This window comes from Seonamhaeicola sp. ABD4_175 (assembly GCF_056160885.1).
Genome location: NZ_JBSWYC010000001.1, coordinates 297,843 through 355,513, shown reverse-complemented (window position 1 = coordinate 355,513; position 57,671 = coordinate 297,843). Strand labels below are relative to the sequence as shown.

Sequence of the window (57,671 nt, the reverse complement as noted above, 5' to 3'; positions counted from 1 at the left end):
TGAGTTTTCTACACCAAATATGTACAGAGCAGCCTCTGGTGCTCCCGGTAGTGCATACTATCAGCAGCAAGCAGATTATAAAATGGATATTGTTTTAGATGATAAAAAAGCTAAAATATCGGGTTATGAAACCATTACATATACTAACAATTCTCCAGATGTTTTAAAATATTTATGGGTGCAGTTAGATCAAAACCAAAGAGCCAAAGACTCTAAATCGCCATTAATAGAAACCAGTGGTTTACAGCCTGTAATGAGGCCAAATGAGTTTGCTTCAAAATTTATGAAAGAATCTTTAGAACGAGGTTTTAATATTTTAGAAGTTACTGATGTTAATGGTAAAGATTTAACCTACATGATTAACAGAACTATGATGCGTATTGAGTTGCCTAAACCAATGGCAACTGGCGATAAGTTTTCATTTTCAATAAAATGGTGGTATAATATTAATGATCATGTTAACGAAGGCGGGCGCTCTGGGTATGAGTATTTTGAAAAAGACGGAAACAGAGCTTATGTAATTGCACAATTTTACCCAAGAATGGCTGTTTATAATGATGTTGAAGGTTGGCAAAATTCGCAATTTTGGGGGCGCGATGAGTTTGCATTACCATTTGGAGATTTTGATGTAGATATTACAGTACCTGCAGATCATATTTTAGATGGTACAGGTGAGCTTATAAACCGTAAAGACGTTTACACTAAAGACATGCTTAAACGTTACGAGTCTGCAAAAAAATCATATAAAACACCTGTTGTAATTGTAACACAAGAAGAAGCTGAAGCTGCTGAAAAAGGATTTTCAAAAGACACCAAAACTTGGAAACTACGTGCAAAAAATGTACGCGATTTTGGTTTTGCAACATCACGTAAGTTTATTTTAGACATGATGACCGTAAAAATAGGTAGTAAAAACGTAATGGCTGTATCATTATACCCTAAAGAAGGAAATCCGTTATGGGAAGAATGGTCAACCAAAGCCGTAGCAAGCACTTTAGAATCTTATTCTAGAATGACGTTTGATTATCCTTACCATAAAGCCATTTCTGTTCACGCTAAAAGACAAGGTATGGAATACCCAATGATATGCTGGAACTACGGAAGGCCAAGAGAAGATGGTGTTTACAGTGACCGTGTTAAATACGGCATGATGGGAGTTATAATACATGAAGTTGGGCACAATTTCTTCCCAATGATTGTAAACAGTGATGAGCGCCAATGGACGTGGATGGATGAAGGCTTAAATACCTTTGTACAATACGTAGCAGAGCAAGATTTTGGCGAAAAATATCCAGAAGCCCTATCAGCCGAACATACGCATTTCCCATCAGACAGAGGTCCTGCTAAGCTAATAGTACCTTATATGAGCGGTAATCAAGATTTTATAGCACCAATAATGACCAAAGGTTTAAACACCTATCAATTTGGTAATAATGCCTACGGAAAACCAGCTACAGCATTAAATATTTTAAGAGAAACCATTATGGGGCGTGAGCTTTTTGATTATGCCTTTAAAGAATACTCTAAACGTTGGATGTTTAAACACCCAACACCCGAAGATTTCTTCAGAACCATGGAAGATGCCTCTGCAATGGATTTAGATTGGTACTGGCGCGGTTGGTTTTACACCACAGACTGGGTAGATATAGGTATAAAAGATGTAAAAAAACTATATGTATCATCTAAACCAAATAAATTTGTTAGAGATTTAGCAGCCCAAAGAGGTATGAGAGTTGAAGATTTACCACCTTTAGTATATTTAGTTGAAGAAGATAGTGATGATTATACACCAGAGTTAAAAGCAAAATCACTTTTAGAAAATTCAAAGCCTCTAAAAGAGTATATCATGGATAACTTCACACCACAAGAGCAAAAACAAATTAAAGAACCCAAGTTTTTTTACAACATTACATTTAATAAACCAGGAGGTTTAGTAATGCCAATAATTGTAGAATATACTTATGCTGATGGTACAAAGAAAACAGAAACATATCCGGCACAAATATGGCGTTTAAACGATAACGAAATATCAAAAGCCATAGCATCAAATAAAGAAATTGTAAGTATTACAATAGACCCTAACCTTGAAACTGCCGATGTTGATACAAGCAACAATTCATGGCCGCAAAAAGCAACCGTTAGCGAGTTTGATGCATTTAAAAATAAAACAAAGAACTAAAAATTTTAACCGACTTTTTTAAAGTCGGTTTTTTTTATTCTCTATATTTGCATCGTGATGTATCAAACAATATTCTTATTTATAAGTGGCCCAGAAATAGTACTCATTCTATTTGTGGTAGTAATGGTTTTTGGCGCAGATAAGCTGCCAGAAATAGCACGAGGTTTAGGCAAAGGCATGCGCACACTTAAAGATGCCACCAATGACATTAAGCACGAAATAACAAAAAGTGCAGAAAATCACGGCTTAGATACCAGCGTAACCAACGATGTAAAAAAAGAATTAAACAAAGTAAAAGACGAATTAGAAGATTTTACCGGTTCTATAAAACGTAACATGTAGTTTTCTGTTTTTTTATGGCGTTACCCTATCGGGTCGGGCTTTCCGTTATATCTTTTTTATCGTACCTCAAAAAAAGGATGCCACTACAATCCCTAACGCACTTTACGGCTAATAGTTAGGCCATCTCTAATAGGTAAAATAACAGTTTCTAATCTAGAATCTTCTTTTAATAATTTGTTATACTCTAATAACGCTTTTGTTGATGTATCTTTAGCATCTAAGGTTTCAATTACCTTTCCGCTCCAAAGCACATTATCAGATAAAATAACACCGCCACTATTCAATTTGTCAACAATAATATTGTAATAATTAGGGTAGTTATCCTTATCAGCATCAATAAAAACTAAATCAAACATAACATCCAACTCAGGAATAATGTTTAAAGCATTACCTAAATGTTGTATAATTTGGTTTCCATAACCCGATTTATCAAAGTATTTACGCTGAAAATCAACAAGTTCTTCATTAACATCAATAGTATGTAAAACACCATTTTTTTGCATACCTTCAGCTAAACATAACGCAGAATAACCAGTATAGGTGCCAATTTCCAAAATATTTATAGGGTTTATAAGTTTAGAAATCATACTTAACACCCGCCCTTGGTAATGCCCACTAAGCATACGTGGTTGCAATATTTTTTGATATGTTTCTCTATGTAATTGCTGTAGTAATTCTGGCTCATTTTCAGAGTGTGCAACTACATAATCATCTAAGGCTTCAGGTAAAAAGTGCATTAGTTTAATATTCTATTTATAAGTTTTTCTTTTTCAGTTTTATCATTTCCAAATAACCATTGTAAAACATTGTCTTGCCAAATGGCATCATATTCATTTTGGTTTAAAATATTACGTTCCATAGCTAAATCTAATATTTTACCAGGATATGATGATTGTTTGTGGCTTTCCATTTCACCAAGCGGATATGGGTCATCTAGCCCCATTACAACCTGTTTACTGCCGTGGTTACGTATAAGTAATTCTAAACCACCTGTATCGTGCACAAGTGTATCAAAAAATATGTTTTTATGGCCAACGGCTTTTCTTGGGTGTTGTTTGCCTTCAAACAAATCTGGTCTGCCATCAAAACCTTGAATGCGCCTGCCTAAATTTATTTGTGATAATTGGCTGCCGTGAGCAAAACAAGTACGCATATTTGGGTATTTTTCTTGGTAGCCGTTAAGGGTTAAAAAGTGATAAGCATCGGCACATTGCGCTAACATCCAAATAAGGTGAAAACGCCATGCGGTATTTTCTAAATTTATAAACTTTTCACCGTCATATGGGTGAATTTCAACGGCTAAATTGTATTTGTTGGCAAGTTCAAAAATGGGTTCGTTTTCTTCATCATAAATACAACGCCATGTGCCAATGGTATCCATGTAATGGGTTGGTAAACACAGTAAACGTAAACCTAATTGTTCAACACAGCGCTCAATTTCCCAACAGGCACTACGCAAAAAACCTGGGTGAACTACAAAGCCACAGGTGAATTTACTGGGGTGATCTTGCTGAATTCTAGCATTAAAATCATTTTGAAAGCGTAAAGCTTTTTTCATTTCTTCAACGCGTAAACCATTGCCGTATAGTTGAGATAAGTTAAGTACAACGGCGTGGTCTATTTTATTGCGTGCCATCCAATCTAACTTTTCATGCAGAAAAAAACTAGAGTCTGTTACCGGCCTTTTCCAGCCTTTTTGCAACATGAACTTCTTATCTTTATCTACCCAAAAAATACCTTTTTCGCGCATGTAATCTGGTATTTCTTCGGGGTAAGGAAGTAAGTGCGAATGTCCGTTAATTCTAAGTTTACGCTGTGTCATTGTGGCTTGTGTTTACAAAAATTAAGCTAATAGAATCTGTTTTATTCAGAAGCTATTTTTTTAGGAGGCTCCATGACTGTACCGCAATTATTACATGTACGTTTGTTTTCGCTGCTATAAAATTTATCAAAAATTATAGGCATATCAACTTCAATATCATCTAATTTAAACTTTTTACGGTATAATAAGTTTCCGCAGTTTTCACAATACCACTCTAAAGCATCTTTCATTTTTTTTGAACGCGGATATTCAATAACCAAACCAACAGTATTGGCCTTACGTTGGGGTGAGTGTGGTACTTTTGCAGGTAGTAAATAAATATCACCTTCGTTTATATGAACATCTTCGGGTTTACCATCATTATTAATAATTTTGAGCACCATATTGCCTTCAACTTGATAGAAAAACTCGGGTGTTTCATTGTAATGATAATCTTTACGGTTGTTTGGGCCGCCCACAACCATAACTATGTATTCGCCATCTTTCCAAACACATTTATTACCAACCGGTGGTTTTAAAAGGTGTCTGTTTTCATCAATCCAAGCTTTAAAATTTATGGGTTTTACTAATTTACTTTTGCTCATATTGTAAGTTTTAAAAGCGTTATTTTAAAATATTAACACGCTTATTATGTCTTTTTAAAGTTACAAACTTTTTGTTCTTCCACCATCAACAGGAATGTTAATTCCGTTAATGTAAGCAGCATTTTCACTAGCTAAAAATACTACGGCGCTAGCAACTTCTTCGGGCTTTGCAAAGCGTTTTGCAGGTGTGTAGTTTTTCATTATTTCTGCCATTGTTTCGGGTGATTTATTTTCAATGTTAGCTTTGGTTTTTATAATGTCGTAAAGTCTTTCAGTTTCAGTAAAACCAGGTAAAACGTTATTAACCGTAATGCCAAAAGCGGCCACTTCAATAGACAGTGTTTTACTCCAATTACCAACAGCACCTCTTATGGTGTTACTAACGCCCAACATGGGAATGGGCTCTTTTACAGAGGTTGAAATAATATTTACAATTCTGCCAAAACCTTCAGTTTTCATAAAAGGAATAATAGCTTGCGCTAACACTTGGTTGCATTTAACGTGCATGTTGAAGGCTTTTTCAAATTCAGTTAAACTAGCGCTTAAAATATCACCACTTTTTGGGCCGCCTGTGTTATTTACTAATATATGAAACCCTTGGTTGTTGTTTATATAACTAGTTATTTTGTGTTGTAAAGTTTCCGGATTTTCAAAATCTGCTACAATGTAATCATGCCTTCGTTGTTGCGGTAATTCTTTTAAAACAGCTTTAAGTTTTTCTTCATTTCGTGCAATTAATGTTATGCGTACGCCTTCATTAGCAAGTGCTATAGCACTTGCCTTACCTATACCTTGTGTGCTGCCGCAAACAAGAGCGTGTTTGTTATTTATATTTAAGTTCATTGTGGTTTTATGTTAAGCCTGCAATTTTATCTTCGTTTAAAATATTTTGAGTTTCGTGTTCTACTTTTTCTAAAACAGATTTTAAATTGTCTTGAGGTGAAATAGATTTGTTTGAGAGTAAATTTAAAATAGCTTTGTCTTGCGCGCGCCCTTTTTGCATTGCTTCATTGTAACCAATGGTTTCATTAAATGTTACCAAGCTATATTTTGAAGCATAAGCTTGTGGGAATGTTTTTTCTAAAGCCATTTCTATTTTGCGTTTATCTTTAAAAATAGGATTAGCTACGTGGTCTCGCATTTCATAAAAATTATCAATAGCCAAATCTGCAATGGCATCGGTATCTTTTTTTCGTGCTTTTTCGTAGGCTTTAAACGTAGCTTCCCAATTGCCCAAATTCTTATCTAAAATACTATCAAAAACAACAACATCTTCAAAACTAGCATTCATGCCTTGCCCGTAAAAAGGCACAATAGCATGTGCGGCATCACCCATTAATAGGGTGTTGCCTTTGTAATGCCAAGGTGAGCATTTTATGGTGCCAAGGGCTGCGGTTGGGTTGTTGTTAAAATCATTTAACAAATTAGGCATATGTTTGAGTGCATCTGGGAATTCTTTTTTAAAAAATTCTAATACTTTTTCATCAGTATTTAAGTTGTTGAAATTATATGTACCTTCAGCATAACTTAAAAACAGTGTTACTGTAAAACTGCCATCTAAATTAGGTAAAGCAATAAGCATAAAACTACCACGAGGCCAAATATGTAATGAGTTTTTATGTAGTTTGTAATTGCCATTGGCTTCTGGTAAAATGCTCAATTCTTTATAACCATGAGTTAAATATTCTTGTGAGAAACTAAAAAGAAACTTTTTACCTAAATAGTAGCTTTTACGTAATGAAGAACCAGCGCCATCTGTACCAATTATAACATCGGCATCTTCAATAAATTCAGCTTTAGTTTTGTAATCTTTAAATAGGGCAGTGGTTTTTTCAAAATTTACCGAAAGACATTTTTTATTGAAATGTATAGTAACGTTTTTGTGTTTTTCGGCTTCATTTAATAATAAAGCATTTAAATCTCCGCGTGAAATAGAATTGATGTATTCATGGGCTCTACCACTGTAGTTAGACTGGAAAGTGTTGCCCTTATTATCATGTATCATTCTACCATGCATGGGTATGCAAAGTTGTTTTACTTTTTCTTCTAAGCCTACTAATTTCATGGCTTTGTTACCACGGTTAGAAAAGGCTAAGTTTATGGAACGACCTGCACTGATATCTACTTTGCGTAAATCGGGTCTTTTTTCAAAAACGGTTACATTATAACCTCTTTGAGCAAGACGAAGTGCTAGTAAAGAACCGCAAAGGCCTGCGCCAATTATAAGTATATTTTGTTGCTTTTCTTTCATGTTTTTTACGCTGAATTAACTTAAAATGGCTTTTAGTTTTTCTACTAATTTGTAAACATCTTGAAATGAATTATACAACGGTACTGGTGCACAGCGTATAACATCAGGTTCTCTCCAATCACTAATTACACCTGCTTGTGTTAGTTTTTTATGTAATGATTTATCAGCATTTTTTACTTGAATTGAAAGTTGACAACCCCGTTCATTTGGGTTTTTAGGAGTTATAATGCGTATAACATCTTCACCTAAATTTTTAAGTAAAAACTCAAAATAAGCGGTTAGTTTTTGTGATTTTTCTAATAGCTTATAAAAACCAACATTTTGAAACATATCTAAAGATGCTTTTATAGCTGCCATTGATAAAATTGGCGGATTACTAAGTTGCCAACCCTCGGCACCTGGTAGTTGGTCAAACTCATCGCGCATGGTAAAACGGGTTTGTTTATTATGGCTCCACCAACCTGTAAATCGGTTTAAGTTTTTATTGTGTGCATGCCTTTCATGAACAAAACAACCAGCTAAACTTCCGGGGCCAGAATTTAAGTATTTGTAGGTGCACCAAACGGCAAAATCTGCTCCAGAATCGTGCAAGTTTAAAGCAACATTTCCGGCGCCGTGAGCGCAATCAAAACCTACTTTGCAACCATACTTATGGCCAAGTTTTGTAATGCGTTTTAAATCAAAGTATTGGCCGGTGTAATAGTTAACGCCACCAATCATTATTAGGGCAATTTCATCACCTTGTTCTGCTAAAATAGCCTCTAAATCTTCGTAACGTAGTAATTCTTCATTTTGTCTGGGTTTCCAAAGTATAAGGCCTTCTTTATGATTAAAACCATGATGGCGTAATTGCGATTCTACAGCATATTTATCAGATGGGAAAGCATCACTTTCAATTAAAATTTTATAACGTTTTTTTGTAGGTTGGTAAAATGATACCATCATTAAATGTAGGTTGGTGGTTAAAGTATTCATTACTACCACTTCAATAGGTTTAGCACCAACTATATTAGCCATACTTTTTGTTAAAAATTCATGGTAAGGCAGCCATGGGTTTTTTGCTTCAAAATGCCCTTCAACACCTAATGTGGCCCAATCTTTTAGCTCCTGGTTTATGTATGCTTGCGTGGTTTTAGGTTGCAAACCCAATGAGTTACCTGTCATGTAAATAAGTGGGTTTCCGTAGGTGTCTTCAGGAATATGAAACTTATTTCTGTAAGGCGCTAAGGCATCGTTTTTATCTAATTCTAAAGCAAAATTTAATCCTAGTTTGAATGCAGACAATTTGAAGAATTTTATGGGTTTCTAACAAAAATAAGAATTAAATGAGGTTTTTAGAAACAATTATTTTAATCATTTTAATTACTATTTTTATTTAAAAAGAAATTATAAAAAATGAAAAGCGCTTCAACCATTGATTGAAGCGCTTTTAATATATATAGACGCAAATGCGGAAAATTATTTATACTCTAATTACGTATTTAGTCTATGTTTAGATGTTTTCCTTACAAGTAAATGTTATTTTTTTTTAGTTGTAAGTAATTTTAATTTCTGAAAGTTTTACAATAGGTGTTCCATCAATTTTTGTGTGGTGTGTAGCTATTTTTATGCCGTTAAAATCTTGAAGATTTTCAAATGTATTGGTTAGTGACGGTTCAGGTGCATTTCCTTTTCTAAAAACCCATTCTTTAATAATAAAATTTTTGTCATAAAAAATATCATAGGCATCACCGGGTGTGTAGCCACCTTCATTTGAATATGTAATTGTTATTTTATTCATGGCTAGCTTACTAATTGGAGCAGTAGTTTCAACAGGTTTTGATATGGTAGCAGATGTATCCCAAACTAATTGAAACGGTATTAACAACCAGAATTTGTCATTTATAAAAGCACGGTCTGCTTTTTTAGCAATACTGTCCATAGATTTTCGGTTGTAATTAATGGTATCAGTATTTGTGGTTAGTTTAATATCATCAGTTTTAGGGTTCCAATTCCAAAGACGATTTTTGCCAAATTTAAATTGAATTTCTTTTACAGCATCCCATTTTTCAAAACCATGAGCGTGAGCAATTTTTTCAGCAGTAGATAATGTGTTTGTTTCAACAGTTTTGTTTTCCTTTTGTTTGCAGGCAACAAAAAGGGTGATTATGCTTAAAATGAATATACTTTTTTTCATATTTTTAAAGTTTTGTCAAAGATAAGGTTTAGTTATGAGTATAAATCAAGATTATTTTAATACAAACAAAAACACTTGGAATGAAAAGGTTAAAGTGCATTCTAAAAGTGATATGTATGATATGGAAGCTTTTATAAACGGAAAATCTTCATTAATGCCTTATGAATTGAACGCTTTAGGAAATGTAAAAGGGAAAACACTACTTCATTTACAATGTCATTTTGGGCAAGATACTTTAAGTTGGAGTAGGTTAGGAGCCAAATGTACAGGTATTGATTTAAGTGATGAAGGCATAAAACTTGCAAAAAAATTAAATGATGAATTACAACTTAACGCAAAATTTGTGTGTTGTAATGTTTTAGAAACTTCGGCATTTGTAAAAGATACTTTTGATGTTGTTTTTACAAGTTATGGTGTTATTGGGTGGTTACCAAATTTAAATCCTTGGGCGCAAATGATTGCCGAAAAATTAAATAAAGGCGGTGTGTTTTATATGGTTGAATTTCATCCCATAGTTTGGATGTTTGATTATTTAAAAGATAAGCCAATTATGAAATACGGTTATATGCAAAATGAGGTTATTTATGAAGAATACAAAGGCACTTATGCCAATGAAAATTCAAAAATGATTAGCAAAGAATATTGTTGGAATCATGGTTTAGGCCAAGTAATTACAGCATTAACCAATGCAGGTTTGCATATTAACTATTTAAATGAACATTATGAAAGCCCGTATAACGTATTACCAAATTTAAAAGAAACCAATTCTGGTATGTTTGAGGCTGAACACAAACTTTATCCGCTTATTTTTGAACTAAAAGCAACAAAAGTATAGCATTAGTATATGTATTTAATATTACAAAAAACATTTATGCTACAATAGTGTTTATTAGTATCCTTAAAACCTTGAAAAAAATAAGAAATTGCATTAAAATTTAAAGTTAAATATTGCTTTAGTTTAAGAGTGACAATGTTTTTTTATGAAATTGATTGATTTATTTAATAGCGTTTTAAAAATAGCGTTTTACAGTGTAGTAATAGTTTTATTGGCATATTCATGCAAACCAAAAACGTTTGATGAACCCCAAATATCTCTTGATAATTACAAAATTGAAAACGGATTTAAATTACAAGCTGTAGCCTCTGAACCATTTATAGAAGCTCCCGTAGCTATGGATTTTGATAATAAAGGCCGTATGTGGGTTGTAGAAATGAAAGGCTACATGCAAAACCTTAACGGCACAGGTGATGAGCTGCCAAACGGAACCATTTCTATTTTAGAAGATTTAGATAATGATGGTGTTACAGACCACGCTAAAGTTTTTTTAGATAGCTTAGTTTTACCAAGAGCTATTGCGCATGTTTATGGCGGACTTTTATATGCTGAACCGCCAAACTTATGGTTTGTTGATATTGAAAATGATACCCCTAAAAATAGAGTTTTAGTAGATTCTCTGTATTCTGATGGCGGAAATGTAGAGCACCAACCCAACGGTTTATTATTGCATGTTGATAATTGGATTTACAACGCAAAATCACATTTTAAATACCAACGCAAAAATAACAAATGGATAAAAAAACCAACAGCCTTTAGAGGGCAATGGGGTATTTCAAAAGATAATTTTGGCAGGCTGTATTATAACACAAATTCTGTACAACTTTTAGGTGATTATGTGTTGCCAAACACATTAACAGAAAATATATATTACAAACCTCAAGCAGGTTTAAACAATACGTTAACACCAACACAAAGAGTTTATCCGCTGCATCCTACTGCTGTAAACCGTGGCTATGTTAAAGGTGTTTTAAATGCAGATAGTTTATTGTTAAACGTAACATCTGCTTGTGGCCCATTAATTTATAGAGGCAATCAATTTTCAAGTGAATATGAGCAAAATGCCTTTGTATGCGCTCCCGAAGCTAATATTGTTAAGCGCAATATTTTAACTTTTGAAGCAGATAAAGTTATAGCAAAACAAGCTATAGAAGGTGAAGATTTTTTAGCATCTACCGATGAAGGTTTTAGGCCAGTAAATCTCAATAATGGGCCCGATGGCAATTTGTATATTGTAGATATGCACCGCGGTATTATACAAGATAAGGCTTTTATGACGCCTTATTTAAAACAATTGCTTGCAAAAAAGCAATTAGATACTATTATTGGAATGGGGCGTATTTTAAAGGTTTCAACTGAAAATACAAACAACAAACTAGCTGTTAATTTAAATGATTTAAATACCAAAGCATTGGTTGATTTATTAAGCAGTAATAATGGTTGGTTAAGAGACAGAGCGCAACATATTTTAATTTATAAGCACGATAAAACCGCAATACCGTTGTTAAAAACCTTATTAAAAAACAGTAAAAATGAAACAACAAACATTCATATATTGCATACTTTAAATGGTTTAAACGCCTTGAATTTTAATTATTTAAATAGTATTTTGAAAACTAGTGGTGTACAAACCACTTGTCATGCATTGGTTTTACTAAAAGAATTTTATTCTGAAGAATATATGTCAGAGTATATAGAAACACTTCAAAATTTAATATCAAGAAATAATCCTGAAATTGATTTATATGTGTTAAGTTCTTTAAAAAATTGGATGCAACTAAAACCCGAGATATTCTTTCCTTTAGTTGATAATTTAGCTTCAAAATATAAAAGCAATACAGTATACCACGAAGCTTTAATAAACGGGTTAAGTGGTGCTGAAGTAGAATATTTAGCCTATAAACGTAATAAAGAAACTGCGCCAGTTTTAAACGATATGTTAAATAAAGTGGTTGGAAATAGGGCAAAGAAAAAACAAAATGCTATTTATACCAGAAGAAAAACCTTTACAGATTCTAGAACAGAGGGTTATACCATTTACAAAAACATATGCGCAACTTGTCATGGTATTGATGGTGATGGCATTGAAAGTTTAGCACCGCCATTAATGAATTCAGATTATATAACCGAAGCTTCAGAAAAACGATTGGCTTTGGTGTTACTTCATGGTTTAACAGGACCTGTACATGTAAATGGTAAGCTATATGATTTAAATATTACCATGCCAGGTTTGGCAAATAATCCTGATTTTTCTGATGCAGATATTTTAAATCTCATTAAATATTTAAAAAGTGCCTTTGCGGGTGCATATGAAAAAATAACAATAGATGATTTAAAAAGTTTACGTAAGCTAATACCAAAAGATGGTGTTTACACAGAAAAAGAGTTGGCAGATTTAATCAAAAACTAGTTTGAAGATACTTCTTATTTTGCAACAAAATTTTAATGAGCTTCTTCTTTTAATAATTCTTTCGGAAATTTAGCCTTAAACTTATTCAATCTTGGAATTGAAACGTTTTTGATATAAGGATGGTTAGGGTGTAAGCGTTCATAGTTTTGATGATAATCTTCAGCAATCCAAAATTTTTGAAACGGATACACTTCGGCTGCAATTTTGGTATTTAACTTTTTGGCTAAAGCTTCTTTTTTCTTTAAAATAATTTGTTTTTGTTCCTCATTTTGATAAAAAATAATAGAACGGTATTGCGAACCTTTATCTGGGCCTTGACCGTTTACTTGCGTTACGTTTTGTGAAGCAAAATATACATCAACTAAGGTTTCAAAGCTTACTATATTTGGGTTGTAAATTATTTCAACAGCTTCGGCGTGTCCTGTACGTCCTGTATTACTTGCTTCATAGGTTGGGTTTTTTGTGTGTCCGCCAGAATACCCAGAAATAGATTCTTCAACGCCCTTTACACTTTCATAAACGGCCTCTACGCACCAAAAACAGCCACTTGCAAAATAGGCTTTAGCCAAACCATTTTTTAAAGGTACTTCAATGGGTTTTGCATTAGTGATGTTTTCTTGTTGCTTTTTTGTTTGTGCAGTATTTTGACAACTAAATAGTAGCGATAATATTAAAAGTGTTATTATATTTTTCATAGAAATTTTATTTATTAAGACGTATAAAAATACAAAACCTTAATATTAATTTTGGTAAAAATAAAAAGCCTCCACTGTAAGTGAAAGCCTTTTTAATTATATTTTTAAAATGGATTATAGTTTAGCAAATAACTTTTCCATTTTTTCTTTTTGCTCTTCGGCTAAAACAGCATCCACTAAAATTCTACCACTGTGTTCATCTGTAATAACTTTTTTTCTTGAAGCAATTTCAACCTGTACTTGTGGTGGAATTGTAAAGAAAGACCCACCAGAGGCACCTCTTTCAATTGGCACAACTGCTAAACCGTTTTTTACACTGCCTCTAATTCTATCATAAGCAGCAACTAAACGCTCATCAATTTGCTCTTTGTAATTAGCAGATTTTTCAATTAAAGCTTGCTCTTCTTTTTCAGTTTCAGCTAAAATATCATTTAATTCACCTTTTTTGTGTTTTAAATGAGATTCACGTTCTTTTAAACGCTCTTTAGTTTCAGAAATAACTTCTTTTTTCTGCTCAATTTGCGCTTTAAATTCTTTTATGTGTTTTTCAGCCAACTGAATTTCTAATTCTTGAAATTCAACTTCTTTGGTTAAAGAGTTGTATTCTCTATTATTTCTAACATTTTTTTGTTGCTCTGAGTACTTTTTAATTAAAGCTTTAGATTCTTCAATTAAATTCTTTTTTGAGGTAATATCATTATCTATTACTTCTAAACTAGCAACAAGTTTCTCTAATCTTATGTTTAGGCCAGCTACTTCATCTTCCAAATCGCGAACTTCTAACGGAAGTTCACCTCGTACATTTCTAATTTCGTCAATACGAGAATCAATTAATTGTAAATCGTATAAAGCTCTTAAACGCTCTTCTACAGTTACTTCTTTCTTTTTAGCCATACTTTAAAAATACTTAACAGGATTGGTATTGGTGTTTGATAAAACGACTGCAAAATTAGTAATTTTTTTTGTAAGATACGTTACTAAAAGGTTTTTTGTGAACTGTTCGCTTTCATAATGTCCAATATCGGCTAATAAAATGCTGTTTTCGGCAGTAAAAAAGTCGTGATACTTTAAATCTGCAGTTACAAAAACATCTGCACCCTGAGCTTTTGCAGCGTTAATTGCAAAACTACCCGAACCACCTAGCACCGCAACTTTTTTTACGGGTTTATTTAAAAAATGTGAATGCCTTATAAAGCCGGTGTTCATGGTTTTTTTTAGGTGCTTTAAAAATGCTTGTTCAGGCATTGATGTTTTAAACTCTCCAATCATACCCATACCTATGTGTTGGTTTTTGTTTTCAATTGTTACAATTTCATAGGCTACTTCTTCATAGCTATGTGCGCTTTTAAGAGCTTTTACAACTTGATTTTCTTGGTGTTTAGCAAAAATTACAGATATTTTAGTTTCGTTTTCAGTATGTGTTTTACCAATTGTACCAATGGTTGGGTTTGCGTTTTCATTGGCTTTGTAAGTGCCATAACCTTCTGTATTAAAACTACAATTGCTGTAATTACCAATACTACCAGCACCAGCACTAAATAAGGCATTTCTTAAAGTGTTGGCTTCATTTTTAGGCACATAAGTAGTTAGTTTTTTTATGGTTTGAGGTTGTGGAATAAGTATTTTTTTATTAATTAAACCAATTTTGTTACATATTGCATCATTAACGCCATGCAAGGCATTATCAAGAGCAGTGTGTATTGCGTAAATGGCTATATTACTTTGTATGGCTTTTAAAACAACACGTTCTACGTATGTTTTACCGGTTATTTTTTTTAGTCCTTTAAAAATAATTGGGTGAAAGCTAACTATTAAGTTGCAATTTTTTGCAATGGCTTCATCAACAACGGTTTCTAAAGTATCTAACGTTACTAAAACTCCTGTTAGTTTTTCATTTTTATTGCCAACTAACAGGCCTACGTTATCAAAATCTTCAGCGTAAGTTAGTGGAGCAAGTGCTTCTAAATGGTTAATTACATCTTGAATAATCATAATATTTGCATGATTTCATTTTTAAACAAATATAAAATATTTACTTTGCCTTTATAAAGCAATTCGCCAAAGTTAACAGCCTTGTTATGTTGCAAAGCACAATTATTTTAATATTGAATACCGTTACATGAAAATAGTGAGATACATTTTATTACCCATTGTGCCTGTTTACTATGTAATTACTTGGCTTAGAAATAAGCTTTATGATTTTGGTGTAAAAACATCAACAGCATATAGTACTCCTATTATTTGCGTTGGAAATTTAAGTGTTGGTGGCACTGGTAAAACCCCAATGATAGAGTATTTAATTTCTATTTTGAAAAACCATTATACAGTAGCCACATTGAGCAGAGGTTACAAACGAAAAACAAAAGGTTTTGTTTTGGCAGATTATACAAGTAATGCCGAAACTATTGGCGATGAACCTTTTCAGTTTTACCATAAATACAAAGACGATGTTTTGGTGGCGGTTGATGCTAACCGAAATAATGGTATTAAAAATTTATTACTTCATAAAAATAAGCCTGAAGTTATTTTGCTAGATGATGCTTTTCAGCATAGAAAAGTTAAAGCGGGTTTTAATATTTTGTTAACCACCTATGCTAATCCGTATTTTAATGACATTGTTTTGCCAACGGGTAATTTACGCGAGCCTAAAAGTGGTGCTAAAAGGGCAAATATTATTATTGTAACTAAAAGCCCAGAAAATTTAACAGAAGCAAATAAAAGGCAGTATTTAAATAAAATAAAGCCCAAACCTTACCAAAACGTATTTTTTAGTAGTATTAACTATGCCAATTCAGTATATACTGAGAAAACTAGTAAATATCTTGACAGTTTTGAGCAATTTACTTTGGTTACAGGTATAGCAAACGCTACACCATTAGTGAGTTTTTTAAATAAGAAGGGATTGAAATTTAAGCACTTAAACTTTAAAGATCATTATGATTTTACAAAAAGTGATGTTGAAAATTTAAATAAAGAAACCGTAATTATTACTACAGAAAAAGATTTTATGCGTTTAAAACAATATGAAATTTTAAAAGATAAATTGTTTTATTTACCAATTACAATAACTTTAAATGATGCTAATACGTTTAATAATTTAGTTGAAAATTATATTAAGAAGCAGTAGCCGAGGTGTTTTCTTGTTTAGCAGCTAAAGCATTAAATAGTTTTTTCTCAAACTCTTCTTGCTTAAATGGTTTAGGAATTATATCTGTAAAGCCTGCATCTTCAAATTCTTGCATTTTATCTTCAATAGTAACCGCTGTAAGGGCAAATATGGTAAGTTCTTTATCAAAGGTGCGTACTATTTTTGTAGCCTCAATACCGCTAATTCCTGGCATGTGTATATCCATTAAAATTATGTTGTAATTGTTGGCTTTAATCATATCTACAGCATCTTCGCCATTATCAACAATATCACAATTTAAAGACATTTTGGTAAGTATTTTTTTAGTGATCATTTGGTTTATTTTGTTGTCTTCAACCACTAAAATTTTAACTTTTGTAAGGTCTAATTTTTCTTTTTTCTTTTCAAAGAATGATTGTTTTTCTTCCTCTTCTTCTTTAACTTCAGTGTATTCTAAAGGAATATCAAAGAAAAATGTTGTGCCTTCACCTAACTCACTTTTTACATGAATTTCACCTTTTAAAATATCAATTAAACCTTTAACAATAGATAAGCCTAAACCTGTACCACCATATTTACGGTTTATTTGAATAGAACCTTGGTTAAAGCTTTCAAACATATTGTCTTGTTTTTCTTGGCTAATACCAATACCATTATCTTCAACTTCAAACCTAAGGGTGTACATTTTATCTTTTACTTCCATTTGATAAACTCTTATCCAAATATCACCATCTTTAGTGAATTTTATTGAGTTACCAATAAGGTTTATAAGTATTTGCGATATTTTAATTTGGTCTGCAATAAAGTTTTCAGGTAAGTTTTTATCAAACTCAAAGTGCACTTGTACGTTATTATCCTCGGCCGAATTGTTAAGTGCTAAAATAATATTGTTTATTTTTTTCTTTAGGTTGAAAGGCTCTGTTTCAAGCTCTACTTTATTGGCTTCAATTTTATTAATTTGAAGAATATCATTAATGAAAGTTAACAGATAATCTCCTGAAAATTTTAACGATTTTAAATGCTGAATTTGCTCTGGCTTTGGGTTTTCTTCTAAAAGCATATTACTTAAACCAGTTACAGCATAGAGTGGTGTACGTAACTCATGTGTAACTGTTGATAGGAAATTAGCTTTGGTTCTTGATGCTAATTCAGCTCTTTCTTTAGCAATAATAAGTTCTCCATTTTTTTTATGAAGCATATTATTTGTTTTTAACCTTATGTTATTGTTTTTGTATAAAGACAAAGTTAAAAGTGATAAAATTGTAATTAATGCAACACTTAAAATAGATATTAGAGTTCTAACACCATCATCTTCTTCTTCTTCAATTGCTTGGGCCTCAAGTTCTTTAATTCTATCATTTTTTTCATTTAAAAGAAACTGGGCTTCTTGTACTTTTGTTGAGCTTAAGCGTGTTAAATTTCTAATAGAATCTGAAAGTACAAGATGGTTATTTAAATAGTTTCTACTTAATTTATAATTACCAACAGTATTGTGTAAATTACTTAATGTTAAATATGCATCATTTAAAATTGAAGTGTAATTGTAGTGTTTTGCAATTTGCAAACCTTCGTTTGCTAACTGTAATGCTTTTTGGTTATCGCCTAATTTACTGTAAACAATGGCGTGATTTACAAGGCCTTCACTTAAGATTTTAGGTGTATTTGTTTTTTTTGCAATAGCTGTAGACTGCTCAATTAAAGCACGGGCTTTACTGTAATTTTTTAAAGTAATATAGGTTTTGCCTTCTAAGAGTAAAGTTTGGGCAACGCCAATTTCATCATCTTCTTGTTCAAATAAATTTTTAGCAGATTTGAAATAATCTGTAGCTTGGTTATAATCATTTTTACTAATGTAAACTTCGGCAAGTGCTTGGTAGGCTTCAGCTAAATTGGCATCATCTTTATTTTCTCTATGTACTCTTATAGCTTCTGTTAAAGATTTTATGGCATTATCTTGTTCTTCTATAATTAATTGTAGTTTGCCAATTATGGTATAAATAACCCCAATACTTTTTTTGTTCTTGTGTTTTTCAGCAAGATTAAGGGCTTCATCTAAATTTTTTTGTGCCTCACGATAATTGAACGTTTCTAAATGGTTATTAGCTTGTTCAATATGGTGATTAATGCTATTTTGTGCAAGTTCTGGGTCTTCATCAATACTTATTTGAGACCACCCGAAAACACTTGTTAACATTAATAATACGAGAGTATAATGCTTAAGTTGGGACATTTCATTTCATTATATAATGACAAATATAATTATTTTATCGATAAAGAACACATTTTTTCCGATAAATTGCAAATTAAATCTATAATTCTTTTAGAATAGCCACTTTCATTGTCATACCAACCTATTATTTTTACCATATTACCTATTACTGATGTCATTTGAGCATCAAAAATACAAGAATGGGTATTGCCAATAATATCTATGGAAACTATTGGGTCTTCGGTATATTCTAAAATTTCTTTATAATTTGTGTTAGCAGCTTCTTTAAAGGCATTATTTATGTCGTTTATAGTAACGGTTCTTTTTACATTAAACGTAATATCTGTTAATGAGCCATTAATAACAGGTACGCGTATGCCACAACCGCCAATAACGCTAGATAGCGTTGGGAAAATTTTTGTTAAAGCTTTGGCTGCACCCGTGGTTGTAGGCACTATTGATTGGCCAGCAGCACGTGAGCGCCTTAAATCACGGTGTGGTTGGTCATGCAAACTTTGGTCTGTTGTGTATGAATGTACTGTAGTTATGTAGGCTTGGTCAATGCCACATAAATTATTTACAATATCAATCATAGGTGCAGCATTGTTTGTGGTGCATGATGCGTTTGATACTATGGTTTCGCTACCATCAATTGATTGATCATTTACGCCTAAAACAATGGTTTTAATATCGTCTTCTAGTGGCGGAACACTTAAAATAACTTTTTTTGCACCGTTAGAGATATGATGTTGTAAATCTAATTTTGTTTTAAATTTACCAGTAGATTCAATTACAAAATCTACATTGTACGGTAGCCAATTTATGTTTATTGGATGTTTTTCAGATAAAAGCGGAATATGCGTGTTATTTACAATTATTTCATTTTCATCATAAGTAATTGTGCCATTAAAAATACCATGAATACTATCGTATTTTAATAAATGACTTAGCGTTTTAGCATCGGCCAAATCATTTATAGCCACAACTTTTATAGTGTTATGGTTTTGAAGAAGTCTAAAAACACGCCTGCCAATTCTACCAAAACCATTAATTGCAACAGTAATCATTCTATTTTAATTAATATGTTTTTGTGCTCTGTAAGAAGAACGCACAAGTGCACTACTTTCAACATGGCGAAACCCTAAGCTCAATCCAATTTCTTCGTATTCTTTAAATTGATCTGGGTTTATAAACTGTTTAACAGGTAAATGTTTTTTACTTGGTTGTAGGTATTGGCCAATTGTAACAACATCAACATCGTTTTCTTTTAAATCGTGTAGTGTTTCAATAACTTCTTCTCTAGTTTCACCCAAACCAAGCATAATACCAGATTTTGTACGTCTTTGTCCGGCTTTTTTTAGGTATTTAAGCACACCCATACTTCGGTCATATTGCGCTTGTATACGTACTTCGCGCGTTAAACGTCTTACTGTTTCAATATTATGCGAAACTACTTCAGGAGCTACATCAACAATTCTATCAATATGTTGTTCAATACCTTGAAAATCTGGAATTAAAGTTTCCATTGTTGTTTCAGGATTCATGCGTCTTACAGCTTTAACAGTTTCGGCCCACATAATGCTTCCCATATCTTTTAAATCATCTCTATCAACACTTGTTAAAACAGCGTGTTTAATTTTCATTAATTTAATAGAGCGTGCCACTTTTTCGGGTTCATCCCAATCAACGGTTTCCGGTCTGCCTGTTTTAACACCACAAAAACCGCAAGAACGTGTACAAATGTTGCCTAAAATCATGAAGGTAGCGGTACCTTCACCCCAACACTCGCCCATATTAGGGCAACTGCCTGATGTGCAAATGGTATTAAGTTTATATTTATCTACAAGGCCTCTTAACTCTGTGTACTTTTTACCCGTTGGAAGTTTAACACGTAACCATTTTGGTTTAGGTTGTCTTTCGGGTAATATATTAGATAATGTTTCTTTTTGCATAGTAAAAAAATGAAAACACAAAGATACGAAGTATTCTTTACAAAAAGCTATAATGTGGTGAGATACCAAATGCTAAAACCTATTAAAAATATAATACCACACCAGCTTAAAATACGTAAGGTTTTATTTGGGTGCCATTGTTTTGGTGTGTGCTTGCTAGTTATTAATTTATAATTAATTATGGCATAAAAAGGAGCGGTTATAAATGATAATACGGTGGCTATTTTTATAAGCAAACCCATTTCTGAAGCTAAGAATAAAAAAATGAAAATAGTTCCAATAAAAAGTAGTATAATCCAGAAATTATAGTTTTTTAAGGTTTTGTTTGTGAAAAGAAGTTGACTGGTTTTAGCCATGGTTCTGGGTGATGCATCTAAAGTAGTTAGGGTGGTGCTAAACATGGTTGTAAATGCAGCAATGGCAATTATAATATATGCCCAATTACCTAATGTATTTGCATACATATTTATTAATTGGTTAGCAAATTTACTAGCAGAATTACTAAAAGTTTCGCCACTATTAAACATAACTAACGCGCCTAAAAGTAAAAAACCAAAGCCTAAAATTAGTGTACATATGTAGCCAATATTAAAATCGAATAATGCCAATTTTACGTTTACCTTACCAACTTCTCGTTGTTTTTCTACGGCCCAAAGGGATTGCCATACAGACACATCTAAGGGGGCAGGCATCCAACCCATAAAAGCAATTAAAAACGTAATTTCAATAGTGTTTTTTGGTAAAACCTGATTGAAAGATATTGGTGTGTTTGTTGTGTTTAAAGCAATACTAACAGCAGCAATAGTACTTATTGTTAGGGTAATTATAATTATTTTCATTAGTCGGTCTAATAATTTGTATTTACCTACAATGAGTAAAAAGAAACAAACTATTAAAACTATAATGGTCCAAGTTTCAATACTACTAACAGTTTTATTTCCAATGCTAAAAGCGCTAAAATTTCCAAACAAATTTGAAGCTAAACCAGCTGTTACAATGGTTACGGCTGTTTGAATGGTAAACATAGTGGCAATATTTAATATGTAGTAAGTTATTAAAACACCTTTGCCTAATTGTTTATAACCATCAAGCAAACTTTTGCCAGTGGCAGCTACAAAGCGAGGGCCAAATTGAAAAAACGGATACTTAAAAATATTTACAAGCGCCAAAGCCCAAAGTAAGCCCAATCCAAAATTTGCACCAGCTCTGGTTGATTGTACCAAATGAGAAACACCTATGGCAGCACCGGCAAATAAAATTCCCGGACCTAAGTTTTTAAGTTTAAAAATCATGGTGTTTTTTTAATGACCTCGGCTAGTAACTTTTTTGCACGTAACAATTTTACTTTTACGTTGTTAATAGGTTCTTTAAGCTCTTCGGAAATTTCTTTGTAACTAAGCTCTTGAAAATAACGCAGGTTAATAACCTTTTGGTAATGCGGTTTTAGTTTTTTTATATCCTTTAGAAGTTTAGATAAATTTTGTTCTGTAATGAGTTTATCTTCGGCAGAAGGAGATTCATCTAAAATTTGATAAACAGATTTATCATCATTTGAAATAACTTGCGAAATTGATGTTTTTTTCTTTCTAATTAAATCAATATGAATGTTTTTTGAAATGGTAATTAGCCAAGTTTTAAACGTGTAATTTTCATCAAAAGTTTCAATTCTATCAAATGCTCTAGAAAATGTTCTAATAGCAATATCTTCGGCATCATTTTCATTTTGAATTCGTTTTAGCTGAAATCCATAAACATCATCCCAGAAAGTATCAAGTAGAAAATTAAACGCTTTTTGGTCGTTAGCTTTAGCGCGTTTAATAGCTTCGTTTATTTCCAATGGTTAGGTTTTGAAATAATATTGTTTATAAATATAGTTAATTGCATTGTAACTAAAAAAACTTCTAAAACCGGAAGTAAAATGATAAGATCTTTTTCTAGTAATTTTTTTGCTGAAGCGCCATAAACAAAATACATAATTATAAATCTAATTAAAAAGAGCGTTAAAACTATTTGCCAATTATAAGTAATTGCTAACAAAATTGTGGATAAAATCCAAAATAGTAGGGTAGAAGTGTATATTAAAGCAAGTAGTATTTTATGAATTGTTTTATAATGCTTAGCGGTTGATATATGTCTTCTCTTCTGTTTAAACCAAGTTTTAAAGCTAGTTTTAGGCACAGATTTGGTGAAACTTTCTTTGGTAAAACAAATGGCCGTGTTTTTTTTTGTAGCTACTTGGTTTACAAACAAGTCATCATCACCAGAGCGCACTTTTATATGGTTTATAAAACCATTGGCTTTAAAAAAAGCAGCTTTGGTATATGCTAAATTACGGCCAACACCCATGTATGGCAAGCCTATTTTTGCAAATGAAAAGTATTGAATAGCTGTAACTAAAGTTTCAAACCTAATGAGCTTGTTTAAAAATGATTTTTTTATCCTTTTGTAAGCACCATAACCCAAAACTATTTGTGTGCTTTCATTAAAATGAGCAGTCATTTCTTGTATCCAGTTGTTTGTAACTGGTTTGCAATCGGCATCAGTAAACAATAAATAATCATGTTTTGATGCTTTTATGCCTAAAGTAAGCGCATATTTTTTGTTGCCCCAAAAGGCTTCAACATTTTTTACGTTTACAATTTTTATGTTGTTATGTTGGCTTGCAAAATGCTCAATAACATCTAAAGTATCATCTTTTGAAGCATCATTTATGAGTACTATTTCAAAATCTGGATAATTTTGATTTATTACAGAAGGAAGAAATTGCTTTAAATTTTCAGCTTCGTTTTTGGCACAAATTATTACTGATACCGGAAAGGTTTTATGCGTATTGTTTTGAGTTTTTAAATATGAAAAGCGGCTAAAAATTAGCGTGTAAAAAATAACTTGAATAGAAACTATAGCAATAAATGCATAGTAAATAACATCAAGTATTATCATATAAATTATGAGTGTTGAGGTTCGCTACAGTCTGCGAATTGATCTGGTGTTTTTCCGCAAAAACCACAGGCTTCACCGTCTTTATTTAGCATAGGGTTTTGGCTTGCACAAGTTCCAGCAAATTTACCATCTTTTTTGGCCCATATTTTTATGGCTATACCTGCTACAGCTAAAGCCAAAATACCAGTTGTAATTAAAAAAAGTTTCATGCTTAAATTTTGTACAAAGATACATATAGAAAACAAACTATTCTAACTTTTTTTTGTTTTGATTTTGTGACTTTATTAAAAAAAAGTGTCAGATAATATGTATAAATATTACTAACCAATAAATAAAATTATCATGGAACAAATTTCAGAATCTTTACAAAGTTTTTTCTCATCTATATCTTCAGGTTTAGGTGATTGGGGTTTAAAATTAATAGGTGCTATAGCAGCATTAATAATAGGGCTTTACGTTATTAGAATAGCAATGAAGGCGCTATCAAAATTGTTTGATGTAAAAAAGATTGATGGAACATTACAACCTTTTTTACTAACCACCATTGGGTTTATTTTAAAATTATTACTAATAATATCTATAGCAGGCATTGTTGGTGTGCCAATTGCATCATTTGCAGCCATTTTAGCTGGTGTTGGTGTTGCTATTGGGGCTGCATTTAATGGTTCATTGGGCCATATAGCTTCTGGTATTATGTTATTAATTTTTAGACCTTTTAGAGTGGGCGATTTAATAAAAACCAATGGTGCGTTTGGTTTTGTTAAAGAAATATCAGTGTTTGTTACAGTTATTGAAACATTTCAAAATGAAACAGAAATTATACCAAACTCTTCAATTACAGCTAACAAAATTACTAATTTAACTAAGGTAGGTAATTTACGTGTAGATATGCCTTTTGCTATTAGATACGGGGCCGATATTAATAAAGCTAAACAAATAGTTTTAGATGTACTAAATAATGATGAAAATGTGCTAAAAGATGAAAAATTAAAAGCTAGAGTTGCCGTAAATAACTTAGGCGAAAATAGTGTAGAGCTTTTAGCATTGCCTTATGTTAACTGTGAAAACTATTGGGATGTTTATTGGGATACGCGCCAAAATATAGTTGAAGCTTTAGGTAAAGCTAATTATGAAGCACCATTGCCACAACGTGTTGTTACAATGGTTAACAAATAAATAATAATTATTAAGCATAAAAAAAGGTTGTTTTTTAATAAAACAACCTTTTTTATTTATTGAAATTTTTAAAACTCTATTGCAAACTAATTTCGGCAACTTCGTTTTCTAACGATGCTATTTTATTACCACCTTTATGTTCAATAGTTATTTTTAGTGCTAAAGCATCTTCGGCGTAAGGTATAGACATTAATTTTCTATCGGCTTCATTTAAAATACCTAGGCTTACCATTTTATCTTGTACTTCGGCCCAAATTTGGTAACATTGCTCTTCTGGTAATTCTGGTAAAGATACCACATCAATCATTGATGTTTTTTCTTTTGGGTTTATGTAAGCAACTGTTTTTAAATCTTTAGCACGCTCATTACCATTAATAATGTATTTTGCAGTTTCAGGATTGTTAAGTTTTAACAATTGGCGCATTACATCATCTAAAGCTTTGCGGTTTTTTTCAATATCGCCTCTTAAATCAAAAATTTCTTCATCTACAACAACGGTATCTTGTCGTAATTTTTGTGTCTGATCATAAAAGTAAATAGATGTACCAGCAAAAATAAAGGCAGCTATACTAGCGGCTACACTAAATTTATACCATTTTTTATATTTGCTAGTGCTGTTTAATTTAACAACAGGAGCATCATCTAATTCATCTAAAATATTATTTAAAATATGTTTAGGAGCCTCTACAGCATTGGTTTTAGCAATTATTTCTAAGTTTTGCTGTAAGGTGTTGTAAGCATTCTGTACTTCTGGATATTTTTCAATATAAGTTTCAACCATTTCAGTGTTAGCTGAAGTGGTTTCACCTATTAGATATTTTTCTAAAAGGCCAGAATTTAAGAATGTTGAAATCTTTTCATTCATGACTTTCTTTAGTTAAGGGTTATAAATTTTTTTTAGTTCTCGTAATCCTATTTTTAATCTGGATTTTATAGTACCCAGCGGAATATTTAATTCTTCACTGGCTTCTTGCTGCGTCATGCCCTCAAAAAACAGGGCGTTTATTACAACTTGATATTTTTCTTCAAGAGTGCCTAGGTGTTTTTTTAAATCTAAAACATCTTGATTTATGCTATCTGCTGTATATGTATATACGACAGATGTATCAATTTGGACTTCATTACCGCTTTTGTTTTTTTGCGATCTTACTTTATCAATTGCGGTATTGTAAGCAATTCTATATAACCAAGTAAAAAGTTTGGCTTTACTAGCGTCATATTTCTTGGCATAACGCCAAATTTTAACAAAACTTTCCTGAAGCACATCTTGTGCTGTTTCATCATCTGATATTATCTTTTTAATAACACCAAACAGCGCATCGGCATAGTTTTCATAAAGCAAAGAAATAGCCTTTTTATTGCCTGCTTTTAGTAGAGACACTATTTCTTTTTCAATAGGAGATGTCAAGATATATATTGTTTGTTAAAAATTAATATTCCAAAGGTAACATTTACTTTTAAATTATAATATGTTTACTTCAGCTTCAATTGAAATATTAAATAATCGTTTTACTGTTTCTTGTATTGTTTTTGATAACTTTAAAATATCACTACCCTTAGCATTGCCATAATTAACAAGTACTAAGGCTTGCTTATTGTGTACACCATAATTGCCAAAGCGTTTGCCTTTAAAGCCTGCTTGCTCAATTAGCCAACCCGCTGGTACTTTTACTTGTGTACTAGAAATTGGGTAACTTGGTATGTTTTCAAAATTGCTTTTTAGTGTGTTAAAATGTGTTGCCGAAATAACGGGGTTTTTAAAAAAACTACCGCTATTACCAATTATTTTAGGGTTTGGTAATTTACTTTCGCGAATAGAAATTACTGCTTTTGAAACATCTTGTATGGTTGGGTTTTTAATACCCATATTTTCAAGTTCTGAAGTTATTGCACCATAATTTATGTGTAAAGTGTGATGTTTTTTGGTGAGTTTAAAGGTAACATTAGTAATTACATAGTTGCCTTTTTCTTCTTGTTTAAAAACCGAATTGCGGTAACCAAAATTACAAGCCTGTTTACTAAAAGTTTTAGTGGTTTGGTTTTTAATTGAAATAGCTTCGCATGAAACAAAAATATCTTTTAACTCAACACCGTAAGCGCCAATATTTTGTATAGGTGCTGTGCCAACATTACCTGGTATTAATGATAGGTTTTCAATACCGCCATAATTATTGTTTAAGCACCAAAGCACAAACGTATGCCAGTTAGTACCAGCATTTGCTTTTATGGTTACAAAATTGTCATCTTCAGTAACAACTTCAATACCTTTAATATTTACATGAATTACTAAACCATCAAAATTTTTGGTTAGTAGCATATTACTACCGCCACCAAGTAATAATTTGTTTGGGTAGTTTTCTAGTTTTAAAACATCAATAAGCGCTTTAGCACTTGTAACAGATGTAAAGTATTTTGCATTTACATCAATACCAAATGTGTTGTAAGGTTTTAAAGATATGTTTTGTTGTATGTGCACTAGTTGTTGTAAACTTTTAAAGCTTCTTTTATAATATTTACAGCTTTTACTAAACTTCTTCTGTTAAGTACGTAAGCAATTCTTATTTGGTTTTTTCCAAGACCTGCTGATGAGTAAAAACCACTTGCAGGAGCTACCATAACCGTTTCGTTATCTACATCAAAATGTTCTAAAAGCCATTGGGCAAAATGATCTGAATCTTTTACAGGTAATTCTGCAATACAATAAAAAGCACCTTTTGGTGTAGATACTCTAATGCCTTCAATTTTATGCAATTCTTCAATAAGTGTGTTGCGCCTTTTAATATATTTACTTTTTACATCTTCAAAATAACTTTGTGGTGTGCCTAATGCGGCTTCACTTGCTATTTGTGCGTAAGTTGGTGGGCTTAACCTTGCTTGGGCAAATTTTAAAACGGTATGCCTAACGGTTTCATTTCGTGTAACTAAACAACCAACTCTTGCACCACACATACTGTAACGTTTAGATACTGAATCTATCATTATAGTATGTTCATCTAAACCTTCTAATTCTAAAATAGAGTAGTGTGAATTTCCATCATAAGTAAATTCACGATATACTTCATCTGAAATTAAAAATAAATCATGGCGCTTAACAATATCGGCTAATTGCTTAATTTCTTTTTCAGAATATAAACAACCTGTAGGGTTTCCTGGGTTGCAAATCATTATAGCCTTTGTTTTAGGCGTAATTAATTTTTCAAATTCTTCAATAGCAGGAAGCGCAAAATTATCATCAATATTAGAAACAATTGGCACAACTTTTACACTTGCCGAAGTTGCAAAGGCAATGTAGTTTGCATAAAAAGGTTCGCAAATAATGACTTCGTCATCAACATCCATAATACTGCCAAAAATAAAAGCAATGGCTTCACTGGCTCCAGTGGTAACAACAATGTCTTGGTTGGTAACCTTTATATTGTGTTGGCTGTAATAATTGGCTAGTTTATTTCTATAAGTTTCTGAGCCTTCAGAACGTGAATATGATAAAATTTCAACATCGTTTTCTTTTACAGCCTTTAAGGCAACTTCAGGTGTTTTAATATCTGGTTGCCCAATATTTAGGTGATATATATGTTTACCGTTTTTTATAGCTTTTTCAGCAAACGGTACAAGTTTTCTAATTGGTGATTCTGGCATTAACTGCCCTTTTTTAGATATTTTTGGCATCTAATTTTAAATTTAGTGTGCAAATTTGAGAAATTTTTATTAAAAAGAAGAGTGAAAGTACTAGACTATTTAAAAGATTTGTAAATTGATAGTATGATTGTTAGGTGCTTTTTAAATAAAAAATGCTTGCTTTTTTTCTGTTTAATTAATGTTTTTGCTGTTGGTTTGTTTGCACAAAGTAAATTTATTATTCAAAATAAAAAGCAATCTGATAAAATACGTTTCAAATTAATACACAATTTAATTGTTGTACCTGTTGAAGTTAACGGTGTAGAATTATCGTTTATTTTAGATACCGGTGTTAGTAAACCTATAATTTTTAATTTTTTAAACGGAGCCGATACTTTAAAAGTTAAAAATACCGAAACACTTTTTTTACGTGGTTTAGGTGATGGAGCTCCGGTTGAGGCCTTAAAATCTTCAAATAATATTTTCAAAATTGGTGAAGCCATTAATATAGACCAGAATTTGTTTGCCATTTTTGGATTAGAAATAAATTTTGCATCAAGATTGGGCATACCAATTCATGGTATTATTGGGTTAGATTTGTTTAAAGATTTTATTGTTGAAATTAATTACAGAGCTAAACACATTAGGTTATTTGAGCCTAATACTTATAACTATAAAACATGCAAAAAATGCGAACGTTTTAATTTAGAATTTTATAATGATAAGCCATACATAAATGCACATGTAAATATTCAAAATAAAAAAATACCCGTTAAACTTTTAATAGATTCTGGTGGAAGTGATAGTTTATGGTTGTTTGAAGATGATACTATTGGGATACAATCTGGTAACGCATTTTTTAGAGATTTTTTAGGGCATGGGTTAAGTGGTAGTGTTTATGGAAAACGTACTAAGGTTGATACTTTTTATTTAAAAAATTTTAAATTGAAAAATGCTAATGTAGCCTATCCTGATGCTACTTCAATAGCTTTTGCTAAACGCGTAAAAGAAAGAAATGGTAGTATTGCTGGAAATATTTTAAAGCGTTTTAATGTTATTGTAGATTATAAAAACTCATTGCTAACGCTTAAAAAAAATGCCAATTTTAAAGATGAGTTTAGATATAATAAAAGCGGTTTAGAGTTGGCACACAGCGGTGTTAGGTTTGTTAAAGAATATGATAATACCTCTTTTAAATACAAAGAAAATAGAGGGTTAAGTAAAGCTAGCGATGGCGTTAATGTTGTTTTAAATAAAACCTATCGTGTGGCGTTAAAACCAGCTTATGCTATTGTTGAGCTTCGGGAAAATTCACCAGCAAAAAAAGTAGGATTACAAAAAGGCGATGTTATTTTAGCAATAAATGGTAAAACTACGCATCAATTAAAACTACAACAAATAATGCATTTGTTTTATGGTAATACAGGTAAACTTATAAAGCTTAAAGTAGAAAGAGGTAATACTGTTTTAAGTTTTAATTTTAGGTTAGAAAAGCCTTATTAGTAAAAAAGGCCTAAACAATACGTTTAAGCCTTTAATTTATAGTGTATTGTACAATTAATTTTGAACAATGCTTTTATTTGTTTTCTGTAATACGCTAGCCTTATTAGTCTTAGAGTCTACAACTAAACCTTTAATTTTTAATGCAACTGTTGGTGTATCAGCATTAGAAATTACAGTAATAGTTTTTCTAATAGGGTTTACTCTGTTAGTATCATACTTTACTTTTATTTCTCCTGTTTTACCAGGCATAATAGGGTCTTTTGGTTTAGATGGAATGGTACATCCGCAAGATGATTTAACATCGGTAATAATTAAAGGTGCATCACCTGTATTTGTAAATTCAAATATACGCACACCATCAGATCCTTTTTCTATAGTGCCATAATCAATAGTATCAGTTTTAAACTTAATTTTAGCTACTTTGTCTTGGGCATTAACAGAAAAACTGATTAACCCGATAAATAAAATTGTAATTAATTGTTTCATTACGTTACGTTTTTAATTCTTTGGTAAACATAGTTACTTTCTCCATAACAAGCAAAATTATTAGACGAAATACAACTATATTAACATATTTAACTTCATTGAATGTACGTATTACTTTTCTGGTTTTGGTTATTACAATGTTAAAAATATAAGTTCTTTCAATTAGAACATAATAGTTTTCACAGAAAAAGAAATATAAGTACTTTTGCCAATTATTATTCAAAAACTATTCCAAACATGAGTATTCCATCAAAATACGATGCAAAACAGGTAGAAAATAAGTGGTACAGCTACTGGATGAAACATAATTATTTTCATTCTACACCAGACGAAAGAGAGCCGTACACTATTGTAATTCCGCCACCAAACGTCACAGGAGTACTGCACATGGGGCATATGTTGAATAATACTATTCAAGATGTGTTAATTCGTCGTGCCCGTTTACAAGGTAAAAATGCGTGTTGGGTACCAGGTACAGACCACGCATCTATTGCTACAGAAGCCAAAGTTGTTGCCAAATTAAAGGAACAAGGCATAGATAAAAACGATTTAACACGCGATGAATTTTTAAAACACGCTTGGGATTGGACGCACGAATATGGTGGCGTAATCCTTGAACAATTAAAAAAACTAGGGTGTTCTTGCGATTGGGATCGTACCAAGTTTACTATGGATGACGATATGAGCGAAGCCGTAATAAAAGTGTTTGTTGATTTATATAACAAAGGACTTATCTATCGCGGTTACCGTATGGTAAATTGGGATCCCGAAGCAAAAACAACCCTATCTGATGAAGAAGTTGAATACGTAGACAAGCAAGGAAAATTATACCATATAAAATATCAAATTGAAGGTAGCAACGAGACACTAACCATTGCTACAACGCGCCCTGAAACTATTTTGGGTGATTCGGCAATTTGTATTAATCCTGAAGACGAGCGTCATTTTAACCTAAAAGGAAAAAAAGCCATTGTGCCAATTTGTAATCGTGTAATTCCTATTATAGAAGACGATTATGTAGATGTTGAATTTGGAACTGGTTGTTTAAAAGTAACGCCAGCACATGACGAAAACGATAAGGTGTTAGGCGATAAGCATAACCTTGAAGTGATTGATATTTTTAATGAAGATGCTTCTTTAAACAGTTATGGTTTACATTACGAAGGAAAAGATCGATTTGAAGTTAGAAAAGAGATTATAAAAGAGCTTGAAAGTTTGGGTCTAATTGAAAAAATTGAAGACCATAATAACCGTGTTGGAATTTCAGAGCGTACCAAAGCCATTATCGAACCACGCTTAAGCGATCAATGGTTTTTAAAAATGGAAGCCTTAGTAAAACCAGCAATAGAAGCAGTTTTAGGTGAAAATGCCGATATAAAATTATTTCCTAAAAAGTTTGAAAACACCTATCGTCATTGGATGGAAAACATTCGCGATTGGAATATTTCGCGCCAATTACTTTGGGGACAACAAATTCCTGCGTTTTATTATGGCGATGGAAAAGAAGATTTTGTAGTTGCAGAAAATATCAATGATGCATTAAAGTTAGCGCAAGATAAAACAGGAAATTCTTCACTTAAAGCTGAAGATTTACGTCAAGAAACCGATGCCTTAGATACTTGGTTCTCATCATGGTTGTGGCCAATGTCGGTTTTTGATGGTATTCGTAATCCAGAAAACGAAGAAATTAAATACTATTACCCAACAAACGACTTGGTAACTGGTCCAGATATTTTATTCTTTTGGGTAGCACGTATGATTATTGCGGGTTACGAGTATAAAGATGAAAAACCTTTCCAGAATGTATATTTAACAGGATTAGTACGCGATAAGCAACGTCGTAAAATGAGTAAATCTTTAGGAAACTCACCAGATGCATTAAAACTTATTGAAGAATATAGCGCTGATGGTGTTCGTGTTGGCTTACTATTAAGTAGCGCAGCAGGAAACGATTTATTGTTTGACGAATCGTTATGCCAACAAGGAAAAGGTTTTGGTAACAAAATCTGGAATGCCTACCGTTTAGTTGATGGTTGGGAAGTATCAGAAACAATAGAACAACCAGAAGCAAGTAAAATAGCTATTGAATGGTACGAATCTAAATTCCAAAAAGCATTAATCGAGATAGAAGATCACTTTAGTAAATACCGTTTAAGCGATGCTTTAATGGCAATTTACAAGTTAATTTACGACGATTTTTGTGGCTGGTTATTAGAAATGGTAAAACCAGCATACCAACAACCAATTGATGCTAAAACGTACAACGCAATTATTTCAATTTTTGAAGATAATTTAAAAATTGTACATCCATTTATGCCATTTTTAACAGAAGATTTATGGCATTATATAAAAGATCGTACGCCAGAAGAAGCTCTAATTGTAGCGAGTTGGCCAACAGCAAAAGCAATAAACGAAACCTTGATTTCAGAATTTGATTTTGCTTCAGAAGTGATTTCAGGTATTCGTACTATTAGAAAAGAAAAGAACATTGCGTTTAAAGATGCGATAGGATTTTCGGTAATAAATAACGAAAAAACATCAACTACCTTTGATGCGATTATACAAAAAATGGGTAATCTTGAAGCGATTGAGTATGTAGATGAAGCGGTTGAAGGCGCATTAACTTTTAGAGTAAAATCTAACGAATATTTTGTACCAATGGTTGGCGCTATAGACGTTGAAGCCGAAATAAAAAAACTAACCGAAGAGTTAAATTATACTGAAGGTTTTTTAAAATCGGTACAGAAAAAACTATCTAACGAACGTTTTGTAAATAACGCACCAGAACAAGTTGTAGCTTCAGAAAAGAAAAAAGAAGCTGATGCTTTAGCTAAAATTGAAACACTTAAAGCAAGTTTAGCTAGTTTAAAGTAAAACGTAAATACTTGTTTTTTTCTTTCATTAAAAAGAACAAGTATTTTGTGTTTCTTGCAAACACGTTAAAATTTAGCGTCATTCAAATCAAAACCTAGTAATTTTTTACTAAGTTCATGTAATGTGTTTTTTGGAGCATGAAAATGATAAACACGTTGCCAATGTGTTGTTGTTTCATTAGGTTTTAAAACTTTTAAAGGCGCATTACTTTCTAGCTCAAAAAAATCAGTGCTATTATTGTAAATGGGTATGGCTTCACCGTTATAAGGAGTGTCTTGAATGCTTACATGTGAGTTTGAATATAAGCTATCAGTCTCTTTTTTATATTGAATAATAGTGAGCTTGTTTTTTAGTTTTGAATAACAACCATAAACAGTTGGTGCAAATTGCGGTGGTATACCAATTTTACTTCTGTATTGTCCATCTGTTTTAAATAAAACAGTATTGTTTTTTACAGTGAAACGTGTGCTATCAATTGTGGCTAAGTAGGTTAAAACATCGTGTTTTGTACCTTGGTTTTTTAGCGGAATAATAACTACAGAATCATCACCAGGATACATGCCTGCACTCCATAAACCAGCTAAACCTGTGTGCTTTTTCCATGTAACAGTATCAATGTTTTTTAGTTTGTGATAAGTTTCAAAAGCTACAAATTTGGTGTTTTTATGAACTTCAATATTTAAATTATTATTAATGTTTTCTTTTGAAAGAATACTTATTTCTCGGTTAATTTCAATTTTAAATTGTGTGCCTATATAATTGGTAAGTTGCATGGTTTTAAATAACTCAACCTTACTTTTGCTTTTGCTAATAACGCTGTATGGTTCAGCATCTATGGTTGCAGGTACTTTCCAATTATCATCATGTAGTGGTTGTATTTGCTGGAAATAAAAAGAAAACTGAGACCCAAGTGGCGCTATCCAAAGGCGTTCTTCACCACCAATACTTTTAGTTGCATCTGTTAGTGCTGTTTCGTTTATCCAGCCGTTGCTTAAGCCTTGGGTATTATTATAAGTACTGGTTAAAATTCTGCCTTGGTAAAAAGGTGATATTAAAATTCTAGAATTTCCATTGTTATTGGTTAGTTCAAAAGCTGTTTTATCATCAAAAAGATTTTGGTAATATTGGTAATTTTTTACAGGAATATTTTTGCTACAGCTAACAATAATAATACTTAATAATAGAAAAAAGTATAGCTGTTTCATAGTGGCTTTAGTATGTTATTCTCTGTATAAAAAATACTTATTTACCAGTTCTATGTAAGCTTCTTTGGCTTCGTTTTCTGAAATGCTTTTGGCTTGAAATAAAGCATTGGTTTTAAAGGCATTAATTAAGGCTTCTCTACTTCGTGGTTTACCATAATCGTTAGTGGCCTTTTTGTAATAAGCATATAATTTTAACAGCGTATCTGCCGGAAAAGGGTCTTTATGGGCATTAACTCTGGCTACTGCTTCTTCAAATGCTTTATCTAAATCTTCGTTCGTCATTTATGCTTCTGCTATAACTGTTTCGCCGCCTTTAACTTTTTGGTTTAATTGTACTTTTATGTTGGTGTTTAATGGTAAAAACAAATCTACTCTAGAGCCAAATTTTATAAAACCGGCATCGGCACCTTGCACAGCTTGGTCTTCAACTTTTGCATAATTTACAATGCGCTTAGCTAGTGCACCAGCAATTTGCCTGTATAAAACTTTTCCGTAGCTAGGGTTTTCAACAACAATGGTGGTACGTTCATTTTCTTCACTGGCTTTAGGATGCCATGCAACTAAATATTTGCCTGGGTGATATTTACTAAAAAGTACCTTACCGCCAATAGGGTAGCGCGTTACGTGTACGTTTATGGGCGACATAAATACACTTACTTGTAGGCGTTTTTCTTTAAAATATTCTTTTTCAAATACTTCTTCTATAACTACCACTTTTCCATCAACAGGTGATATTACCTGCGCTTCATTTTGAATTGTGTTACGTTTAGGGTTTCTAAAAAATTGTAAAATAAGTATTAAAAACACAAGTAAAGCAACAAGTATTAAGGTGCGCAACCATGTTATTGAAATAAAACTATCAACTAATAAAAATAACGCAACAACAATAACCAAAGTTATTATTATAATTTTATGACCTTCTTTATGAAACATAGTTTAAAATACTTAGAAATGAATAAATAAATGGTGCTGCAAATATGATACTATCTAACCTATCAAACAAGCCACCGTGACCTGGCATAATAGAGCCACTATCTTTAACACCAGCTTGTCTTTTAAATTTAGACTCTATTAAATCTCCTAAAGTGCCAAAAACACTAACTATAACACTTAAAATTAGCCAATTAGTAAAATTTAGTGTTTGTGTAAAGTTAGCAATAAAATAGCTTGCAATACAAGCAAAAAATAAACCGCCTAAAAAACCTTCAACTGTTTTTTTGGGTGATATTTTTGAAAAAAGTTTTTGTTTTCCAAAGTTTTTACCAACTAAATATGCAAAAGAATCGTTTACCCAAATGAGTATAAAAGCTCCCAAAAGTATGTTGGCATTATAGTTTTTTTGATAATTAGCTATTAAGTTTAAGAATATAAACGCACTTGTTATATAAAAAGTGGTTAATATAAAACGTTTTGTTGAAAATAACGGAATGGTTTTTTCTGAAAACAAATCTTTAATTAAAAATAACTGAACAAAAATAGTTAAAACGGTAAGTATTTGTGTGGCTTCTTCTAAACCCAAACGTGTATTTAGTATTAGTTTCCAGTAAACAAAAACAAAATACATAATTATAAAAATAAAATAAGGTATAATGTTTTTTAGCTGAATTAACTTTTTAAACTCGGCAAGTGTTACAAGACCAAATGCAAAAAATAGAATTATTAATGCGTGCTTATTTTGCATGCAGCCAATAAGTAAACCAATGTATACAAGGCCTGATAGCCCTCTAGTAAGCATTTCTTTCATTTATAAATCTTCTAAAAGTAGTAGGTATAAATTTTTTGCGCTACTGCCGTAACTTAAAAAGTCTTTTTCTTCGCTAGATTTAAAATGTTTGATGGTTGTAATGTTTGTTGGAATTTTTTGACGGTTTTTTGATTTTATACCTCGTAAGCCTTCGCCTATGTTTTCAACAATTTGGCTTGTTGTAGCAAAAACTACAAAGTTAAAAGGTAGCTCGGGTAGCTTTTTTTCAAATATTTGTTTTGATGATATGAGCAAAGAACCATCATTAGCAATTAGGTTTTCACAAGTGGTTAGAAAAAATTCAGATTCACTAACAAGCCTTGAAGCTTTAATGTTTGTACTTTTAAATTTATCAGTTAATTGTTCGTCTAACAATAAAACCTTTTTTTCTTGCCATTTATTTTCTTCAATAATAAGATCTAAATTTTCATAAACTTCATTTAAATCTTCACAATACAAGAACTTGCCACCATTAGCTTTAAAATTTATTGTAAACCTTTCGTCTATTGGTAGCTTTACTTCTGGCATGTATTTGCCTCTTTCATCAGATTTTAGTTCTTCAGATTGTTTTTCAGATTTAGAACCAAAAAGTTTTCTAAAAAGACTCATTTAGTAGTAGCTATTAACCTAATCTTATTGTTGAATATCAAATATAAAAAAACTTAAAATAACCTTAAGGTTATTTTAAGTTTTTTAGTAAAAGCATAACAAAAATACTAAAATTTAGCTGCTTTTTACGAATTTTCTTTTGTTTCAGAACTGTTTTGAGTATTTTCAGGTGTTTCGGTGTTCTGTTTTTCTTCTGTTACAATGGCTTCTTCTTTTTCAAAAGCACGCTTACCAAAAATGCGCTCTAGGTTATCTTTAAAAATAACTTCTTTAGTTAAAAGTTCTTCGGCAAGTTCAGTAAGTTTATCTTTATTTTCTTCAAGTAATTTAACAGCGCGTTCATATTGTTTTTCAATAATATCTGATATTTCTTTATCAATTAATTCGGCTGTTTGCTCACTATAAGGCTTAGAAAAGCCGTATTCACTTTGACCGCTAGAATCATAATATGTTAAGTTACCAATTTTATCACTTAAGCCATAAATGGTAACCATGGCACGGGCTTGTTTGGTTACTTTTTCTAAATCACTTAATGCTCCTGTAGATATTTTGTTAAAAATAACTTTTTCGGCAGCTCTACCACCTAGTGCAGCACACATTTCATCTAACATTTGTTCTGGGCGAACAATTAAACGTTCTTCAGGTAAATACCATGCGGCACCTAATGAGCGGCCTCTTGGTACAATAGTTACTTTTATTAATGGAGCCGCGTGTTCGAGCATCCAGCTTACAACGGCATGACCAGCTTCGTGGAACGCAACTGCGCGTTTTTCACTTGGTGTAATTATTTTGTTTTTCTTTTCTAAACCGCCAATAATTCTATCTACAGCATCAAGAAAATCTTGTTTATCAACTTCTTTTTTACCATTTCTGGCAGCAATTAAAGCAGCTTCGTTACAAACGTTTGCAATATCGGCACCCGAAAAACCAGGTGTTTGTTTAGATAAAAAATCAGTGTCTAAATCTTTTGATTTTTTTAGCGGGCGTAAATGCACTTCAAAAATTTCTTTACGCTCACGTACATCTGGTAAATCAACAAAAATTTGTCTGTCAAACCTTCCGGCACGCATTAGTGCTTTATCTAAAATATCGGCTCTATTGGTTGCAGCAAGTACAATTACATTGGTGTTTGTGCCAAAACCATCCATTTCAGTTAATAACTGGTTTAGGGTGTTTTCGCGTTCATCATTACTTCCAGACATGGCGTTTTTACCTCTAGCACGACCAATGGCATCAATTTCATCAATAAATATAATTGAAGGCGATTTTTCTTTGGCTTGTTTAAACAAATCACGTACGCGCGATGCACCTACACCAACAAACATTTCAACAAAATCTGAACCTGAAAGTGAGAAGAAAGGTACTTTAGCTTCACCAGCTACAGCTTTTGCTAATAATGTTTTACCTGTACCTGGAGGGCCAACTAGTAATGCGCCTTTTGGTATTTTACCACCTAAAGTGGTGTATTTTTCAGGGTATTTTAAGAAATCTACAATTTCTTGAACTTCTTCTTTTGCACCTTCTAAACCAGCTACATCTTTAAAGGTTGTTTTAACCTCGGTATTTTGGTCAAAAAGTTTTGCTCTAGATTTTCCTATATTGAAAATTTGGCCGCCAGCGCCACCGCCAGCGCCGCCAGACATTCTTCGCATTATAAAAATCCAAACACCAATAAGTAATAAAAATGGTAATAAACCAATTAACAAGTTGCCTATGGTATCAGTTTCAGTATCAAACTCAATAATAGGTTTAGTGTCTAGTTCTTTAATGGTGTTGTTAAGTTTGTTTTCAAAGTTTTGAAGATCGCCAAACTCAAATTTATAATTAGGTATTCTGGTAACCGATGGAATAAACGGCTGTTGTTTAGAATTTTTGTGTATGTCTTTAGCTTCGGCATCTTTGGTTAAATATACGCGAGCCACTCGGGTATTTTTAACAATGTCTATTTTTTCAACATCGCCATTGGCTAAATATTTAAAAAAATCTGAAGTTGTGGTTTTAGATCCGCCACTGCTAGAGGTGTTTCCAAAAAATTGAAACCCTAAAAATAGGGCTAGTAAAATACCGTAAATCCAATACGGGCTAAACTTTGGCTTTTTATCTTTGTTGTTCTTTTTATCGTTTGCCATGTGTTTTTTAATAACTTGTTTCTATTACTGTTGTTTTTGCGTCTCCCCAAAGGCTTTCAATGTCATAATATTCTCTAACATGTTTTTGGAAAACATGCACAACAACATTAACATAGTCTATTAAAACCCATTCGGCATTGTCTTCACCTTCAACATGCCAGGGTTTGTCTTTAAGTTCTTTGCTTACCTTTTTTTGAACGGCGTTTACTATGGCGTTTACTTGTGTGTTAGAAGTACCTTCACAAATTATAAAGTAATCACAAACAGTGTTTTCAATTTCTCTTAAGTCTAAAATATTTATTTCTTTACCTTTAACATCTTCAATTCCGCTTAAAATTACAGATATTAATTGGTCTGCGCTTATTTTTTCTTTCGCCATTAAATTTATTTAATTTGTACAAAGTTATTATTTTTTAGTTTTTAAAGCTCTAAAAAAATCATAAGATTTGCTAGTATATTTATTACATTTTTATGCATATAATCAAACTTAGTGCCACCAATTCTACAAATAGCTATTTACGTAGCCTAATTGCAGGTGAAAATTTAAACGATTTTACGGCTGTTATTACCCAAAAGCAAACTAGCGGACGCGGGCAAATGGGCACAGTTTGGAATGCTGAGGCTGGAAAAAACCTTACGTTTAGTGTGTTTAAAGATGTTAGTGGTTTTTATTTAGAGCATCCTTTTTACATAAGCATGGTAACTGCTTTGGCTTTAATTAAAACCTTAAACTTTTTTGGAATACCTAAAATTAGTGTAAAATGGCCAAACGACATTTTGTCAGAAAACAAAAAAATATGTGGTGTTTTAATAGAAAATGTCATAAAAAATAATAAAATGACGGCTTCAATTTTAGGTATGGGTTTAAATGTAAACCAAACTGCGTTTGAAAATTTACCCAAAGCATCATCATTAAAAATAATTACCGGACGTGTTTTTAATATTGATGAGGTTGCTATTACAATAATTAATAATTTGAAGTTTTATTTTGAATTTTTGCAGGCAGGCAACATTACAATTATAAAAAATGAATATGTTAATTATTTATTCAGAAAAAATAAACCTTCAACATTTTTAGATGCTGAAGGTTGTATGTTTTCTGGTTTTATTAAAGGTGTTACCAATACCGGCAACTTAAAAGTTTTGGTTGAAGATGGTATTGTAAAAACCTTTGATTTAAAAGAAATTCAATTGTTGTATTAAATTGCCTTTGGTATGCTTGTAGCAAGGGTTTCAATAAATTTGCTTATTGGCCCTTTTATCATCATTGCCATCATGGGGTTAAAGTTACCTGCAAACTGTAATTGTACTTCACTAGCACTATCAGCCGTTTGAACAATATAGCCTGTTAACGAAAAATCTATTTTTCCGCCAGCAGCGCCTAAAACAATTTTGTTTGGTGGCACAACTTCTTTCTTTTTAAGTATTATTTCGGGCATACCTTTAAGTGCAAATAAAAACTTATCGTCTTCTAAAACCTCAAACTTGCTAATGTTTTCGGGCATTAACGATTCAAAGTTTTTAACATCAGATAAAAAGTTGAAAACATCTTCGGGAGATTTTTCTACGTTTATTTTTGGAGATTCTAAATTCATTTATATTTAATTTTAATTACAACTAGTGTATCAAATAGCGTTCCATTCACTTGGGTTACTATTCCATTCAGCTAATGTTTTTAGTTGTTTTTCGGTAATGTAGTTGGTGTCTAGTGCTTGCTCAAGTAAACTTTCGTAATTACTTAAGGTTTGAAGCATTAGGTTTTCGTTTTCAAAGTTTTTGGTAGCCACTTCAAAACCATAGGTAAAAATAGCTATCATGCCTTTAACATTTATACCTGCATTTTTTAATGCGGTAACAGCATTTAAACTGCTTTTGCCTGTACTTATTAAATCTTCAACTACTACAACATTTTGGCCTTTTTCAATAAAGCCTTCAATTTGGTTTTTACGTCCGTGGCCTTTAGCATCTGGTCTTACATAAATAAAAGGTAAGCCTAAATACTCGGCAACTAGCATACCTATACCAATGGCGCCAGTAGCTACACCAGCAATGGCATCGGGTTTTCCGTATTGTTTTTCAATTTGTTTTGCCATAGTTTCTCTAATGTAATTTCTAATGGCAGGGAACGATAAAATTATACGGTTATCACAATAAATAGGTGATTTCCATCCAGAGGCCCATGTAAAGGGTTCTTTTGGGCTAAGTTTTATAGCGTTTACTTGTAATAAAACTTCAGCAGTTTTTTTGGCAGTATCTTTATTAAAAATCATGAGCCAAAAATACAGATTAATTTCGTTTTTATGTAAGAGTATTATTGTTAAGCCAAATATTTTTTTCAACAATTATTGGTTTGTTACTAAAAATGATATTTTTACCATTAGTTAAACACCAAATATTATTTATGTATAAAATTTTTGTTGGAGATAAGCCTATAATTTTAACCACTGAAGTAGCTGAAGAAACTAATTTTAAAAATTACTTGTTAGATACTGTAAACATTGGTAAAGTAATTAAAGAGCTTACTAAAACAGATTTAAAAGAAGTAAGACTTATTCATGAAAACCATGAAAAATTACTAAGTAAATTTTTAAAAAAATTACCAAACGTAGTTGCTGGAGGCGGAAAAGTATACAACGAAGAAGGAAAGGTTTTATTTATTTACAGAAATGATAAATGGGATTTGCCTAAAGGAAAAGCAGAATCTAATGAATCTATAGAAGAAACATCTATACGTGAAGTAGAAGAAGAAACTGGTGTAACAGGTTTGCAAATTACAAAACCGCTACAAACAACCTACCATATTTTTAAGCGTAACGGAAAACATAAAATAAAAGTTACTTATTGGTTTGAAATGAAAACTAGTTTTAAAGGTGTTTTGTATCCGCAAGAAAAAGAAGGAATTACAAAGGTGGCATGGTTAAATAAAACCGAATCTGACCAAGCGTTATTAAATTCTTACGCCAATATTAAAGTTTTAGTTGCTGATTAATTTTCAGTGATAAATCAAAAACATTGTAAACCTTTTAAAAAAAATGTTAACTTTAGTGAAATTAATAGCAATATTTCGGTTTTTGTGTGTGAATGCTTGAAACCGATTTTTCTTAAAAAAATAATAAATAATGAAAGAGCACAAACTCTCTTTTGGTACAATTTTAATTTTAAAACCTAACTTAGCCGAAGTTATTATTGATGAAGGTGTTGTGATGAACGAAATAATGGTAGATTTATACCACGATTTTTTACTAAGCCATTTAGAAGCACCGTTTTCATTAATAATAAACAAGAAGAATTCCTATACGTATACTTTTAAAGCTCAAAAAATAATAGCTAGCTTACCGCAAATACACTCCATGGCTGTTTTAGTTGGTAATAGTGGCGCATTAATGTCTACCGAAACATTGATTAAAATTAATGAAGCTAGTGATTGGAATATAAAATTATTTAGAACCAGACCCGAAGCTTTAAAGTGGATTAAAAGCCATTACGAAACTACACTTACCTAAAATATAATTATTATCCTGTAAAATTTTAATATTATTTACTAAAACGTTTTAGTATTTGTCATTTAGTAATAAATGACAAATAACTTGTTGCTTGCGCTTTTAAACTTAAATTTGCACAAAATTTAAGGTATGACAGATTTTATAAGAAAGCGTACAAAAAATGCTAAAAACGATATTTTAAGTGGCGCAACAGTAGCATTAGCACTAGTACCAGAAGCCGTAGCATTTGCTTTTGTAGCCGGTGTAGATCCGTTAGTTGGGTTGTACGCTGCCTTTATGATTGGTTTAATAACATCAATTTTTGGAGGACGTCCGGGTATGATTAGTGGTGCCACAGGAGCTTTAGCAGTTGTAATGGTAAGCTTAGTGGCTGAAGGTAACGCTATGGGTGCAGAAAGTGAAAACCTAGGACTTTACTATTTGTTTGCCACCGTTATTTTAATGGGAATAATTCAAATATTTGCAGGTGTTTTTAAACTTGGTAAATTTGTTAGGCTTATTCCGCACCCGGTAATGATGGGCTTTGTAAATGGTTTAGCTATTGTTATATTTTTAGCACAGTTAAAAATGTTTAAAGATGTTGATGGTAACTTTTTTACTGGTTCACAAATGTATACCATGATAGCTTTAGTTGGTTTAACCATGCTTATTATGTTTGCATTACCCAAATTTAAACCAACAAAAAAATTACCCGAAGCACTTATTGGTATTTTAGTAGTATCTGCCATTGTAATTTTTGGAAATTTAGATGTTGCTACAGTTGGTAGTTTTATTAGAGATGGTGGTGGCGAAGGCTTAAAAGGTGGCTTGCCTCAGTTTCAGTTTGATATTTTTAATAAAATACCTTTTAACATGCAAACATTAACGTTTATTGGTCCTTACGCCTTTATTTTGGCGGCTATTGGTTTAATAGAATCTTTAATGACTTTAAATTTAGTTGATGAGTTAACTGAAACCCGTGGTAACGCCAATAAAGAATGTATGGCACAAGGAGGAGCAAACATAATTACTGGCTTATTTGGTGGTATGGGTGGTTGCGCCATGATTGGGCAATCTATTATTAATATAAAAGGAGGTGGCCGTGGTAGGCTATCGGGTATTGTGGCAGCAGTATTGTTGTTGGTATTTATATTATTTGCTTCATCATATATTGAGCAAATACCAATTGCAGCTTTAGTTGGTGTAATGTTTATGGTGGTAGTTGGTACTTTTGCGTGGAGTAGTTTTAGAATATTAAGAAAAATACCCGTAAGTGATGCTATTGTGTTAATAGCAGTGTCTTTAATTACCGTTTGGAAAGATTTAGCTGTAGCTGTTATCGCCGGTGTTATTATCAGTGCTTTAGTGTTTTCTTGGGAAAATGCCAAACGTATTAGAGCTCGTAAACGCTTAAAGGATGATGGTACCAAAGTATACGAAATTTGGGGACCATTATTTTTTGGGTCAATAAAAGCGTTTAATGAAAAATTTGATGCAAAAAATGATCCTGATACTATTGAAATAGATTTTGTTGAATCTAGAGTAACTGATCATTCTGCAATAGAAGCTATTTATAATTTGGTGAATAAATACGAAGCCGAAGGAAAATCAATTAAATTAAGGCATTTGTGTGAAGATAGTAAAGAGCTTCTTTATAAATCTAGTCCTAAATTTAGAGAAGTTATTGTTGAAGCTGTTGATGACCCCAGATATCATTTGGCTGCAAACCCTGAAAAGTTTACAAAATCACTTTCAGAATATAAATTGTAAAAAAAATGCCTTTTGAAAAAACAAAAGGCATTTTTTTTTAAGTGTTTTTATGTTACTTCGCTCTAACGCTACTTGGTACAAGTTTGGTGTAATCACCTTTGTTTCTAATGACATCACGCACAATTGAAGATGAAATGTATGATGTATTTGCAGCAGTCAATAAAAAAACGGTTTCAATAGTTGCTAAATTTCTGTTGGTATGTGCAATGGCTTTTTCAAACTCAAAATCGGCCGGATTTCTTAATCCTCTTAAAATAAAATCGGCATTAATTTCTTTACAAAAATCAACCGTTAAACCTTTGTATGTAACAACTTTAACTTTTGGCTCATTAGCAAAAGCGTTTTCAATAAAAGCTTTACGTTCATCTAAAGTAAACATGTATTTTTTGTCGGCATTAATACCAATAGCTACAACAAGTTCATCAAAAAGCGTAACGCCTCTTGTTATAATATCATAATGACCTAAAGTTAGCGGATCAAAAGATCCTGGGAATATTGCGCGTTTCATTTTTACTTGTTTTTACAGCTAATAATTTAAGTTTAGTGCCTTTCTATGTTGTAAATAACGTTATCATTATATAAAACAACAATTTCTATTCTAGATAAATTTTCGGTAGTATCGTTGTAATTACTAGCTTTATCTATTTTTGAAATACCTGTGCGTTTATCAACTAAATAGTCGTTATAAACTACGCGTATGCTGTCTCTAGATACATTAATAACTTTCATGGTTGAAAAATTGCCAGAATCGGGGTCTTTGTATGAATAAATATCACCTATTACAGGTTCTTTTATAAATACCACTTCGTCTTCTTTGTGTTTAGCATTTGAATATGTAAAGTAAATAATAGCAAGCAGTATAATGGCTAAGCCTGTAAAGTGCCAAAGTGGTGTGCCCTTATGTTTAACAAGTTCAAATTTATGCTTTATTTGTTGTGGTAATTCTTTTAGTTTGAATGTTTTTTTACAGTGATTACATTCTAAAATATTTGTTTTTCCAATAGGAAAAATAGGAATCCAATAAATGTAAAAATATTTACCAAATATGCCATAATTCATGGATGTTTGGTTGTTGCAATTAGGGCAAGTTACGTGGTTTATTTGACCATCTTTTAACCGGGAAGCTTTTGTACCGTAAAAAATCATTTTAATTAGTTGTGGTTAGTACTCAAATATAAGTAAATAAAAAATAAAGATTGTGTCAATTATTTTAAGGCTTCTTCAATGGTATTGTCAAATAAATCGGCAAGCGTAATGCCCGCTATGGCGGCTTGTTGCGGTAGTATGCTTTCTTTGGTTAAGCCTGGTACGGTGTTTATTTCTAGTAAATGTGGCTCATTATCTTTAAAAATAAATTCACTTCTAGAAAAACCAGTCATTTTTAAAATATCATATACTTTGGCGGCTAAAATGTTTACTTTGTTTTCTTGGTTTTTGGTAAGTCTTGCTGGTGTTATTTCTTGAGATTTTCCTAAGTATTTTGCTTCATAATCAAAAAAATCATTTTCGCTAACTATTTCGGTTATAGGTAAAACTTTAGTTTCACCTTTAAAATTAATGACCCCAACAGATACTTCGGTACCATCTAAAAATTGTTCAATTATAATTTCGTCATCTTCTTTAAAAGCAACATTAATAGCGTTTTGTAAATCTTCTTTTTTATGCACTTTTGAAACGCCAAAACTACTGCCAGCTTTATTAGCCTTTACAAAACAGGGTAAGCCTACTTTTTCAATAATAGCATCTTCATTAATAACATCACCTAAATTTAAGTAATATGATTGGGCTGTTTTAATACCGTAGGGTTTTAAAATACTCAAACAATCGCGCTTATTAAAGGTAATTGATGCTTGGTACATGCCACAACTTGTATGCGGAATGCCCAAAAGCTCAAAGTAGGCCTGCATATAACCGTTTTCGCCAGGGGCACCATGAATGGCATTAAAAACACAATCAAATTTTAATGTTGTGTTATTAACGTTGGTGGTGAAATTATTTTTATCAATGGTAAATTCATTATCATTAGCATCAACATACACCCATTTATCTTTAAAAATGTGAATGCGGTAGGCATTATATTTTTCTTTGTTTAATGTGTTGTAAACAACGTTTCCGCTTTTTAATGAGATTTGATATTCACTAGAATATCCGCCCATAATAATGGCAATATTTTTTTTCATTTAAGTAAGTTAAGTGTACGTCTAAAACCAGTGATATTTCGTATTTTAATTTATAAGCTAAAATATCATATAAATTGCAAAAGAAAAAGCAGTTCTGTTTTTATATATTTGCGTATTCAAAATTCTGCCCATGAGTATTATTAAATTTTTAGTAAGCAAAGCTTTTTTTAAGCAAGTATTATTAGCTGTAGTGGCTGTAGTTGTATTGTGTTATATTATGTTATTGTGGTTAAAAGGCTATACAAACCATGGCGATTTTGAAACGGTACCAGATTTAAAAGGAAAATCTATTAGTGTGGCTCAAATGGCACTTAAGGACAATAACTTGGTAATGCAAATACAAGATTCGTCTAATTATAATCCAGATTTTCCAAAGTTTTCAGTAATAGAACAAGATCCTGTTGCTGGTGCTCAAGTAAAAGAAAACAGAAAAATATATATTACTCTAAACCCTTCGGGTTACAGAAAAATTGAAGTGCCAGATTTAAGAGAGCGTACTTTTAGGCAAGCAAAACCAAATTTAGAAGCTTTAGAATTTGTTGTTGGAAAAATTACTTATGAAGACAATATTGGTAAAGATTTAGTTTTGAAAATGTATCATAAAGGCAATTTATTAAAACCTGGAGATAAATTACCAAAAACATCAGTTATAGATTTGGTTTTAGGAAATGGGAACAGACCAAGTAACTAGTATTTAATGGAAGATTACACACCACAGTTACCCGAAGACGATAGCTTGCACGAACATTATTCATTTACCGTAGGAAAAGGGCAAACCCCTTTGCGTGTAGATAAATATTTAATGAATTTTATTGAAAATGCAACTCGAAATAAAATTCAAGCGGCCGCAAAAAACGGTAATATTTTTGTGAATGGTGTAGCTGTAAAATCAAATTATAAAGTAAAGCCCGATGATGTTATAAAAGTAATGTTTGAGCACCCAACCTACGAAGGTTTGCTAGTTGGTGAAAACATACCTTTAGATGTTGTTTATGAAGATGAAGAGCTTTTGGTAGTAAACAAGCCAGCAGGCATGGTGGTGCACCCTGGGCACGGTAATTATGCTGGTACATTAATAAATGCGCTTATTTATAGGTTTGATAATTTACCCAATAACTCTAGTGATAGGCCTGGTTTAGTACATAGAATTGATAAAGATACAAGCGGACTTTTGGTGGTTGCTAAAACCGAACATGCAATGAATCATTTATCAAACCAGTTTGCCCAAAAAACAAGCGAGCGTGAATACGTAGCACTTGTTTGGGGTAATGTTGAAGCTGATGAAGGAACAGTAGAAGGCAACATAGGAAGACACCCTAAAAACAGGCTACAAAACACCGTTTTTTTAGGTGATGAAGCCGAAAAAGGTAAACCAGCCGTAACACATTATAAAGTTTTAGAGCGTTTAGGCTATGTAACACTAATATCTTGTAAATTAGAAACAGGGCGTACACACCAAATACGTGTTCATATGAAACATATTGGGCATACACTGTTTAATGATGAGCGTTACGGTGGTGAAAAAATACTTAAAGGCACAACATTTACAAAGTACAAACAATTTGTAGATAATTGCTTTAAGGTATTGCCAAGGCAAGCATTACACGCAAAAACATTAGGTTTTCAACATCCGAAAACGGGTGAATTTATGCGTTTTACTTCAGTAGTTCCTAATGATATTCAGCAATGTGTTGAAAAATGGCGTAACTACTCAAAACATCAAGAATTATAGTGGTTTTTACGCTATAAAAGGGTGAACAGATTTAAAAATAGTTTTACGGTATTCGTGTGGTGTTATTTGCATGTATTTTTTAAACTGTCTATGAAAAAAAGCCATGTTTTCATAACCACATTTAAAACTTATATCAATTAGCTTATCGTTAGTTTCTTGTAAAAGAATACAAGTTTTTCTAATTCTAAATTCATTTAAGTAATTTGTAAAACTTCGGTTAAATTGTTTTTTGAAAAATTTACAAAAAGCACCAACTGATAAATGGGTAATATTAGCTACATCGTTAAGTATAATTTTTTTATGATAGTTTTGCTCTAAATAATCTAAAACAACCTTAGTTCTATAATCTGTTTTTTCAGAAAATTGAAAAGCGTCTCCTTCAACAGATAATAGTTTAGTAGCTTCACAATGCGATAAATCTGTTAAAATATCTAGAAAATGTATAAGCTTTTTATCGGCAGGTAACGTTAATAAATCCAGCATTTTTTTGCCAATGGTTTTGGTGAAACTTGCATTTGTAAATTTAATACCAGCACTGGCAATTTTAAGCATTTTTTTTAATGCTTTTAACTCTTTGTTCGTATTTAAAAAACCGTTTAAAATGAAGGGTTCCCATTGTAAACAAATAGATTTTACACCGCCGCTGTAGTCTTTTTCATTTATCCAGCAATGGGGTGTGTTACTGCCAATAAGCACTAAATCTCCTGCAAAAAAATTATCAATACTATTGCCAACATGCCTAATGCCGCTGCCTTTTAAAATATATGTAAGCTCAAAATCTGCATGGTAGTGCCAAGGTGCGGTAAACTTTGTTTCTTCAAATATAAAAGCTAAAACCGAACTGTTAACATCATGTGTAATATGTTCTAATTGTGGTTTCATGTGTTTGGCTTTTATAAGTTACTTCAAATTTAATTAAAATAGTACATGTTTTGATGAATTTTACATTTAAAATAATTCTATTTCACTAATACCTTTGAAATATTAAAATATACGTTATGAAAGTATTGTGTAGTGGTTTAAATGTTGTTGATCTTTTGGTGTCTGTTCCTTCAGAAATTAAAGTGGGTTATAAAAACGAAACAGGAGGTATTAAAATGCAAGGAGGTGCTCCTGCAGGTAATGCAGCATGTGCATTATCTTCCTTAGGTTTTGAAACCTATTTTTTAGGTTATTTAGGAGATGATGCATTAAGTATTGTAGCGCAAAATGAATTGAAAAGGTTTGGGGTAAAAGATGATTTTTTATTTTTTAGAAAAGAAGCATCTCCAGCTGTGGCTATTGTTCAAGTAGACAATAAAGGCGAGCGTACAGTTTTATATTCTTTGGAAAATTATATACCATTTTCATTTTTAGATGTAAGCGAAAACCAAATAGCAAACTTTGATTTAATATTAGTTGATGGTTATGATACCGAAATTAATCTACACCTTTTACGCTTAGCTAAACGCTTTGGAATACCTACTGTTTTAGATATGGAATCTGGCAATTTAGAAGTTATGCTACAAATGTTAAAACTAAGCACGCACCCTATTTTGCCTCTTGAATGTGCTCAAAATATTACGGGTAAAAAAACAGCCGAGGCCTGTTTAAAATCATTACAAAACCTCACGACAGGCCAAGTTGTTATAACTGATGGAGCAAATGGTGCTTTTGCAATACAAGATAAATTAGTAATTCATCAGCCGTCATTTAAAGTAAAAGTTGTTGATACAACAGGCTGTGGTGATGCCTTTCATGCGGCTTATGCAGCTGCATTATTACAAGGGTTTTCTTTAGAAAATAGACTTTTATATGCAAGCTTTTATGCATCAGAAGTTGCAAAATATTTTGGCGGACGTACTTATTTGCCTACAGCAGAATTTATGCAACAAAATGCACCAATATTAGTAACAAACTAAACTATTCTAACATGGAATTATTAAACAATATATCAGTTAAAAATGGCATTGTTAGCCATTTATTTGAAAAGGTTATAACACCTGCAAAACCAGCCTACGTATCAAAAATTGCTTTGGTTGGTATTGGTTTAGAAGAGCATTTTAATTGGCAATCTATACTTTCAAACTACAATAAAGCAAAAAACAGTTTAAAGCAGGTATTGCCAGTAGATAAATTTGAGCTTACAGCAGCAAACCAGCCACTGCAAACTAAAGAAGAAATACATGAGTGGTTACAGAGTATGCATGCTCAAAATATAGATGGATTAATAATATACCAAGCATCATTTATTGCGGGAGATTTGGCGGCAACTCTAGCACGTTGGTTAAACCAAAATGTTATACCGGTACTAAGTTGGTCGCATGATGAGGTTACTGGCGGGCGTTTATCAAACAACCGTTTATGTGGCCAAAATTTCTTGTTAAATATTTTTAATTCATGCGGAGTCAAGTATTCGTGGTTGTTTGAATCTCCAGACGATGTTGATTTTGAAGGTAACATTCTAAAATTTGCAAAATCTGTATACACCGTGGCCTCAATAAATCAAAAAGCAGTTGGTATGATTGGAGGGTTTAGAGTACCCGGTTTTTATGATTGTGAATTAAATGAATTAGCACTGTTAAATCGTTTTGGAATAAAGGTAGATAGAATTGATTTTCAAACCATTTGGCAACATGGTCAAAAATTTTCAAACGCCATAATTTTTGAAATAAAAGAAGAGTTGCTCCATCATCCGTTATGTAAATTTAATAATGTAACAGATGAGCAAATTGAAAAGTCTATTCGTTTATCACTAGCTGTAGCAGATTATGCAAGAATTAATGATTATTTAGGTATTGGTTTAAAAAACTGGCCAGAATTGTTTGATCATTACGGAATTGCTGGCGATGGTGCCGGTGCATTAATTCAAGATTTAGGAATTCCTGTTGCAGATGAATCTGATATGGGAGCCCTCTTAACTATGGTGCTTATTAATCAATTAAGTTTTGGCGAAGGTATTCCAACATTAGTAGATTTATCGTTAGTAAATAAAGAAAAAAATCACATTGGTTTTTGGCATTGTGGTGGCGCACCAACAAAATTAATAAAAGAAGAAACAGGTTATGAAGTTAGAAATCATAGCATTTTAGAGAATTTTGATGAAGCTAGTAGCGTAGGGATGTTGTTAGAGTTTTTACACAAAGAAGGCCCTGTAACCATAGCTAAATATCAATATCCAGATGCTTCAAAGGTGTTGGTTTGGGAAGGTGAGATAAAAACATCTGAAATGGCATTTAGAGGAAGTTATGCCGAAGTAGCACCTCTTAAAAATTCTGCAGGTAATATTTTGAGCACTGTTTTAAATAATGGTTTAGATCATCATTGGATTATTGGTAGAGGCTATTTGCAAAAAGATTTAAATGAGCTTAACCATTGGCTAAACATTACAAATATTAATATTGAACAAAGCAAAAATCAGTTATATGGACACAGTAATTAAACAACCGCCAAAAATTGTTTACAATCAGCATTTTAATAGTTTAAAAGACTTATTTATTGATTACCGAAATACACAACGTTGTTTACCAGCATTTAATGTAAACGATAATTATGATTTGAAAGCGGTAGTAGAATCGGCTAATGAAATGGATACACATGTTATGGTAATGACGTATCCGCCCGTAGCAGAACTTAATACGCCAGAAGTATTTCGTTCGCTAGTTGATGGATTTAAAAAACACGCAAACAATAACGTGTACCTGCATTTAGACCATAGTACATCGGTAGATTTATGTAAACGCGCTATTGATGCCGGATATGATTCTGTAATGATTGATGGTTCTCAAGTATCATTACAAGAAAACATAGCCATGACCAAACAAGTAGTTAATTATGCAAAATCTGCGGGTGTTGTTGTTGAAGCCGAAATAGGAAAAATTATGGGCCGTGGCGTAAAAGTGCAGTGTGATGATGATTTTTTAGCTAGTGTAGACCACGTAAAACAATTATATAAAGAAACAGATGTAGATATCATTGCTGTTGGTATTGGTACAGCACACGGTTTTACACCTACAGAGCCTAAAATTCATTTTAATAGGTTACAAGAAATAGCCAATGCAGTGCCTGTTCCTTTAGTCTTACATGGTGGTACTGGTATACCTGATGCAGATATACAAAAGTCTATAAAAATGGGCATGAGTAAAATAAACATTGGTACCATTGTGCATACAACATATATGAAATATGCCTTAAAAGAAATTTTAAAAGCCGGTGATACAGCTTATCCGCCATTTATAATGAATGAAGTATTGCCAAAAATAAAAGCTGTAGTAAAAAACAGATTACAAGCTGTAAACTATCAAAAAGCTTAAAGTTTTAATAATTAATTAGTGATTGTTTTTGTTTAACAGAAGAAAGCCTACCTGTAATGTTAAAGGTGGGCTTTTTTTATGGTTTTCTTTTTTTAATAATTATTTTTATACAATAACTAAACTAAAAAAAAATATGACTGTATACAACAAAATAAAATGGGTTTTAGGCATTTTAATAATCTTTGTTTTAATTGTAATTACCAATTTGGTAGACAGAAATAACTTTGTAAGGGTAAGAGATTCTGTAGAAACAATTTATGAAGATAGACTTGTTGTAAAAGGACTTATTTTTGAAATGCAAGCAGCTATTCATCAAAAAGAAATGGCTGCGGTTTTAATAGACTCTTCGTTTTTCAAAATTAAAAATTCAACATTAAATTCTGCACTTAAAGAGCATATTCAAGCTTATGAAATTACTAAGCTAACACCCAAAGAAAATAATGAGTTTACAAATTTAAAGTCAAATTTCATAAAATTACAAGCAGCTGAAAAAGCATATGTTAATTCAAATTTTCAAACTAATAATAACGTATTGGCTTCAATTTCTAAAATAAAAAATAATCTGCAAAGTTTGTCAAAAATCCAGTTACAAGAAGGTAGTAGGCAAATGGCAATAAGCCAAAAAGCTATTGATACTGTTGAACTTTTTACCCAAATGGAAATATATTTATTAGTGTTTTTGGCATTGGTTGTTCAAATTATAATTTTATACAACCCTAAAAAAGAAAATAAATAATTCGCATAAATTTATTTTATAATTACATTACAAATACTTTTAAATACCACCTTAAATACTTAATAAGTAATTGTAATTTTGAGTAATAAATAAAACCTCTATGAAATTAGTTATATCTCCAGCAAAATCGTTAGATTTTGAAACCAAATTGCCAACAAATACACACACTGAAGCTGTTTTTTTAAAAGAAGCAGAACGCTTAAATAAAGAGCTTAAAAAAAAATCGGCTAAAAGTTTGTCAAAGCTTATGAGTATTTCTGATGCTTTGGGGCAATTAAATTATGAGAGAAATCAATCATGGCGTTTACCGTTTTCAGAAGAAAATGCAAGACCTGCAATTTATGCTTTTAATGGCGATGTTTATAAAGGTTTAGATGCATACACTATTCCGCAAGAAAAATTAAATACATTACAAAATACTGTAAGAATTCTTTCGGGTTTATATGGTTTGCTAAAACCAACAGATTTAATACAACCTTACCGTTTAGAAATGGGTACAAAAATGCCTATTGGAACTAAAAAGAATTTGTATGAATTTTGGAAAAATAAAATAACTGAAGCTTTAAATAATGAATTAACAAATGATGAATTGTTTTTAAATTTAGCTAGTAATGAATATTTTAAAGCTGTAGACAATAAGGCATTAAAAGTTCCTGTTGTTACTGCTAATTTTAAAGATTTTAAAAACGGGCAATACAAAGTCATTTCATTTTACGCCAAAGCAGCACGCGGTATGATGGTGCGTTACATAATAGATACCAATGCAAAAACAATTGATGATTTAAAAGGTTTTAATTACGAAGGTTACGGTTATAGTGAAGAAATGTCTTCAAAAAATGATTTAGTTTTTATAAGATAAATGTTTTTGCACAAACATCCTTACAAACCATTTATAAAAAACAATACTCAAAAATTAATTGTTGGTACGTTACCACCACCAAGATTTTCAATGGGAGAATTGCATGATAAGGATGTAAATTTTTGTTACGGTAGCTACTACAATTCTTTGTGGCTGTATATTGATAAAATTCATAATTTAAATTTACGTTATGATAATTCAAAAGAAGCAGTTGAGCAGCGTAAGCATTATTTGATTACAAATAAAATAGGTGTATGCGATATAGTTGAAAGTGCTAACCGCAAAAAAATTGATGCATCAGATTTAGGAATGACCAACATAAAATTACGTAACATATTTGGTTATTTACAGCAATATCCAAACATACATACTGTTTTATTTACTGGTGGAAATAGTAAAAATGGTCCTGAGTATTTTTTTAGAAAACATTTAAAAGATTATAATTTAAAATTGAAGCTGGTAAATAACGAAATACCAAGAATTCATCAGTTTGTAATGCCTACTTCAAAGGGAAAATTTACTAAAAACAACCGTCTAATAACAACTGTATCATTAACATCAGCTTCGGGTAGTGCCAATAGAGCTATTGGCAGTATGCCATTGTATAAGTATTTAAAAGCTAAGAATCCTGAATTTTCAACATTCGACTATAGATTGATGCAGTATCAAGAGTTTTTTTAAAGTAATTACTCTAATGTTTTTATGGTAAAAGAAGCCGTAAGCCCTACACTAAAGTTTCTAGGAAGCTTATGTACGCCAAAAATAGCTCTAGCATGTTTTCCTTTTTCTTCTAAAACATTTAAAAACAAATCTGAAGCTCCATTAACAACTTCAGGAGTGTCATCCCAATGGTCTGCAGATTGGTAATAAGCATCAATATGGTTTAAACCAATAACGTTTTCAAAACCAATATTTTTATCAACTTGAGCCAATACATTTAATGCGCAAAGTTGCATAGCTTTATAGCCTTCTTCAGTAGAAATATCATTACCCAAGCGCCCTTGGTATTTAAAAATATCATTTAAAATAGGAAACTGAATGGCAATATAGGCTATTTGGTTTCTAATATTTACAGAAACGTAGCTGCCTCCGGGAGTTGATGCGTTTGGTAATGTTAAGTTAAGTGTTTTAAGTTTTTTAGAAATATTCATGATGTTCTTTTAAAAAATACTTTTAAAATTACAGGCTTTAAAATTTTAATTAGCTCTAATACTCACAACTTTCGGGCTTATTTTTTACATAGTAACTTTTATAGTTTTTAGCTTTTTTATCCATGCAACCACAAAGGTTTAGTAGTTTTAAGTTTTTAAAATCAATAGGACTACTTTCGGCTTGTAAAACAATGTAACCTTCGGTTAAAATACGGCCTTTTTTTTCAATCCAGTTATTTTTTGTTTCAATAATTTGTGCTTTATCCCAGTCTTTACCAGCTTGTTTTTCAGTAATAAAACCTCCGTTTATTTGTGGTTTTTCAAAACGTAAAACACTAGAGTTGTTTATAATAAATTCCATGTATTCACCACCCATTACTGTAGCATCAACATGCACCCATTGGTCTCCGTGATATGTTTTTGATGATGATTTAATACAATGATCAAAATTAATAGTATCATTCATTACTACAGCAGTTCCGGGTGTGCAAACATTGCCAGTAGTTCTGTTTGCATTACCTAAACCACCAAGTAATTGTAACTCAACTGATACTGGAAATGTTTGTCCAATTTCATTACTTGCAGCCGATTGTGAGTGTAACATAACACCACTGTTTCTAACATTCCAGTGAGATCCGCCTTCAATCTGTTCGCCTACAAACCTATAATCAAAACTCAATTTGTAGTATGAAAACGGTGTTTTGTAATACATATGCCCAAATTTGTTATTAAAATTAGTGTAATTATCATAGCGCACACGTATCATACTATCTTGTACTAAAAAGGTGTTTTTGTAATTGTCGTTTAACTGGTGTCCTGCAAATTTAATTTCCCAATTACTTAAATCTTTACCGTTAAAAAGTGATATCCAGTTTTCGGTATCAGGGTCGTTGTTAGTTTTAGTGTTTGTTTTGCATGCAAGAAATAGAGTGCTAAAACAAAGTAGTGTAAAAATATGTTTCATGTTGGTTTAGTTGGTTAAATAAAAAAAGCCACCTAAAATTATTTAATTATTTTTAGGTGGCTTGGTGTTTTGTTAAAAGCTATGTTATTTAGTAGCTTTTACAGTAACTTGTAATTCAATATCATCGTTAATAAACTTATCTCCAAGGTTGTCAAAAAATGATTTTGAACCATATTTCACATCCCATTTAGAGCGGTCTATAGTAAAAGTTTCACTAGTTAATGTTAAACCGTTATTAGCAGTATTAACAGTAACAGGAATTGTAATATTGTTAGTTTTTTCTTTTAAAGTTAAATTTCCAGAAAGCATTGTTTTACCTTCGGCTTCACTCATGCCAGTAATTTCAAAAGTGGCATTTGGGTATTTTTCAACATCAAAAAAATCGGCATTTTTAAGGTGTCCAGTTAATTTCCCATTACCTTCATCTTCAGCAGGAATATCTAAAACAACAATAGAGTTCATATCAATAGTAAAAGTGCCACTTGCAATTTTACCATCAGTAATTTCAAAAGAACCATTACTTATTTTAATTGTGCCATCATGTGAGCCTGTTGGTTTGTAACCCTTCCAAGCAATAGAAGATTCAGCAGTGTTAACTGTATATGTCTCTGCTGCTACTTCGGCAACAGCAGCTTCTTCAGCGGCCTTTGTTTCAGCTTCTTTAGCTTTGTCTTTACAACTAAAAGCCGTTAATGTTAAAATAGCTAATGCGCAAATAGATAAAATGTGTTTTTTCATTTTTAGTGATTTTTGTTAAGTAGTGTAAAGTTAGGTAAATGAAGCGAAACCAAATCATAAAAAAAAATTAAAATATTTTAGTGACATTTTGACATTTTTATAATAATGGCAGTACTTTTGCCAACCAAATATGTACTTACATAAATAACATGTAACAATGAGCAACAAAGAAAAAAATACAGATATAGAGCAAGACCAAGTGGAGGCTACACAAACTGAAACTGTAGAAAAAGAAGAAAACAAAGAACAACCAAAAGAAGAATTAACGGTTGAAGAAAAGCTGCAGCAAGAAGTAAAACAAGAAAAAGATAAGTTTTTACGTCTTTTTGCAGAGTTTGAAAATTATAAAAAGCGCACATCAAAAGAGCGTTTAGATTTATTTAAAACAGCCAATGAAGAAGTTATGGTAGCGCTTTTACCAATTGTTGATGATTTTGAGCGTGCCTTAACACACATTGAAGAAGATAAAGAAGCCGAAGAATTACGTAAAGGTGTTGTGTTAATTTACCAAAAAATGCTATCTACCCTAGAGCAAAAAGGCTTAAAAGCAATTACTGTTGAAAAAGGTGATGTTTTTAATGCAGATGCACATGAAGCTGTAACACAAATTCCTGCGCCAACCGATGATTTAAAAGGAAAAATTATTGACGTAATTGAAAAAGGATATAAGTTAGGCGAAAAGGTAATTAGATTCCCAAAAGTAGTTATTGGGCAATAAAATATAAACATGGCAAAAAGAGATTATTACGAAGTATTAGGCATAAGTAAAGGCGCAAGTGCTGCCGAAATTAAAAAAGCTTACCGCAAAAAAGCAATTGAATTTCATCCTGATAAAAACCCAGATGATAAAGATGCTGAAGCTAAGTTTAAAGAAGCAGCCGAAGCATATGAGGTTTTAAGTGAT

The 57,671-nt window shown here is 31.9% G+C and carries 60 protein-coding genes (2 of these 60 cut by a window edge); 22 read left to right on the top strand and 38 right to left on the bottom strand.

Features of this window, described 5'->3' with window-relative positions; all coding sequences use genetic code 11:
- Both ACXAG4_RS01445 and ACXAG4_RS01440 read left to right on the top strand, forming a co-directional pair.
- Positions 1-2,179, top strand: the 3' portion of a protein-coding gene (locus ACXAG4_RS01445; RefSeq protein WP_475294299.1) for a M1 family metallopeptidase. Its footprint begins 128 nt before the window's first position; the window shows 2,179 of its 2,307 coding nt (coding positions 129-2,307); its start codon lies off the left edge, out of view; the stop codon is at positions 2,177-2,179.
- Positions 2,180-2,236: 57 nt separating this feature from the next.
- Positions 2,237-2,521, top strand: coding sequence for a Sec-independent protein translocase subunit TatA/TatB (locus tag ACXAG4_RS01440; protein WP_475294298.1), 285 nt, complete (start codon positions 2,237-2,239; stop codon positions 2,519-2,521).
- Positions 2,522-2,613: 92 nt separating this feature from the next.
- Here the strand turns inward: ACXAG4_RS01440 and ACXAG4_RS01435 are convergent, their stop codons facing one another.
- From ACXAG4_RS01435 to ACXAG4_RS01405, 7 genes are all read right to left on the bottom strand, one after another.
- On the bottom strand, positions 2,614-3,258 hold the full coding sequence (locus tag ACXAG4_RS01435; RefSeq protein ID WP_475294297.1) for an O-methyltransferase: 645 nt from the start codon (positions 3,256-3,258) through the stop codon (positions 2,614-2,616).
- Entirely contained in the window at positions 3,258-4,343 is a 1,086-nt protein-coding gene (locus ACXAG4_RS01430; RefSeq protein WP_475294296.1) for an amidohydrolase family protein, read from the bottom strand. The genes ACXAG4_RS01435 and ACXAG4_RS01430 overlap by 1 nt, the downstream gene beginning before the upstream one ends.
- A 41-nt stretch (positions 4,344-4,384) precedes the next feature.
- Positions 4,385-4,927: a 3-hydroxyanthranilate 3,4-dioxygenase gene (locus ACXAG4_RS01425; protein WP_475294295.1), complete on the bottom strand. Its 543-nt coding sequence runs from the start codon at positions 4,925-4,927 to the stop codon at positions 4,385-4,387.
- 60 nt (positions 4,928-4,987) lie between these two features.
- Positions 4,988-5,770: an SDR family oxidoreductase gene (locus ACXAG4_RS01420; RefSeq protein WP_475294294.1), complete on the bottom strand. Its 783-nt coding sequence runs from the start codon at positions 5,768-5,770 to the stop codon at positions 4,988-4,990.
- 7 nt (positions 5,771-5,777) lie between these two features.
- Entirely contained in the window at positions 5,778-7,178 is a 1,401-nt protein-coding gene (locus tag ACXAG4_RS01415) for an FAD-dependent oxidoreductase (RefSeq protein ID WP_475294293.1), read from the bottom strand.
- Positions 7,179-7,193: 15 nt separating this feature from the next.
- Positions 7,194-8,462 (bottom strand): kynureninase, encoded by a 1,269-nt coding sequence (gene kynU / locus ACXAG4_RS01410; RefSeq protein ID WP_475294292.1) that lies wholly within the window; start codon positions 8,460-8,462, stop codon positions 7,194-7,196.
- 244 nt (positions 8,463-8,706) lie between these two features.
- Positions 8,707-9,354 carry a hypothetical protein gene (locus tag ACXAG4_RS01405; RefSeq protein WP_475294291.1) on the bottom strand — a complete coding sequence of 216 codons (648 nt, stop codon included), beginning with the start codon at positions 9,352-9,354 and terminating at the stop codon, positions 8,707-8,709.
- A 34-nt stretch (positions 9,355-9,388) separates the two neighbouring features.
- Between ACXAG4_RS01405 and ACXAG4_RS01400 the strand changes: the two genes are divergently transcribed.
- Both ACXAG4_RS01400 and ACXAG4_RS01395 read left to right on the top strand, forming a co-directional pair.
- Entirely contained in the window at positions 9,389-10,189 is an 801-nt protein-coding gene (locus ACXAG4_RS01400) for a class I SAM-dependent methyltransferase (protein WP_475294290.1), read from the top strand.
- 145 nt (positions 10,190-10,334) lie between these two features.
- Positions 10,335-12,599: a DUF7133 domain-containing protein gene (locus ACXAG4_RS01395; RefSeq protein WP_475294289.1), complete on the top strand. Its 2,265-nt coding sequence runs from the start codon at positions 10,335-10,337 to the stop codon at positions 12,597-12,599.
- Between the two features lie 32 nt (positions 12,600-12,631).
- Here the strand turns inward: ACXAG4_RS01395 and msrA are convergent, their stop codons facing one another.
- The 3 genes from msrA to ACXAG4_RS01380 all read right to left on the bottom strand — a co-directional run bounded on the left by msrA (position 12,632) and on the right by ACXAG4_RS01380 (position 15,286).
- The gene (gene msrA / locus ACXAG4_RS01390) at positions 12,632-13,294 is read right to left on the bottom strand and encodes a peptide-methionine (S)-S-oxide reductase MsrA (RefSeq protein ID WP_475294288.1); all 663 of its coding nucleotides are present in this window, start codon (positions 13,292-13,294) and stop codon (positions 12,632-12,634) included.
- 114 nt (positions 13,295-13,408) lie between these two features.
- The gene (locus ACXAG4_RS01385; RefSeq protein ID WP_475294287.1) at positions 13,409-14,188 is read right to left on the bottom strand and encodes a zinc ribbon domain-containing protein; all 780 of its coding nucleotides are present in this window, start codon (positions 14,186-14,188) and stop codon (positions 13,409-13,411) included.
- A gap of 3 nt (positions 14,189-14,191) precedes the next feature.
- On the bottom strand, positions 14,192-15,286 hold the full coding sequence (locus ACXAG4_RS01380) for a Nif3-like dinuclear metal center hexameric protein (RefSeq protein WP_475294286.1): 1,095 nt from the start codon (positions 15,284-15,286) through the stop codon (positions 14,192-14,194).
- A 127-nt stretch (positions 15,287-15,413) separates the two neighbouring features.
- Between ACXAG4_RS01380 and lpxK the strand changes: the two genes are divergently transcribed.
- On the top strand, positions 15,414-16,421 hold the full coding sequence (lpxK, locus tag ACXAG4_RS01375; protein WP_475294285.1) for a tetraacyldisaccharide 4'-kinase: 1,008 nt from the start codon (positions 15,414-15,416) through the stop codon (positions 16,419-16,421).
- On the opposite strand, the gene ACXAG4_RS01370 is transcribed toward lpxK, so the two are convergent.
- The 7 genes from ACXAG4_RS01370 to ACXAG4_RS01340 form a co-directional block, all read right to left on the bottom strand.
- Entirely contained in the window at positions 16,408-18,615 is a 2,208-nt protein-coding gene (locus ACXAG4_RS01370) for an ATP-binding protein (RefSeq protein WP_475294284.1), read from the bottom strand. The genes lpxK and ACXAG4_RS01370 overlap by 14 nt on opposite strands.
- A 65-nt stretch (positions 18,616-18,680) precedes the next feature.
- The gene (gap, locus tag ACXAG4_RS01365; protein ID WP_475294283.1) at positions 18,681-19,697 is read right to left on the bottom strand and encodes a type I glyceraldehyde-3-phosphate dehydrogenase; all 1,017 of its coding nucleotides are present in this window, start codon (positions 19,695-19,697) and stop codon (positions 18,681-18,683) included.
- Positions 19,698-19,703: 6 nt separating this feature from the next.
- Entirely contained in the window at positions 19,704-20,582 is an 879-nt protein-coding gene (lipA, locus tag ACXAG4_RS01360; RefSeq protein WP_475294282.1) for a lipoyl synthase, read from the bottom strand.
- A 47-nt stretch (positions 20,583-20,629) separates the two neighbouring features.
- Positions 20,630-21,874 (bottom strand): NRAMP family divalent metal transporter, encoded by a 1,245-nt coding sequence (locus tag ACXAG4_RS01355; protein ID WP_475294281.1) that lies wholly within the window; start codon positions 21,872-21,874, stop codon positions 20,630-20,632.
- Positions 21,871-22,419 (bottom strand): RNA polymerase sigma factor, encoded by a 549-nt coding sequence (locus ACXAG4_RS01350; RefSeq protein ID WP_475294280.1) that lies wholly within the window; start codon positions 22,417-22,419, stop codon positions 21,871-21,873. Before ACXAG4_RS01350 ends, ACXAG4_RS01355 begins: the two co-directional genes overlap by 4 nt.
- Positions 22,410-23,522 carry a glycosyltransferase gene (locus ACXAG4_RS01345; protein ID WP_475294279.1) on the bottom strand — a complete coding sequence of 371 codons (1,113 nt, stop codon included), beginning with the start codon at positions 23,520-23,522 and terminating at the stop codon, positions 22,410-22,412. The genes ACXAG4_RS01350 and ACXAG4_RS01345 overlap by 10 nt, the downstream gene beginning before the upstream one ends.
- Positions 23,523-23,527: 5 nt before the next feature.
- Positions 23,528-23,731, bottom strand: coding sequence for a membrane or secreted protein (locus ACXAG4_RS01340; RefSeq protein WP_475294278.1), 204 nt, complete (start codon positions 23,729-23,731; stop codon positions 23,528-23,530).
- Between the two features lie 133 nt (positions 23,732-23,864).
- Here ACXAG4_RS01340 and ACXAG4_RS01335 point away from each other — a divergent pair, with 133 nt between their 5' ends.
- Positions 23,865-24,698, top strand: coding sequence for a mechanosensitive ion channel family protein (locus ACXAG4_RS01335; protein WP_475294277.1), 834 nt, complete (start codon positions 23,865-23,867; stop codon positions 24,696-24,698).
- A gap of 76 nt (positions 24,699-24,774) precedes the next feature.
- Here the strand turns inward: ACXAG4_RS01335 and ACXAG4_RS01330 are convergent, their stop codons facing one another.
- Genes ACXAG4_RS01330 through ACXAG4_RS01315 form a run of 4 tightly spaced genes read right to left on the bottom strand, consistent with a single transcriptional unit; the run spans position 24,775 to position 28,364 of the window.
- Positions 24,775-25,563, bottom strand: coding sequence for an anti-sigma factor domain-containing protein (locus ACXAG4_RS01330; protein WP_475294276.1), 789 nt, complete (start codon positions 25,561-25,563; stop codon positions 24,775-24,777).
- 12 nt (positions 25,564-25,575) lie between these two features.
- Entirely contained in the window at positions 25,576-26,106 is a 531-nt protein-coding gene (locus ACXAG4_RS01325) for an RNA polymerase sigma factor (protein ID WP_475294275.1), read from the bottom strand.
- Positions 26,107-26,160: 54 nt separating this feature from the next.
- Positions 26,161-27,174: a UDP-N-acetylmuramate dehydrogenase gene (murB, locus tag ACXAG4_RS01320; protein WP_475294274.1), complete on the bottom strand. Its 1,014-nt coding sequence runs from the start codon at positions 27,172-27,174 to the stop codon at positions 26,161-26,163.
- Positions 27,174-28,364: a pyridoxal phosphate-dependent aminotransferase gene (locus ACXAG4_RS01315; RefSeq protein WP_475294273.1), complete on the bottom strand. Its 1,191-nt coding sequence runs from the start codon at positions 28,362-28,364 to the stop codon at positions 27,174-27,176. The genes murB and ACXAG4_RS01315 overlap by 1 nt, the downstream gene beginning before the upstream one ends.
- Before the next feature lie 126 nt (positions 28,365-28,490).
- Between ACXAG4_RS01315 and ACXAG4_RS01310 the strand changes: the two genes are divergently transcribed.
- Positions 28,491-29,816, top strand: a complete 1,326-nt coding sequence (locus ACXAG4_RS01310) for a retropepsin-like aspartic protease (protein ID WP_475294272.1) — start codon at positions 28,491-28,493, stop codon at positions 29,814-29,816.
- Positions 29,817-29,870: 54 nt separating this feature from the next.
- Here ACXAG4_RS01310 and ACXAG4_RS01305 read toward each other — a convergent pair whose 3' ends face one another.
- Entirely contained in the window at positions 29,871-30,302 is a 432-nt protein-coding gene (locus tag ACXAG4_RS01305; protein WP_475294271.1) for a DUF1573 domain-containing protein, read from the bottom strand.
- 237 nt (positions 30,303-30,539) lie between these two features.
- Between ACXAG4_RS01305 and ACXAG4_RS01300 the strand changes: the two genes are divergently transcribed.
- Complete coding sequence (locus ACXAG4_RS01300) at positions 30,540-33,176, top strand: valine--tRNA ligase (protein ID WP_475294270.1); 2,637 nt, start codon at positions 30,540-30,542, stop codon at positions 33,174-33,176.
- A gap of 65 nt (positions 33,177-33,241) precedes the next feature.
- Here the strand turns inward: ACXAG4_RS01300 and ACXAG4_RS01295 are convergent, their stop codons facing one another.
- The 7 genes from ACXAG4_RS01295 to rsfS form a co-directional block, all read right to left on the bottom strand.
- A complete protein-coding gene (locus tag ACXAG4_RS01295) occupies positions 33,242-34,381 on the bottom strand; it encodes a DUF6786 family protein (RefSeq protein WP_475294269.1) in 1,140 nt (379 codons plus the stop codon).
- A 15-nt stretch (positions 34,382-34,396) separates the two neighbouring features.
- On the bottom strand, positions 34,397-34,663 hold the full coding sequence (locus ACXAG4_RS01290) for an acyl-CoA-binding protein (protein WP_475294268.1): 267 nt from the start codon (positions 34,661-34,663) through the stop codon (positions 34,397-34,399).
- A complete protein-coding gene (locus tag ACXAG4_RS01285; protein WP_475294267.1) occupies positions 34,664-35,314 on the bottom strand; it encodes a phosphatidylserine decarboxylase family protein in 651 nt (216 codons plus the stop codon). It lies immediately after the preceding gene.
- Positions 35,304-36,125, bottom strand: a complete 822-nt coding sequence (locus ACXAG4_RS01280) for a phosphatidate cytidylyltransferase (protein ID WP_475294266.1) — start codon at positions 36,123-36,125, stop codon at positions 35,304-35,306. The genes ACXAG4_RS01285 and ACXAG4_RS01280 overlap by 11 nt, the downstream gene beginning before the upstream one ends.
- Entirely contained in the window at positions 36,126-36,734 is a 609-nt protein-coding gene (locus tag ACXAG4_RS01275; protein ID WP_475294265.1) for an LUD domain-containing protein, read from the bottom strand. It lies immediately after the preceding gene.
- Between the two features lie 125 nt (positions 36,735-36,859).
- Entirely contained in the window at positions 36,860-38,863 is a 2,004-nt protein-coding gene (gene ftsH / locus ACXAG4_RS01270) for an ATP-dependent zinc metalloprotease FtsH (protein ID WP_475294264.1), read from the bottom strand.
- Positions 38,864-38,870: 7 nt separating this feature from the next.
- Entirely contained in the window at positions 38,871-39,242 is a 372-nt protein-coding gene (rsfS, locus tag ACXAG4_RS01265; RefSeq protein WP_475294263.1) for a ribosome silencing factor, read from the bottom strand.
- 92 nt (positions 39,243-39,334) lie between these two features.
- Between rsfS and ACXAG4_RS01260 the strand changes: the two genes are divergently transcribed.
- Positions 39,335-40,066 (top strand): biotin--[acetyl-CoA-carboxylase] ligase, encoded by a 732-nt coding sequence (locus tag ACXAG4_RS01260; RefSeq protein WP_475294262.1) that lies wholly within the window; start codon positions 39,335-39,337, stop codon positions 40,064-40,066.
- On the opposite strand, the gene ACXAG4_RS01255 is transcribed toward ACXAG4_RS01260, so the two are convergent.
- Positions 40,063-40,458: an SRPBCC family protein gene (locus ACXAG4_RS01255; protein WP_475294261.1), complete on the bottom strand. Its 396-nt coding sequence runs from the start codon at positions 40,456-40,458 to the stop codon at positions 40,063-40,065. The genes ACXAG4_RS01260 and ACXAG4_RS01255 overlap by 4 nt on opposite strands.
- A gap of 30 nt (positions 40,459-40,488) precedes the next feature.
- Positions 40,489-41,133 (bottom strand): orotate phosphoribosyltransferase, encoded by a 645-nt coding sequence (pyrE, locus tag ACXAG4_RS01250; protein ID WP_475294260.1) that lies wholly within the window; start codon positions 41,131-41,133, stop codon positions 40,489-40,491.
- Positions 41,134-41,264: 131 nt separating this feature from the next.
- On the opposite strand from pyrE, the gene ACXAG4_RS01245 reads away from it, so the two are divergent.
- The 3 genes from ACXAG4_RS01245 to ACXAG4_RS01235 all read left to right on the top strand — a co-directional run bounded on the left by ACXAG4_RS01245 (position 41,265) and on the right by ACXAG4_RS01235 (position 44,115).
- A complete protein-coding gene (locus ACXAG4_RS01245; RefSeq protein WP_475294259.1) occupies positions 41,265-41,852 on the top strand; it encodes an NUDIX hydrolase in 588 nt (195 codons plus the stop codon).
- Between the two features lie 130 nt (positions 41,853-41,982).
- A complete protein-coding gene (locus ACXAG4_RS01240; RefSeq protein ID WP_475294258.1) occupies positions 41,983-42,366 on the top strand; it encodes a hypothetical protein in 384 nt (127 codons plus the stop codon).
- Positions 42,367-42,495: 129 nt separating this feature from the next.
- Complete coding sequence (locus ACXAG4_RS01235; protein ID WP_475294257.1) at positions 42,496-44,115, top strand: SulP family inorganic anion transporter; 1,620 nt, start codon at positions 42,496-42,498, stop codon at positions 44,113-44,115.
- 52 nt (positions 44,116-44,167) lie between these two features.
- On the opposite strand, the gene coaD is transcribed toward ACXAG4_RS01235, so the two are convergent.
- The 3 genes from coaD to ACXAG4_RS01220 are packed head-to-tail and all read right to left on the bottom strand — an operon-like array spanning position 44,168 to position 46,295.
- Complete coding sequence (gene coaD, locus ACXAG4_RS01230) at positions 44,168-44,623, bottom strand: pantetheine-phosphate adenylyltransferase (protein ID WP_475294256.1); 456 nt, start codon at positions 44,621-44,623, stop codon at positions 44,168-44,170.
- 32 nt (positions 44,624-44,655) lie between these two features.
- On the bottom strand, positions 44,656-45,261 hold the full coding sequence (locus tag ACXAG4_RS01225; RefSeq protein ID WP_475294255.1) for a zinc-ribbon domain-containing protein: 606 nt from the start codon (positions 45,259-45,261) through the stop codon (positions 44,656-44,658).
- A gap of 59 nt (positions 45,262-45,320) precedes the next feature.
- Positions 45,321-46,295, bottom strand: coding sequence for a D-alanine--D-alanine ligase (locus ACXAG4_RS01220; RefSeq protein WP_475294254.1), 975 nt, complete (start codon positions 46,293-46,295; stop codon positions 45,321-45,323).
- Positions 46,296-46,425: 130 nt separating this feature from the next.
- Here ACXAG4_RS01220 and ACXAG4_RS01215 point away from each other — a divergent pair, with 130 nt between their 5' ends.
- Both ACXAG4_RS01215 and ACXAG4_RS01210 read left to right on the top strand, forming a co-directional pair.
- Positions 46,426-46,986, top strand: a complete 561-nt coding sequence (locus tag ACXAG4_RS01215) for a PASTA domain-containing protein (RefSeq protein ID WP_475294253.1) — start codon at positions 46,426-46,428, stop codon at positions 46,984-46,986.
- A gap of 6 nt (positions 46,987-46,992) precedes the next feature.
- Complete coding sequence (locus ACXAG4_RS01210; RefSeq protein WP_475294252.1) at positions 46,993-48,027, top strand: RluA family pseudouridine synthase; 1,035 nt, start codon at positions 46,993-46,995, stop codon at positions 48,025-48,027.
- A 6-nt stretch (positions 48,028-48,033) separates the two neighbouring features.
- Here the strand turns inward: ACXAG4_RS01210 and ACXAG4_RS01205 are convergent, their stop codons facing one another.
- Positions 48,034-48,909: an AraC family transcriptional regulator gene (locus ACXAG4_RS01205; RefSeq protein WP_475294251.1), complete on the bottom strand. Its 876-nt coding sequence runs from the start codon at positions 48,907-48,909 to the stop codon at positions 48,034-48,036.
- Between the two features lie 116 nt (positions 48,910-49,025).
- Between ACXAG4_RS01205 and ACXAG4_RS01200 the strand changes: the two genes are divergently transcribed.
- The 6 genes from ACXAG4_RS01200 (at position 49,026) to ACXAG4_RS01175 (ending at position 54,595) form a co-directional block, all read left to right on the top strand.
- Positions 49,026-49,928 carry a carbohydrate kinase family protein gene (locus tag ACXAG4_RS01200; RefSeq protein ID WP_475294250.1) on the top strand — a complete coding sequence of 301 codons (903 nt, stop codon included), beginning with the start codon at positions 49,026-49,028 and terminating at the stop codon, positions 49,926-49,928.
- 11 nt (positions 49,929-49,939) lie between these two features.
- Positions 49,940-51,448, top strand: coding sequence for an L-fucose/L-arabinose isomerase family protein (locus tag ACXAG4_RS01195; RefSeq protein ID WP_475294249.1), 1,509 nt, complete (start codon positions 49,940-49,942; stop codon positions 51,446-51,448).
- Positions 51,432-52,319 (top strand): class II fructose-bisphosphate aldolase, encoded by an 888-nt coding sequence (locus ACXAG4_RS01190; RefSeq protein ID WP_475294248.1) that lies wholly within the window; start codon positions 51,432-51,434, stop codon positions 52,317-52,319. The genes ACXAG4_RS01195 and ACXAG4_RS01190 overlap by 17 nt, the downstream gene beginning before the upstream one ends.
- Positions 52,320-52,452: 133 nt before the next feature.
- Positions 52,453-53,055, top strand: coding sequence for an MCP four helix bundle domain-containing protein (locus ACXAG4_RS01185; RefSeq protein WP_475294247.1), 603 nt, complete (start codon positions 52,453-52,455; stop codon positions 53,053-53,055).
- A gap of 100 nt (positions 53,056-53,155) precedes the next feature.
- Entirely contained in the window at positions 53,156-53,914 is a 759-nt protein-coding gene (gene yaaA / locus ACXAG4_RS01180; protein ID WP_475294246.1) for a peroxide stress protein YaaA, read from the top strand.
- Positions 53,915-54,595 (top strand): uracil-DNA glycosylase family protein, encoded by a 681-nt coding sequence (locus ACXAG4_RS01175; RefSeq protein ID WP_475294245.1) that lies wholly within the window; start codon positions 53,915-53,917, stop codon positions 54,593-54,595.
- A gap of 5 nt (positions 54,596-54,600) precedes the next feature.
- Here the strand turns inward: ACXAG4_RS01175 and ACXAG4_RS01170 are convergent, their stop codons facing one another.
- The 3 genes from ACXAG4_RS01170 to ACXAG4_RS01160 all read right to left on the bottom strand — a co-directional run bounded on the left by ACXAG4_RS01170 (position 54,601) and on the right by ACXAG4_RS01160 (position 56,767).
- Entirely contained in the window at positions 54,601-55,065 is a 465-nt protein-coding gene (locus tag ACXAG4_RS01170; protein WP_475294244.1) for a RidA family protein, read from the bottom strand.
- A 55-nt stretch (positions 55,066-55,120) separates the two neighbouring features.
- The gene (locus ACXAG4_RS01165; protein ID WP_475294243.1) at positions 55,121-56,029 is read right to left on the bottom strand and encodes a 3-keto-disaccharide hydrolase; all 909 of its coding nucleotides are present in this window, start codon (positions 56,027-56,029) and stop codon (positions 55,121-55,123) included.
- Positions 56,030-56,113: 84 nt separating this feature from the next.
- Positions 56,114-56,767, bottom strand: coding sequence for a YceI family protein (locus ACXAG4_RS01160; RefSeq protein ID WP_475294242.1), 654 nt, complete (start codon positions 56,765-56,767; stop codon positions 56,114-56,116).
- Between the two features lie 157 nt (positions 56,768-56,924).
- Between ACXAG4_RS01160 and ACXAG4_RS01155 the strand changes: the two genes are divergently transcribed.
- Positions 56,925-57,485 carry a nucleotide exchange factor GrpE gene (locus ACXAG4_RS01155; RefSeq protein ID WP_475294241.1) on the top strand — a complete coding sequence of 187 codons (561 nt, stop codon included), beginning with the start codon at positions 56,925-56,927 and terminating at the stop codon, positions 57,483-57,485.
- 9 nt (positions 57,486-57,494) lie between these two features.
- Positions 57,495-57,671: the 5' portion of a molecular chaperone DnaJ gene (gene dnaJ / locus ACXAG4_RS01150; protein ID WP_475294240.1), read on the top strand. Its footprint extends 939 nt past the window's final position; 177 of the gene's 1,116 nt are visible here — the first part of the coding sequence; its start codon is at positions 57,495-57,497; its stop codon lies beyond the right edge, outside the window.

Coding starts and splice junctions, on each gene's coding strand:
- ACXAG4_RS01440 (WP_475294298.1), top strand. CDS start 2,237: ATGTATCAAACAATATTCTTATTTATAAGTGGCCCAGAAATAGTACTC.
- ACXAG4_RS01435 (WP_475294297.1), bottom strand. CDS start 3,258: ATGCACTTTTTACCTGAAGCCTTAGATGATTATGTAGTTGCACACTCT.
- ACXAG4_RS01430 (WP_475294296.1), bottom strand. CDS start 4,343: ATGACACAGCGTAAACTTAGAATTAACGGACATTCGCACTTACTTCCT.
- ACXAG4_RS01425 (WP_475294295.1), bottom strand. CDS start 4,927: ATGAGCAAAAGTAAATTAGTAAAACCCATAAATTTTAAAGCTTGGATT.
- ACXAG4_RS01420 (WP_475294294.1), bottom strand. CDS start 5,770: ATGAACTTAAATATAAATAACAAACACGCTCTTGTTTGCGGCAGCACA.
- ACXAG4_RS01415 (WP_475294293.1), bottom strand. CDS start 7,178: ATGAAAGAAAAGCAACAAAATATACTTATAATTGGCGCAGGCCTTTGC.
- ACXAG4_RS01405 (WP_475294291.1), bottom strand. CDS start 9,354: ATGAAAAAAAGTATATTCATTTTAAGCATAATCACCCTTTTTGTTGCC.
- ACXAG4_RS01400 (WP_475294290.1), top strand. CDS start 9,389: ATGAGTATAAATCAAGATTATTTTAATACAAACAAAAACACTTGGAAT.
- ACXAG4_RS01395 (WP_475294289.1), top strand. CDS start 10,335: ATGAAATTGATTGATTTATTTAATAGCGTTTTAAAAATAGCGTTTTAC.
- msrA (WP_475294288.1), bottom strand. CDS start 13,294: ATGAAAAATATAATAACACTTTTAATATTATCGCTACTATTTAGTTGT.
- ACXAG4_RS01385 (WP_475294287.1), bottom strand. CDS start 14,188: ATGGCTAAAAAGAAAGAAGTAACTGTAGAAGAGCGTTTAAGAGCTTTA.
- ACXAG4_RS01380 (WP_475294286.1), bottom strand. CDS start 15,286: ATGATTATTCAAGATGTAATTAACCATTTAGAAGCACTTGCTCCACTA.
- lpxK (WP_475294285.1), top strand. CDS start 15,414: ATGAAAATAGTGAGATACATTTTATTACCCATTGTGCCTGTTTACTAT.
- ACXAG4_RS01370 (WP_475294284.1), bottom strand. CDS start 18,615: ATGTTAACAAGTGTTTTCGGGTGGTCTCAAATAAGTATTGATGAAGAC.
- gap (WP_475294283.1), bottom strand. CDS start 19,697: ATGATTACTGTTGCAATTAATGGTTTTGGTAGAATTGGCAGGCGTGTT.
- lipA (WP_475294282.1), bottom strand. CDS start 20,582: ATGCAAAAAGAAACATTATCTAATATATTACCCGAAAGACAACCTAAA.
- ACXAG4_RS01355 (WP_475294281.1), bottom strand. CDS start 21,874: ATGATTTTTAAACTTAAAAACTTAGGTCCGGGAATTTTATTTGCCGGT.
- ACXAG4_RS01345 (WP_475294279.1), bottom strand. CDS start 23,522: ATGATAATACTTGATGTTATTTACTATGCATTTATTGCTATAGTTTCT.
- ACXAG4_RS01340 (WP_475294278.1), bottom strand. CDS start 23,731: ATGAAACTTTTTTTAATTACAACTGGTATTTTGGCTTTAGCTGTAGCA.
- ACXAG4_RS01335 (WP_475294277.1), top strand. CDS start 23,865: ATGGAACAAATTTCAGAATCTTTACAAAGTTTTTTCTCATCTATATCT.
- ACXAG4_RS01330 (WP_475294276.1), bottom strand. CDS start 25,563: ATGAATGAAAAGATTTCAACATTCTTAAATTCTGGCCTTTTAGAAAAA.
- ACXAG4_RS01315 (WP_475294273.1), bottom strand. CDS start 28,364: ATGCCAAAAATATCTAAAAAAGGGCAGTTAATGCCAGAATCACCAATT.
- ACXAG4_RS01305 (WP_475294271.1), bottom strand. CDS start 30,302: ATGAAACAATTAATTACAATTTTATTTATCGGGTTAATCAGTTTTTCT.
- ACXAG4_RS01300 (WP_475294270.1), top strand. CDS start 30,540: ATGAGTATTCCATCAAAATACGATGCAAAACAGGTAGAAAATAAGTGG.
- ACXAG4_RS01295 (WP_475294269.1), bottom strand. CDS start 34,381: ATGAAACAGCTATACTTTTTTCTATTATTAAGTATTATTATTGTTAGC.
- ACXAG4_RS01290 (WP_475294268.1), bottom strand. CDS start 34,663: ATGACGAACGAAGATTTAGATAAAGCATTTGAAGAAGCAGTAGCCAGA.
- ACXAG4_RS01285 (WP_475294267.1), bottom strand. CDS start 35,314: ATGTTTCATAAAGAAGGTCATAAAATTATAATAATAACTTTGGTTATT.
- ACXAG4_RS01280 (WP_475294266.1), bottom strand. CDS start 36,125: ATGAAAGAAATGCTTACTAGAGGGCTATCAGGCCTTGTATACATTGGT.
- ACXAG4_RS01275 (WP_475294265.1), bottom strand. CDS start 36,734: ATGAGTCTTTTTAGAAAACTTTTTGGTTCTAAATCTGAAAAACAATCT.
- ftsH (WP_475294264.1), bottom strand. CDS start 38,863: ATGGCAAACGATAAAAAGAACAACAAAGATAAAAAGCCAAAGTTTAGC.
- rsfS (WP_475294263.1), bottom strand. CDS start 39,242: ATGGCGAAAGAAAAAATAAGCGCAGACCAATTAATATCTGTAATTTTA.
- ACXAG4_RS01260 (WP_475294262.1), top strand. CDS start 39,335: ATGCATATAATCAAACTTAGTGCCACCAATTCTACAAATAGCTATTTA.
- ACXAG4_RS01255 (WP_475294261.1), bottom strand. CDS start 40,458: ATGAATTTAGAATCTCCAAAAATAAACGTAGAAAAATCTCCCGAAGAT.
- pyrE (WP_475294260.1), bottom strand. CDS start 41,133: ATGATTTTTAATAAAGATACTGCCAAAAAAACTGCTGAAGTTTTATTA.
- ACXAG4_RS01245 (WP_475294259.1), top strand. CDS start 41,265: ATGTATAAAATTTTTGTTGGAGATAAGCCTATAATTTTAACCACTGAA.
- ACXAG4_RS01240 (WP_475294258.1), top strand. CDS start 41,983: ATGAAAGAGCACAAACTCTCTTTTGGTACAATTTTAATTTTAAAACCT.
- ACXAG4_RS01235 (WP_475294257.1), top strand. CDS start 42,496: ATGACAGATTTTATAAGAAAGCGTACAAAAAATGCTAAAAACGATATT.
- coaD (WP_475294256.1), bottom strand. CDS start 44,623: ATGAAACGCGCAATATTCCCAGGATCTTTTGATCCGCTAACTTTAGGT.
- ACXAG4_RS01225 (WP_475294255.1), bottom strand. CDS start 45,261: ATGATTTTTTACGGTACAAAAGCTTCCCGGTTAAAAGATGGTCAAATA.
- ACXAG4_RS01220 (WP_475294254.1), bottom strand. CDS start 46,295: ATGAAAAAAAATATTGCCATTATTATGGGCGGATATTCTAGTGAATAT.
- ACXAG4_RS01215 (WP_475294253.1), top strand. CDS start 46,426: ATGAGTATTATTAAATTTTTAGTAAGCAAAGCTTTTTTTAAGCAAGTA.
- ACXAG4_RS01210 (WP_475294252.1), top strand. CDS start 46,993: ATGGAAGATTACACACCACAGTTACCCGAAGACGATAGCTTGCACGAA.
- ACXAG4_RS01205 (WP_475294251.1), bottom strand. CDS start 48,909: ATGAAACCACAATTAGAACATATTACACATGATGTTAACAGTTCGGTT.
- ACXAG4_RS01200 (WP_475294250.1), top strand. CDS start 49,026: ATGAAAGTATTGTGTAGTGGTTTAAATGTTGTTGATCTTTTGGTGTCT.
- ACXAG4_RS01195 (WP_475294249.1), top strand. CDS start 49,940: ATGGAATTATTAAACAATATATCAGTTAAAAATGGCATTGTTAGCCAT.
- ACXAG4_RS01190 (WP_475294248.1), top strand. CDS start 51,432: ATGGACACAGTAATTAAACAACCGCCAAAAATTGTTTACAATCAGCAT.
- ACXAG4_RS01185 (WP_475294247.1), top strand. CDS start 52,453: ATGACTGTATACAACAAAATAAAATGGGTTTTAGGCATTTTAATAATC.
- yaaA (WP_475294246.1), top strand. CDS start 53,156: ATGAAATTAGTTATATCTCCAGCAAAATCGTTAGATTTTGAAACCAAA.
- ACXAG4_RS01175 (WP_475294245.1), top strand. CDS start 53,915: ATGTTTTTGCACAAACATCCTTACAAACCATTTATAAAAAACAATACT.
- ACXAG4_RS01170 (WP_475294244.1), bottom strand. CDS start 55,065: ATGAATATTTCTAAAAAACTTAAAACACTTAACTTAACATTACCAAAC.
- ACXAG4_RS01165 (WP_475294243.1), bottom strand. CDS start 56,029: ATGAAACATATTTTTACACTACTTTGTTTTAGCACTCTATTTCTTGCA.
- ACXAG4_RS01160 (WP_475294242.1), bottom strand. CDS start 56,767: ATGAAAAAACACATTTTATCTATTTGCGCATTAGCTATTTTAACATTA.
- ACXAG4_RS01155 (WP_475294241.1), top strand. CDS start 56,925: ATGAGCAACAAAGAAAAAAATACAGATATAGAGCAAGACCAAGTGGAG.